Genomic DNA, 48,090 nt, shown 5'->3' with positions numbered 1-48,090 from the left:
GGTACTGCAGGGGGGACCCTGTGGGAGAGTAGGACGCCGCCGAACAATTTTTGGGAGAACCCCGCACCGGAAACGGTGCGGGGTTTTCTGCGTTTAGGGTCATTGTATGAGCTATGAACTGGTTGTCTTCGACAATGACGGTGTCCTCGTCGACAGTGAGCCGATTTCCAATCGGCTGCTGGCCGCCTGTCTGACCGAGCTGGGGCACCCGACGTCGTACGAAGAGTCGCTGCGCGACTACATGGGGGGTGCGATGCACCGGGTTCACGATCTGGTGCTGGAGCGGTCCGGTCGGAGGCTTCCGGAGGACTTCGACGACGTCTTCCACCGGCGGGTCTTCGAGGCCTTCGAGCGGGAGCTGGAGCCCGTCCCCGGGGTCGTCGGTGTGCTGGAGAAGCTTGTTGCGGGCGGGGTGCCGTACTGCGTGGCCTCGTCAGGGAGTCATGAGCGGATCCGGGTGGGGCACCGGAGGACGGGGCTGGACCGGTGGTTCGACGACTCGCGCGTCTTCAGCTCGCAGGACGTCGGCCGGGGGAAGCCGGCACCCGACCTCTTCCTCCACGCGGCCGAGCGGATGGGGGTGGCGCCGGAGCGGTGCGTCGTCGTCGAGGACAGCCCGCTCGGCGTGCAGGCGGCCGCCGCGGCCGGGATGGACGTCTTCGGGTTCACCGCGATGACGCCGGCCGAGAAGCTGGCGGGGGCCACTCGACTCTTCGGTGGCATGGGGGAGTTGGCCGACCTGCTCGTATGACCCGAGGCAGCGGAGGCGCGCTGACATTTGTCATGCATAGCTCCGGACGGTTGTTCCTACTGCGGGACCGGGGCCGGCCGCGAAGCTGTACGCATGACGACGAACACGGGCACGGACATCCAGCGGCAGGGCAAGCGTCGTACCTTCGTCTCCTTTCTTCTGGACGTGGGGGTGCCGGTCGGGTCGTACTACCTCCTGAAGGGCGCGTTCGGGATGAGTTCCGTCGCGGCGCTCGGCTGGAGCAGTGTCGTGCCGGTGCTGCGGACCGGGTGGGGGCTGGCCCGGCACCGTGAGGTGAACGGGCTGCCCGTGCTCATCCTCCTGGTGAACCTCGCCGGGCTGCTGCTCAGCTTCGGGACGGGGGACGCGCGGCTGCTGCTGGTGAAGGACAGCGCGATCGGCAGTGTGGTGGGGATCGCGCTGCTGGCGTCCGTGCTGACCGGGCGGCCGATGATGACGGCCAACCTCAAGCCGTGGCTGCTCAGGGGCGATGACCGGCGGGAGGCCGCCTGGGAACGGTTGCGGCGCGAGTCGCCGGCGTTCCGGCGGGCGGAGCTGCGGTTCACCGCGGTGTGGGGCGGGGCGTTCGTCGGGGAGTGCGCGGTGCGGGCCGTGGGTGCCTACACGGTGCCGGTCGACACGATGGTCTGGCTCGGGACGGTCGTCATGGTCGCCACGATGGTGCTGGCGTTCGTGGTCAGCGGTGCCCTGGGTGCCGGGCCGATGGCGCACATGATCGGCGCTGCCGTCGCCTCGGCCTCCGGGCCCGAATCCGGAACGGTCTCCAGCCCCGTCTCCCGTCCTGCCTTCGCCGGGCTCGGTGAAGTTGAGGGGAATTCACCTTTGGCGGGATCTACCCACCGGTAAGCCGGGGCCCTACGCTCGCCGCCATGACAGATGTGCTGCGGCGCGGCAGGGCCTCTCTGGCGTTCGGGTTCTTCGCGCAGGGCGTCGCCTTCGCTCTGCTCGTGACGCGTATCCCGGCCATCCAGGACCGGTACGGCGTCTCCGACGCGCTGCTGCCGGTCTTCCTGGCCGCCGTGCCGGTCCTCGCCGGGGCGGGAAGCGTGGCGACGGAGCGGCTGGTGCGGCGGGTACGGCCCAGTCGGGTGCTGCGCTGGTCCCAGCCCGTGGTGCTGCTGGCGTTGCTCGGCGCCGGCGCGGGGGACCGGGTGGCGGAGCTGGCCGTGGCGCTGGCGGTGTTCGGGCTGGCGGTGGGGGCGCTGGACGCCTCGATGAACATGCTCGGGGTGAGCCTGCAGCGGGCGTACGGGCGCAGCATCATGCTCGGGTTCCACGCGGCCTACAGTCTGGGCGGGATCCTGGGGGCCTCGCTGGCGTGGGCGGGGGCGCACTGGGAGCTGGCGCTGTGGGTGTCGTACCTCCCGGTGGTGGCCGTGCTGTTGCCGGCCGCGCTGGTGGGGAGCCGGTGGTACGTCGACGGGGAACGGGCGGGTTCCGGGGCGGAGGCGCCGGCGGGCGGGGGCGGGGGCGGGGGTGCGAGCGTCGGCTTCGCGGTGCTGCTGCCGCTGTGTCTGGTGATGACGTTCGCGTACATCGGGGACTCGACGGTCTCCAACTGGAGCGCGAAGTACCTCCAGGACGTGCTGGGGAGTTCGGAGCAGCTGGCGACCGTTCCGTACAACGTGTACATGGTGACGACGCTGGTGGGGCGGGCGGTCGGGGACTTCGGGGTGCGGCGGCTGGGGGCCGCGGCGGTGGTGCGGGGCGGGGCGGTCGTCGCGGCGGGCGGGTTCGCGGTGGTGGCCGTGGCGCCGGGGGCGTGGGTGGGGATGCTCGGGTTCACGCTGCTGGGGCTGGGGTTGTGCGTGCTGGTGCCGCAGACGTTCGCGGCGGCTGGGCGCTTGTTCCCCGGGGCGTCGGATGCGGCGGTGGCGCGGCTCAACGTCTTCAACTACGTGGGTTTCCTGGTCGGTTCGCCGCTGGTGGGTGCGCTCGGGGATGCCTGGAGCTACCGCGGTGCCATGTTGGTGCCGATGGTGTTGGTGCTGGTGACGGTGGTGTACGCCAGGTCGTTCGAGGCTCGGTCGGACCGATACGGTGGCGGGCATGAGCGGCCGCGCACAGCTGATGTGGGACGAGGCAGTAACGGGCTATGACTTCGGTCCGGGCCATCCGATGGATCCGGTCCGGCTCTCCCTGACGCGGGGGCTGGTCGGTGCCCTGGGGCTCGACCGGGAGGTGGAGGTCGTCGCGGCGAAGGCGGCCGGGGAGTCGACGCTGCGGCTCGTCCACCGGGAGGACTACATCGACGCCGTGAAGGCGGCCTCGGCGGATCCGGGCGCGGCGGACCCGTCGTACGGGCTGGGGACGATGGACGATCCGGCCTTCGCGGGGATGCACGAGGTGTCGGCGCTGATCGCCGGGCAGTCGGTGGGGGCGGCGGAGGCGGTGTGGCGCGGGGACGTGCTGCACGCGGTGAACTTCGCGGGCGGGCTGCACCACGCGATGCCGGGGGCGGCATCGGGGTTCTGCGTGTACAACGACGCGGCGCTGGCGATCGCGCGGCTGCTGGAGCTGGGGGCCGAGCGGGTCGCGTACGTGGATGTGGACGTGCATCACGGGGACGGAGTGCAGGCGGCGTTCTGGGAGGACCCGCGGGTGCTGACGATCTCGTTGCACGAGCATCCGCGGTCGCTGTTCCCGCAGACGGGGTGGCCGGAGGAGACCGGGGCCGACCGCGCGGAGGGCTCGGCCGCGAACGTGGCGCTGCCGGCGGGGACCGGGGACGCCGGGTGGGTGCGGGCGTTCCACGCGGTGGTGCCGGAGCTGATCGCGGACTTCCGGCCGCAGGTGCTGGTGACGCAGCACGGGGCCGACACGCACTTCGAGGATCCGCTGGCGCATCTGGCGGTGTCCCTGGACGCGCAGCGGGCCGTGCAGGTGGCGTGCCACGAGCTGGCGCACGAGTACGCCGACGGGCGGTGGGTGGCGCTGGGCGGGGGCGGCTACGCGGTGGTGGACGTGGTGCCGCGGTCGTGGACGCATCTGGTGGGGATCGCGGCGGGGCGGCCGGTGGAGCCGGAGACGGTGATTCCGGAGGGGTGGCGGCAGGAGGTGTTCGCGCGGACGCGGCAGTTGGGGCCGATGCGGATGACCGACGGGCGGTGGCCGGTGTCGTGGGCGTCGTGGGAGGCGGGGTACGACCCCGCGGACCGGCTGGACCAGGCGGTGGTGGCGGCTCGTCGGGCGGTGTTTCCGTTGCGGGGACTGTTGGCATGACGGGACTGTCGGCATGACGGGACTGTCGGCATGACGGGACTGTTGGCATGACGGGGGTGTCGGGCGGCGTGCGGTTCTGGCGTGCCGGCCTGCCCGACGGGGAGGCCGGCCGCCGGGTACGAGCCGTCAGCGGTCCCGGTCGGGGCCTGCGGTCTTTCCGGCACCCGGACGCCGTCGGAGACGACGAAGGACGGCGGCCGGCACACCGCCCCTTCCGGGCACGAGCTCGAGCGGGCGGCGTGACCGGGGCCCCATGCCCGTCCTCGTACCCGACAAAGGCGGTGCGGGGGATGTCGGGTGGACGGGGACGGTGTCACCGCACGATGGGGGCATGGACGACACGACCCTGGTATCCCGTTTCCTCCGCGACGGCTTCGTGAAGGTGGAGGGCGCCGTCGCGCCGCGCGTGGCCGCGGACTGTGCGCGGCTGCTGTGGCGGGAGACGGGCTGCGACCCGGACGACCCCTCGACGTGGACGCGCCCCGTGCACTGGGTGGGCGGCATGGCGCAGGGGCCGTTCGCCGCCGCGCCCAACTCCCCGGCCCTGCATCATGCGTACGACCTGCTCGTCGGCGCGGGACGCTGGGAGCCGCGCTACTCGCTGGGCACGTTCCCGCTGCGCTTCCCGCACGAGGAGGAGCCGGACGACGCGGGCTGGCACATCGAGGGCAGTTACCTGCCGGAGGGCGAGAGCTGGTACTTCACGAACCTGCGTTCCCAGGGCCGGGCGCTGCTGATGCTGTTCCTGTTCAGCGAGGTCGGTGAGGAGGACGCCCCGACCCGGATCCGGGTCGGCTCGCACCTCGACGTGCCGAAGGTGCTGGAGAAGTACGGGGAGGACGGGGCGAGCGGGCTGGTCCTCGCCCCCGATCTGGTGGCGGCGTCCGACCACCGGCCGCTCGCCCTCGCCACCGGATCCCCGGGTGACGTCTTCCTGTGCCATCCGTTCCTGGTGCACGCGGCGCAACCGCACCATGGTGAGCGGCCGCGCTTCATGGCCCAGCCGCCGCTGATGCCGGCCTCGCCGTACGAACTGGAACGGGCCGACGGCGCGTACTCGCCCGTGGAGATCGCGATCCGCCGGGGGCTGGGGCAGGACAGCCCCGGTCCGGACGGGGACGGGTAACGGCACCTGCCACGGTGTCGGGGGGACGTGCTGCACGGCCGTCGTCGGCAAGACGGTCGTGAAAGGAGAAGAGGAAGGAGGCCGGGCATGCTGGAGCGGCTGAACCAGGCCATGGAGCACATCGAGCGCCATCTCGACCAGGACCTCGACGTGGCCGGGCTGGCACGCATCGCGGCCACCTCGGAGCACCACCTGCGCCGGATGTTCTCCGCGCTCGCGGGCATGCCGCTGTCGGAGTACGTCCGGCGCCGCCGGCTCACCCTCGCGGGCGCCGAAGTACTCGCGGGGCGTGAGACGCTGCTGGAGATCGCGGTGCGCTACGGCTACGGCTCCGGCGAGGCGTTCGCGCGGGCGTTCCGTGCCATGCACGGCATCGGACCGGGCGAGGCCCGGCGTACCGGCGCCGCGCTCAACTCCCAGCCCCGGATGGCCTTCCGCCTCACCATCGAGGGGAGCAGCAGCATGCGGTACCGCGTCGTGGACAGGGCGGACTTCACCGTCGTCGGGTTCAAGACCCGGGTGCCGCTGGTGCACACGGGCCCGAACCAGGCGATCATGGACTTTGTCCGGGGGAGCGACCCGAGGGCTCTGGAGAGCCTGGAGAAGCTGTCGGACCAGGAGCCGCACGGCATCGTCGCGGTCTGCGACGGCGTGGACCCCGGCCGCGCCGAAGGCACCGAACTCGATTACCACCTCGGCGTGATCACCTCCGCGGCCGCGCCGGCGGGCACGACCACGTTGGCCGTCCCGGCCGGCACCTGGGCGGTCTTCACCACCTCCGGGCCGGTACCGGGGGCCATCCAGGAGCTGTGGCGGGACGTGTTCACCGAGTGGTTCCCGTCGAACCCGTACCGCACCCGCACCGGACCTGAGATCCTGCGCACCCGCCTGTCGCCGGAGAAGACCGAGGCCGACGCCGAACTGTGGCTCCCGGTGGAGCCCGAGCACGGCTGAGCACGGCGGCGCGCCCCCGGACAGGCGTGCGCGGACCCTTCGGGGCCGGCCTTTCGTGTCGGCCGAGGCGCTCCGCCCGCAGGCGTCTCCCCGGGCAGTCTCTATCGCCGCCTCCCGGGGTTCCCTGCACGCCGACCGCCTCACCATCCGGTGCCCGTGGCCAGGGCGGCGTGGGCCGTGGAGGGTTACGCCGGTCGTGGGTGGATTTCTGGGTTCCGCGGTGCGGGGGCGGGTGGGTCCGGCAGCATCGGGTGGGTGCTGAGCCGTGGAGCTCTTCGGGCTCACCTTCTGGATGCCCGTCTCGCCGGGGTCGTGGCCACCTCTCGCGAGGCGAGTCTGCGGAGTTACCGGTTGTTCGCCGCGCGGGATCCGCGGGTGCTCATCGGGATCGACCCGGAGGGCGAGTGGGGGCAGCGGGACGTGCTCGGGCTGATGGCGCGCAGGTGCGGTGTTTCGGCCGACCCACTGCATGTTTCGGGCCAAGATGTGATCGACCCAGAGCGGACACTGACCGCTCTGGACGCCTTCGCCGGGCGCCTCGCCGCGGTGGCCGAGCGTCGCGCTCCGGTGCTCCTCGGCACCGGGCACCCGCATCGGCTGCTCGGTTTCTACGTCGCACTGGCCGACGCCCTGTCGGCGGCGGGATGTGCCGTCCTCACCCCGGCGCAGGGTCATCGTGTCGACATAACGACCCGGTTCGGTCTACGCACCCACCGCCTCGAGTACGTCCGAGGAGTCGCGTTGGTGCGGGAAGCCGGCTCGGAACGCCCCGGTTGTGAGCCCGGCGCACACACCCACTCGCCGCTCCCGGTTCGGACCGCGCTGGACATGGCGGCCGAGGCCGGCGGACCACTTCCGGAGTTGGTGATCGGGGACCACGGCTGGGTCTGCGGAGCAGGTCAGCTGGGGTTCGAGGCCATCGGGCCGGGCGATGTGAACGACCCCGCGCTCTTCGTGGGGGAGGCCGAGGGGCTGGTGTCCGTCGTCGTTCCGCTTGATGACGGTGTGCGGCCCGAGTACTACCGGCCCCTCATCCCCTACGTACTCAATCGGGCGTGTCTGTCCCAGTAGGACGCCGATGGATGCACCTCTTCCCCATTCGCATCACCCGCACCTACATTGGGGAGTGAGCACGCAGCGACGAAGAGTCACCGGAAGGGGAAGCCGGTGGCCGTCGAGTGCGGAAGGTTCAGGTGTGTCATGGCTGCAGCTGGCGAAAGGCCTCTGAACGAGGTTCAGTTCCTTACCGTGGCGGAGGTCGCCTCGGTGATGCGCGTGTCCAAGATGACCGTGTACCGGTTGGTGCACAGCGGTCATCTGCCCGCGATCCGGGTGGGACGGTCGTTCCGCGTCCCGGAGCAAGCGGTTCACGAGTACCTCCGCGAGAGCTACGTGGGGGTGGAAACGGCCTGACGGCGGCCCGGGTGGGGGCCGTGGTGCTTCCACGGCCCCCCCCCGGCCCCCCGGGACCCCCAGGGCTCCCGGCCACCTCGATTACGACCTCAGCGCTCGGGCGGGTAGGCTAGCCCCTCGTAGGTCGTGTGGGCCCATGGCGCCCAAACAACCGAGTGATGAGAAGTGAGCGAGGGTAGTCGTGGGCTCTGTTATCAAGAAGCGGCGCAAGCGGATGGCCAAGAAGAAGCACCGCAAGCTGCTCAAGCGCACGCGCGTTCAGCGTCGCAACAAGAAGTAAGCGACGCTGCGCCGTCGGCGTGTCCTGTGGCCCCCCACCGCATCCGGTGGGGGGCCACGGTCGTATCCGGGGTCCGTCGGGTCCGCGGTGAGCGCGGATTCTCGTCACGTCCCGCATCCGGCGGTCATCACAGCGCAACACCGACCGGCTAAGTTGGCCCGCAGGCGGGGAACGCGGCAGGCTACGGAGTAGGGCGAAAGGAAGGCGCTGATCTTGGGCAAGGTCGTGCTCGTCACCGGAGTGGCCCGTCAGCTGGGGGGCCGGTTCGTCCGGCGGATCCAGCGTGACCCCGACGTGGACCGGGTCGTGGCCGTGGACGCCGTCGCGCCGGAGCACCATCTGGGCGGCGCCGACTTCGTCCAGGCCGACATCCGGCAGTCGGCCATCGGGCGGGTGCTGGCGGGGACGGGCGCCGACACGGTCGTCCACATGGACGTCACGGGCACCCCGCTGGGCAGCGGCAGCCGCACGTCGGTCAAGGAGACCAACGTCATCGGCACGATGCAGCTGCTCGGCGCCTGCCAGAAGTCCCCGACCGTGAAGCGGCTCGTGGTCAAGTCCAGTACGAACGTCTACGGTTCCGCGCCCCGCGACCCGGCCGTCTGCACCGAGACCACCGCGCCCAAGTCGCTGCCCAGCGGCGGTTTCGCCAAGGACGCCGTGGAGGTCGAGGGGTATGTGCGGGGCTTCGCGCGCCGGCGGCCGGACGTCGCGGTGTGCGTGCTGCGGTTCGCCAACATCCTGGGCCGGAGCGCGGACACGCCCCTCGCGTCGTACTTCGGGCTGCCGGTGCTGCCGACGGTGTTCGGCTACGACCCGCGGCTGCAGTTCGTGCACGAGGACGACGTGATCGAGGTGCTGCGGATCTCCTCGCACGAGCCGCGGCGCGGGACCTTGAACAGCGGCACCTTCAACATCGCCGGCGACGGTGTCCTGCTGCTCTCCCAGTGCTCGCGCCGGCTGGGGCGCCCCACGGTGCCGCTGCTGCTGCCGGCGGTCACCTGGGCGGGCACCCTCGTGCGTACGCTGGGGATGACGGACTTCTCCCCGGAGCAGATCCGGCTGCTCACCCACGGGCGGGTCGTGGACACCACGCAGATGCGCGAGACCCTGGGCTTCAGACCGAAGTACACGACGGCCGAGACGTTCGCGGACTTCGTGCGCGGCCGCGGCCCGGGGCTGCTGCCGCCCCAGGCCCTCGCGGGGGCCGTGGACCGGATCGCGGAGCTGTCCCTGCGGGGCAGCGGCCACCTCCCGACGCAGAGCGCCAACTGAGGAGCGCGACAACGATGGCGGACGCCAAGGTCATTCCGTTCGACGACGACCGGTCCCGGGGGAGCGGCGGGAGCGCGGGACAGCGCCCGGCGCGGCGCCGTGGCGGGGGGAGCCGGCGCACGGGCGGCGCGGCGGAGCCCGTGCCGGTGCGCGAGGTGCAGCCGTTGCCCGTCCGCGGGGCGGCGCGGGACGAGGGTGCCGTGCCCGGCGGGCCGGAGGGGCCCGGCGGGGAGGCGCGGGCCCAGGGCTCCGACAGCGGCCTCGAGCGGCGTGTCGCGGCCGGCCTGGCCTTCCTGCGGCGCCGTCTCACCGGCGACTACGAGGTCGACGACTTCGGCTACGACGCCGAACTCACCGACCAGGTGCTGATGTCGCTGCTGCGCCCGGTGTACGAGAAGTACTTCCGGGTCGAGGTGAAGGGCGTGGAGAACATCCCGGACCAGGGCGGCGCGCTGATCGTCGCCAACCACTCCGGGACACTGCCGCTGGACGGCCTGATGATGCAGGTCGCCGTGCACGACCACCACCCGGCCGGCCGGCACCTGCGGCTGCTGGCGGCGGACCTGGTGTTCGTGCTGCCGGTGGTCAACGAGCTGGCCCGCAAGCTCGGCCACACGCTGGCGTGTGCGGAGGACGCGGAACGGCTGCTGGCCCAGGGGGAGCTGGTCGGGGTGATGCCGGAGGGGTTCAAGGGCATCGGCAAGCCGTTCAGCGAGCGGTACAAGCTGCAGCGCTTCGGGCGCGGCGGCTTCGTGTCGACGGCCCTGCGGCAGGGGGCGCCGATCATTCCGTGCTCGATCGTCGGCGCGGAGGAGATCTACCCGATGATCGGGAACGCGAAGACCCTGGCGCGGCTGCTGGGTTTCCCGTACTTCCCGTTGACGCCGACGTTTCCGTGGCTCGGTCCGCTGGGTGCGGTGCCGCTGCCGACGAAGTGGACGATCCAGTTCGGTGAACCGATCCCCACGGACGGTTATCCGCCGGAGGCGGCCGAGGATCCGATGCTGATGTTCAACCTGACGGACCAGGTCCGGGAGCAGATCCAGCACACGCTCTACAAGTTGCTGGTGCAGCGGCGGTCGGTGTTCTTCTGAGTCCTTCGGTGTTCTGGGGTCGCTGAGTTCTCTGAGTTTTCTGGGTCCTTCCGAGTCCTTCCGAGGGTGGGCCGCGTACGGCGGTGAGGTGTCCCGGGGGAGGGACACCCCACCGTGTCAGTCCGCGTCCTCGCCATGGAAGCCCAGGCCGGGCAGCAGGCCGGGGAGGAGGGGCGGGAGGGTGACGTCCGGCCTCGGGGGCGGTGTGCTGCTTCCGGGGGACGGGGAGGCACTGCCGCCGGTCTTCGGCGGGTCGATCAGGCCGCCGGTGTCGCCGTCGAGCAGACCGTCGTCGGCGCTGCGGGAGGCGGCCGGTTCGCTGGGGCCGCCGCTGCCGGTGTGCGCGCCGTCGGACGGGCTGCCGCTGCCGGTGCCGGGGGACGCGGAGCGTCCGGTGCCGGGCGCCTCGGTCGTCGTCGGGCCGGGACTGCTCCCCGGTCCGTCGCCGCCGGGGGCGTCGTCCTGGGCCGGTGACCTCGGCAGCAGGGACTCCAGCGGGGCGACGTCCTCCTCTATGGCGTCGAACACCGACGACACCTCTTCGCTGACGTCCCCGAGCTGCACGGGCAGCCGTTCGCGCAGGGCGCCCCAGGTCTCCCGGTGCGAACGGGAGAAGGTGGAGAGCGCCTGCATGGGGGCGAGGGAGTCGGGGTCGTGGGCGTAGACGGCGCTGAGCAGGCGGTGACCCTCGGACGCGTCGTGCCGCATGCCGGACAGGGCGCGGCGGATCTCGCCGAGGGACTCGTGGTCGAGGGAACCGCCGCGGTCGCGTTCCATGAGGCGTCGGGCCTCGTTCAGCCGGGTCGACGCGAGGTCGAGGTAGGCCCGGCCGCGTTCGTCGTCGCCGTCGGCGAGTCCGAGCCGGAAGTCCTCTATGCCGCGCTTGAGGCCGTAGAGCGAGTCACCGGGCAACGCGTCCGAACTGGCAGCGGCGACTCCGCCGAAGGCTCCGGCGGCGACAGTCACGCCCAGTCCGCCCGCGGTGAGGCCCTTGGCCAGCCGTGAGCGCGGCCGGAATTTTCCCAGCGAGGTCGCCCGATGGGCGCCTCGGGCCCGGCGCTGCTCGGGCACCGTAGGGTCCGTCGCCCCGCCGCCCGCGGTGCCCTCCTGCATCATGGCCTCGAACGCGGCCACCAGCTGGGCCCGCTGGACGACCTTGACCTCGGGATCCAGTTCCGGCCGGGGCAGCGTCTCCAGGCCGGCGGCGAGGGACAGCAGACGTCCCTGTCCGGTCTGCTCCGCGACGGCCCCGGCGGATGCCGGTCCTTCGGACTGCTCGGCCGCCGCCCCGGGATCGGACTGCTCCTCCAGAGCCTGGGCGAAGGCGTTCGCCCGCCGGTGCGCCGATACGTTCGCGATCACTGGCGGCACCTCCTCTCGTCATGACGGTCGACTCCCCAGGGGGTCCTGAGGGTTGCACGCCCCGGACGGAACCACGCGAACGCGTGGTCGGAGCCGGTCGGGGAGTGACCACAGGGAGCCTGCATCCCGCACAACGAGCGGCGCGGCACTTGGGTTACGGACGACGGAGGACCGGACCGTGGGGCCAACTGACTTCGACCGAGGGTGACTTGATGAATGCGCAGAGTGGTGACACCTCGGGGGTGCCGGGGGCTCAGCGGGTGTCGTCCGGCAGCAGTCGGGCGAGGGTGCGGACGGCTCGGTACTGGAGGGTCTTGATGGCACCCTCGTTCTTACCCATGACGCGGGCGGTCTCGGCGACCGAGAGGCCCTGGAGGAAGCGGAGGGTGACGCACTCCTGCTGCTGCGGGTTGAGCCGCCGTACGGCGTCGAGCAGGGCGGCGTTGGAGAGTGATTCGAGGACGGAGTCCTCGGGGGACCGCTCGACCTCGTTGGCGTCGAGCATCTCGCCGGTGGTGACCTCCAGCCGGAAGCGGCTGGACTTGAAGTGGTCGGCGACGAGGTTGCGGGCGATGGTCACGAGCCAGGCGCCGAAGTCGCGGCCCTGCCAGGTGAAGGTGCCGATGCGCCTGAGGGCCCGCAGGAAGGTCTCGCTGGTCAGGTCCTCGGCGGTCGCCTTGCCGCCGACGCGGTAGTAGATGTAGCGGTAGACGGTGTCGCTGTACTGGTCGTAGAGCCGCCCGAACGCGTCGGCCTCGCCGGCCTGGGCCCGTTCGACCAGGTCCATCATGCGGGCGCTGTCGCTGTCCGCGGCGGGGCGGCGGTGGGTGGCGGCGGCCCCGGACGAGGACGAGCGCGCGCGTCTGCCGACGGCGGCGCCCTCGGCCAGTGCATAGCACGGGCCGACGGGGGCGGTGGCCGCGGCGAGGGCGGGGACGGCGTACGCGGTGGGGACGAAGCCGCGCAACAGGTCTTGGGCTGATTTGACCGTTGCGCGCAGCGTAGCCAGGCCCGAGGCGTCAACCCCGACGTGTGGGTACACGGGACTCCCAGAGGCAGAGCTTCCATCACGTGCAGTACGGAACCATTCACCCGTCGTAGCGAAGGTGGGGTGCCGGATTGCGTCTGAGGAGAATAACGCTTCGTACAGGTGCTGCTACGCCCAGTTGCTCAAATCATCGATTGCGTCGCTTCTGTAGCCGGATGGCGCCCGGTCGGGTGCTGCAGATTGATCGATTGACGACCGGAACAGTTCGGGTTCGTGGTGACTACAGTGCGTGTTGTGCTCGATGTGAAAGAAGGGGACTGAAGAGGGCCCCTCGGGGGTAGGCCGGACAGGTTGGCGGCGCGCCGCCGGTGTCACCGGCCGGTGTCGTCGGCCGGAGTCAGCGGCGGCGGCGGTGCAGCGCGATGGCCGCCGCGGTGCCGCCCGCCACCGCGCCCACGCCCGCCGCGGCCGGGATGCCGACCTTGGCCGCCTTGCGGCCCGTGCGGTAGTCGCGCAGCCGCCACTCCAGCTCGCGCGCGTGCTTGCGCAGTTTGGCGTCGGGATTGATCGCGTACGGATGGCCGACCAGCGACAGCATCGGGATGTCGTTGTGGGAGTCGCTGTAGGCGGCGCAGCGGGACAGGTCCAGGCCCTCGGCCGCCGCCAGCGCCCGTACCGCCTCGGCCTTGGCGGGGCCGTGCAGCGGCTCGCCGACCAGCTTGCCCGTGTAGACGCCGCCGATCGACTCGGCCACCGTGCCGAGCGCGCCGGTCAGGCCCAGGCGGCGGGCGATCACCTGGGCGATCTCCACCGGGGCGGCCGTGACCAGCCAGACCTTCTGGCCGGCGTCGAGGTGGGCCTGGGCGAGCGCCCGGGTGCCCGGCCAGATCCGCTCGGCCATGTACTCGTCGTAGATCTCCTCGCCGATCGACTTCAGCTCGGAGACGCGGTGGCCCTTGACGATGGACAGCGCGGAGTCGCGGGCGTCCTGCATGTGCTCCGGGTCCTCGATGCCGGCGAGCCGGAACCAGGCCTGCTGCCAGGCGAACCGGGCGAGGTCGCGGGTCTCGAAGAACTTGCGCTTGTACAGGCCCCGGCCGAAGTGGAAGAGCGCGGCGCCCTGCATCACGGTGTTGTCGAGGTCGAAGAAGGCGGCGGCGCGGTCGTCACCGGGGACGGGAAACTCGGGTTCCCCGCCCGGGACGGCGTCGGGGAGGTCCTGGGTGGACTTGCGGGCGGCCTCCGCCGAGGCCTCGCCTGCCAACACGCTCCGCGCCGTGGCGGAGCGCCTACGGGGGGTGAGCCATCCGAGAGCGGCCATGCCTGTGAGCATAGCCAGTTTGTTCTGGGGCTTCGGAGCCGAGAGGCCGGGGGGTCGTGAACTCTGGACGACCGTGTCGTTAAACGGCCGGGCCGGCGGGCGCGTCGGGTCGCCGGCCCCGCGGGCGGCCCGCTCGCCGGCGAAGGGCCCGTGGCCGGCCGGGGCCGCGCGAGAATGGCGGGCATGAGTCCCCTCTTCCGCCGCAGGGCCCCGCAGGCGCCCGGGGCCCACGAGACCGCCGAGCACCCGCCATCCCCTCAGCACTCCGAGAACCATCTCGTCACCCTCATCCGCAAACCCGGCTGTCATCTGTGTGATGACGCACAGCTCGTCATCGAGAAGGTGTGTGCCGAGCTCGGTGTCCCCTGGGAGGGGAAGGACATCACCGAGGACCGCCGGCTCCACGACCAGTACTGGGAGCAGATCCCGGTCGTCCTGATCGACGGCAGGCAGCACACCTTCTGGCGTGTGAACGAGGAACGCCTGCGCAGGGCACTGACCGATCAGTACAAGTAGTCCGGATGGTCGCTTAGGATCGATGGCGACATGGTCTCGGGGGCGTTGATCGTGAGGAGTGTGAGCGACTTTGCCCCCGATGGGCGAGGAACGCAGGCGCGTGTGCGCCGGTTCCCGGTTCGTGCGCCGAAGGCGCGTGACCCCGGTCACGTTGGCCGGGCAAATCGGACACCATCTTTGTGCACGCGTTCACAAAGACATAGCCTGCATTCGACGGGGCGGTCACGTAGGGACGTATGACCGCCTACAGCCCCGCTCTACCCGCAGGAGCACCGTGGCAACTGGCCGAACACACCGACCGGCGACCCGCAGCCGAGGGATTCCCGAGGCCACCGTCGCCAGGCTTCCGCTGTACCTCCGAGCCCTGACCGCACTGTCGGAGCGCTCGGTCCCCACGGTCTCCTCCGAGGAGCTGGCGGCCGCGGCGGGAGTCAACTCCGCGAAGCTGCGCAAGGACTTCTCCTACCTCGGCTCCTACGGGACCCGGGGCGTCGGCTACGACGTCGAGTATCTCGTCTACCAGATCTCGCGCGAACTGGGGCTCACCCAGGACTGGCCGGTCGTGATCGTCGGCATCGGCAACCTCGGGGCCGCGCTCGCCAACTACGGCGGGTTCGCGTCCCGCGGTTTCCGCGTCGCCGCGCTCATCGACGCCGACCCGGGCATGGCCGGCAAGCCCGTCGCGGGCATCCCCGTGCAGCACACCGACGAGCTGGAGAAGATCGTCCGGGAGGACGGCGTCTCGATCGGTGTGATCGCGACCCCCGCCGGTGCCGCCCAGCAGGTCTGCGACCGGCTCGTGGCCGCCGGTGTCACCTCCATCCTGAACTTCGCGCCGACCGTGCTGAACGTCCCCGAGGGCGTCGACGTGCGCAAGGTCGACCTCTCCATCGAGCTGCAGATCCTCGCCTTCCACGAGCAGCGCAAGGCCGGTGAGGAGGCCGCGGCCGACGCCGTACCGCCGGTCGCCGCCCGCAAGCAGCCCTCCGCCGACCAGGGACCCGACGGGGACGTGCCCGCCGTGATGCCGGCATGAGCCTCCTCGTCGTCGGACTGAGTCACCGCAGTGCCCCCGTCAGCGTCCTGGAGCGCGCCTCGCTGAACGCGGACGCGCAGTCCAAGCTGCTGCAGGACACCGTCGCCGCCGAACCGGCCGCCGAGGCCGCGCTGCTGGCCACCTGCAACCGCATCGAGCTGTACGCCGACGTGGACAAGTTCCACGCCGGTGTCGCCGAGCTGTCCACGCTGCTCGCCCAGCACAGCGGGGTCGGCCTGGACGAGCTCACTCCTTATCTTTATGTGCACTACGAGGACCGGGCCGTCCACCACCTGTTCTCGGTGGCCTGCGGGCTCGACTCGATGGTGGTCGGCGAGGGCCAGATCCTCGGCCAGATAAAGGACTGCCTGGCCCGCGCCCAGGACCTGCACACCGCCGGACGGCTCCTCAACGAGCTGTTCCAGCAGGCGCTCAGGGTCGGCAAGCGCGCCCACTCCGAGACCGGCATCGACCGCGCCGGGCAGTCCCTGGTCACCTTCGGCCTGGAGCAGCTCGCCGCGGGAGCCGACGTCCAGAGCTGGGCGCGGGGCAAGAAGGCCCTGGTCATCGGCGCCGGGTCGATGTCCTCCCTGGCCGCCGCCACGCTGGCCCGTGCCGGGGTCGCCGAGATCGTGGTCGCCAACCGCACCTTCGAGCGGGCCGAGCGGCTCGCCCTCCTGCTCGAAGAGCAGTACGGACAACGCCTGACCGAGGGCGACGACACGGACGTGCTGGCCCGCGCGGTACCGATGGACGCGGTGCCGGCCGAGCTGACACGTGCCGACGTGGCCGTCTCCTGCACCGGGGCGACCGGGCTGGTCCTCACGGCCGACGCCGTGGCGGCGACGGTGGAGGGCCGCACCGGCGCGCCCGCCGCCGCCCGTCCGGCCGCGGACACCGGCCCCGCCGAGACACGGCACGGTGCCGAAACGCCTCTGCCGGGCGCCGGAACCGACGAGAACTGCCCGCTGGACCTGTCCTCCGTACCGACCGGCTTCTCCGTCATGGGGGAGGCCGCCGTGGCCGGCATGGACGCGGCGACGCTGGAGCAGCACGGGGCCTGGGCCGCCGGCGGCACCGCCGTGGACCGGCCGCGCGAGGCGGGACGGCCGGGGCCCGAGGCGGACGCCGAGCTGATCGGCGCGCTCGCCGCGACGGCCGCGAGCGTCGGCCGGATCCCCGAGCGCCGCCGGCCCGAGCCGGTCGCCGAGGTGCCGCGCCCGCGGCCCGTGCTCTTCCTCCTCGACCTCGCCATGCCGCGCGACATCGACGCCGCCGTGCACCGGCTGGCCGGGGTGCGCCTGGTGGACATCGAGTCGCTCGCCGAGGCCTCGGCCGACGCACCGATGGCCGCCGACGTCGACATGGTCCGCCGGATCGTCGCCGACGAGGTCGCGGCCTTCGGCGCCGCCCAGCGGGCCGCGCACATCACGCCCACCGTCGTCGCGCTGCGCAGCATGGCCGCCGACGTCGTGGCCGGCGAGATGGCCCGCCTCGAAGGGCGGCTGCCGGGCCTGGACGACAAGCACCGCGCCGAGATCACCCAGACCGTCAAGCGTGTGGTCGACAAGCTGCTGCACGCGCCGACGGTCCGGGTCAAGCAGCTCGCCGCCGAGCCCGGCGGCGCCGGGTACGCGGACGCGCTGCGCACCCTGTTCGACCTCGACCAGGAGACGGTGGCCTCCGTCTCGCGGACCGAGAACAGCACTGAGAAGAACCGAGGGCCGGCATGACTGAGAAGGCACTGAGACTGGGGACGAGGCGAAGCAAACTCGCCATGGCCCAGTCCGGGCAGGTGGCGGATGCCGTGAGCCAGGTGACCGGCCGGCCCGTTGAGCTCGTCGAGATCACCACGTACGGCGACACGTCCCGCGAGCACCTGGCCCAGATCGGCGGCACGGGCGTGTTCGTCGCCGCGCTGCGCGAGGCCCTGCTGCGGGGTGACGTGGACTTCGCGGTTCATTCGCTCAAGGACCTCCCCACCGCACAGCACGAGGGCCTGGTCCTGGCGGCCACCCCCGTGCGCGAGGACCCGAGGGACGTCATCGTCGCCCGGGACGCGCGGAAGTTCACCGACCTGCCCAGCGGGGCGCGCATAGGCACCGGCGCACCGCGCCGCATGGCCCAGCTGAACGCGTACGCCCGCGCGCACGGGCTGGAGATCGAGACGGTCCCGATCCGGGGCAACGTCGACACCCGCATCGGGTACGTCCACAGCGGCGAGCTCGACGCGGTCGTGCTGGCCGCCGCCGGACTGAACCGCGTCGGACGCATCGACGAGGTGACCGACTTCCTGTCGGTCGACACGGTTCTGCCCGCCCCCGGCCAGGGGGCACTGGCGATCGAGTGCACCGCGGACAACACGGAGCTCATCGCCGCGCTCGCCGAGCTCGACGACCCGTTCACGCGGGCCGCCGTAACGGCCGAGCGGTCACTGCTCGCCGCCCTGGAAGCCGGCTGCAGCGCCCCTGTGGGCGCGCTGGCCGACCTCTTGGCCGACGGGCAGACTGTCAAGGAAATGCGCCTGCGCGGCGTCGTCGGCACGACCGACGGCTCGACGCTGGTGCAGCTGTCCACCACCGGTCCCGTGCCCCGGACGCACGAAGCGGCACTGGCACTCGGTCGCGAACTCGCCACCGAGATGCTCGCCCAGGGCGCGGCCGGTCTGATGGGGGAGCGAGCACATTGAGCCCCACCACCTTTCCCGCCTGTCCGGAACACGGGCACGTCACCTTCCTCGGTGCCGGACCCGGAGATCCGGGACTGCTGACTCTGCGCGCCGTGGAGGCGCTGGCGAACGCGGACGTCCTCGTCGCCGAGCACGAGGTGCTCGACGTCGTACGGACGCACGCGAGGCAGGGCGTCGCCGAGGTGCACACGGATACCGATCCGTCGGATCCGGGCGCAGGCACGCCCCAGCTGACGGTCGTTGACGGCGCGTCAATGACCGGCGGCGTCCCCGCTGTGCGGGATGCCGCACATCTTGTCATGGAGGCCGCGCGGGGCGGCAGGCGGGTCGTGCGTGCGGTGACCGGGGACCCCGGGCTCGACACGTGCGCCGCCGAGGAGATGCTCGCGTGCGCCGCGGCCGGGGTGCCCTTCGAGGTCGTCCCGGGCATCGCGAACGCCGTGGGCGTGCCCGCGTACGCCGGTGTGCCGCTGCGGGACACCGAGGGCGCCGACGTGCGGTTCGTGGACGCCCGTACGGCGTCGGACCGCTGCTGGACCGAGGTGGGCGCCTCCGACGGGACGGTCGTGGTGTCGACGACGCTGGACTCGGTGGCCGCGGCCGCCGGTGAGCTGGTGTCGGCCGGCCGCAAGCCGGACACCCCGCTGACGGTGACCATCGCCGGTACGACGACGCGGCAGCGCACCTGGTCGGCGACGCTCGGCACGGTCGCGCAGACGCTGAAGCAGGCCAAGGTGCTGCCGTCCCCGGACGGCGGTCGCCCGGTGATAGCCGTGGTCGGCGAGCGCAGCGCCCCCGCCCGGCGTGACCAGCTGTCGTGGTTCGAGTCCAAGCCGCTGTTCGGCTGGAAGGTCCTCGTGCCGCGCACGAAGGAGCAGGCGGCGTCGCTCTCCGACCAGCTGAGGTCGTACGGCGCCGTGCCGCACGAGGTGCCGACCATCGCGGTCGAGCCCCCGCGCACCCCGCAGCAGATGGAGCGGGCGGTCAAGGGCCTGGTGACGGGCCGCTACGAGTGGATCGCGTTCACCTCGGTCAACGCGGTGCGGGCGGTCCGGGAGAAGTTCGAGGAGTACGGGCTCGACGCCCGCGCCTTCGCGGGGATCAAGGTCGCCGCGGTGGGCGAGCAGACCGCCAAGGCGCTGATCGCCTTCGGCGTGAAGCCGGACCTGGTGCCGAGCGGTGAGCAGTCGGCCGCCGGTCTGCTGGAGGACTGGCCGCCGTACGACCCGGTCTTCGACCCGATCGACCGCGTCTTCCTGCCGCGGGCCGACATCGCCACGGAGACCCTGGTCGCCGGGCTGATCGACCTGGGCTGGGAGGTCGACGACGTCACCGCCTACCGCACGGTGCGCGCCTCGCCGCCGCCGGCCGAGACCCGGGAGGCGATCAAGGGCGGTGGTTTCGACGCGGTGCTGTTCACGTCGTCGTCCACGGTGCGGAACCTGGTCGGCATCGCGGGCAAGCCGCACAACGTCACGGTGATCGCGTGCATCGGTCCGGCGACGGCCAAGACCGCGGAGGAGCACGGGCTGCGGGTGGACGTGATGGCTCCCGAGCCGTCCGTCCACAAGCTGGCGGAGGCCCTGGCCGACTTCGGCCTGCGGCGCCGGGCGGCGGCGCTGGACGCCGGGGACCCGGTGACGCGGCCGAGCGAACGGCGGCCGGGGTCGCGGCGGCGGCGTACGTCGACGTGACGCCGTGAGGTGACGTGAGGTGAGGCGGGGGCGCTCTTCGGGGCGCCCCCGCTGCCGTCGGTGTGTGGAGCGTTTGCGGCCTCGGGGAAGCCTCGGGGAACATCGGTACGGCGATCGGCGCTGAGAACGATCATGGCTCCGGTGTGAGCGTGCTGACCCGGTTCTCGTACTCGCGGCGGGCCTTGCGCTGGGCGGGGATCGCGCGGAGGCCGTGGCCGCCGTCGAGCGGCTGGCAGCGGGCGAGGAACTGTCGGTGCGCGGAGGGGACGGCGGTGCCGCGCAGGGGGTAGCCCCGGCCGCGCCGTACGGTCACACCTTGGTCGAGCGCGGCCCGCTCGGTGGGGTCCAGCCCGGCGGTGCGGAGGAAGTCGGCGACCTTGCCCGGCGTGTCGAGGGTGACCGGCAGCTCCGGCGAAGGAACCTCTTCGACGACGGCTGTGCGGATCGCGCCTCGGCTGACGTCGTGGTCGCGGGCGAGGGCGGCGATCGAGCGGCCCTCCAGGCACGCGGCGCGGACGGTGTCGGCCCTGTCGGCCGCCACGGCGGGGCGGCGTCCGCCCTTGTTGTCCTTGGCCTCGGCGGCGCGCAGTCCGTCGTAGGTCAGCTCCCGCTGGAGGTCGCGCTGGAGTCCGCCGGCTCCGGCGAGGGTCTGCACCATGAACTTCACGGTGGACAGCAGCTCTCCGGTGCGCGGGTGGCGGGCGGTGAGGTCCATGGCGGAGAACGCTCCGTCGTGGATGCGCAGGGCGAGCTGGTCGCGGTGCAGGACGTCGAGGATGTGCTGGTTGCCGCGTACGAGGCGGAGCAACTCGGAGATGTGCACGGTGCCGCCCGGCCGCGCGTAGGCAAGCAGCTCGCGGAACTTCGGCCGCTGGAGCGGGTGGAGGCGGCCGGAGGTACCCGGGTCCTCCTCGAAGACGACCGGGTCCTCGATCTCCGCCTCGGCGAGGACGGGATCCTGACGGGCGGTGGACCGCTGGTCGGTCGCCCCCCCTCTTGCAGACGGGATTGGTCCCGCTGTTCCCCGCTTCTGCCGCCGCATCGGACCTCGGGTGTCATCTCACCCTGTCGTCAGCCACCATCGGATCTCATTGGAGCGGAGCCGCCGTCAGGTCCCGAAACCACTGGGTTCATCGGACGACTGCCGCCCCTGTCGTCATTCGATCGTTTGACGACAGGACCGTCATGGTGAGCGTGGCCGGAGTCGGCCGGGGATCATCAGTCGCGCGAGTGTGGCGCGAGGGCCTGGGACGTGGCTGCCCAGGAGGCGAGGAGCCGCAGGCCCGCCTCGGAGGCCGAGCCGGGTTCGGCGGTGTAGATGGTGAGTGTGAGACCCGGGGCGGCGGCCATCTCCAGGCCCTCGTAGGCGAGGGTGAGGTCGCCGACGGTGTGGTGGTGGAAACGCTTGGTGCCGGTGCCGTGGTGGCGGACGTTGTGGGCGCCCCAGCGGGTGCGGAAGTCGTCGCTGCGGGTGGACAGCTCACCGACGAGGTCGTGCAGGCCCTTGTCGTGGGGGCTGCGGCCGGCTTCGGTGCGCAAGATGGCCACGGCGATGTCAGCGGCCTGCTCCCAGTCGGGGTAGAAACGGCGCGAGGCGGGGTCGAGGAACTGGAAGCGGGCCAGGTTCGCCTGGTTGCCAGCCGAGGCGTAGACGTCGGCGTAGAAAGCGCGGGCGAGCTCGTTGGTGGCGAGCAGGTCCATGCGGCCGTTGCGCACGAAGGCGGGGCCGGCGGTGACGGCGTCCAGGACCCACTGCAGGCTCCGGTGCGCCCTCCACTGCGCGGTGCGGCGCCGGGGGCGGGCGAGGGCGTCGGAGCCGTCGGCGGCGTGAGCGAGGTTCAGCAGGTGAGCGCGCTCGGCGTCGTCGAGCTGTAGCGCGCGGGCGACGGCTTCGAGGACGGCCGGGGAGACGCCGGCGAGGTTGCCGCGCTCCAGTTTGGCGTAGTACTCCACGCTCACATCGGCGAGCGCGGCGACCTCGCTGCGGCGCAGGCCCGGTACCCGTCGGCGGCTCCCGGAGGGCAGGCCGGCCTGCTCGGGAGTGATCTTGGCTCGCCGCGAGGTCAGGAACTCGCGGACCTCTTCACGGTTGTCCACGCCTTCGACGGTACGTCCCGCCCGCGCCCATAGGGATGTACTGGCGGTACACCCCTTGATGGTGTCTCGCTCCCCGCGCGAAGAGCGGGTTACCTGGATGACGTGGTGCTTTTCGCCCGGTCACCGCGATGGGGTCTTGCACCTGGCCCTGCACTCGGCGACGGCCCCGGTCTTCGGGATCGCCCGCTCCGGCACGCGAAGGAAGCTCATCTATGCGCGGCGCAGTCATCCACGCCCCCGGCGACGTCCGTTTCGAGTCCCTGGAGGACCCGAAGCTGCTTCACCCCACCGACGCGATCATCCGCACGGCCGTCACCTGCGTGTGCGGCTCCGACCTGTGGCCCTACCGCGGCGCCGAGCCGATCGGCGACCCGCACCCGATGGGCCACGAGTACGTCGGCTTCGTCGAGGAGGTCGGCTCCGAGGTCACCGCGGTGAAGCCGGGGCAGTTCGTCGTCGGCTCGTTCGCCACCTCGGACAACACCTGTGCGAACTGCAAGAACGGTTTCCAGTCGAACTGCCTGCACCGCGCGTTCATGTCCACCTGCCAGGCCGAGTACGTGCGCATCCCCAACGCCCAGGGCACCCTGGTCGCCACCGACGAGATACCCGGCGAGGAGCTGTGGCCCGGTCTGCTGGCCGTCTCCGACGTGATGGGCACCGGCTGGTGGGCCGCGGACGCCGCCGAGGTCAAGCGGGGTTCGACCGCCGTGGTGGTCGGCGACGGCGCGGTGGGCCTGTGCGCGGTGATCGCGGCGAAGGAGATGGGCGCGGAGCGGATCATCGCCATGTCGCGGCACGAGTCCCGGCAGAAGCTCGCCCGGGAGTTCGGTGCCACCGACATCGTCACCGAGCGTGGCGACGAGGGCGTGGAGAAGATCAAGGAGCTGACCGGCGGGATCGGTGCCGACAGCGTCCTGGAGTGCGTGGGCACGGCCCAGGCCATGAGCCAGGCCCTGCGCTCCGCCCGGCCCGGCGGCAACGTCGGCTTCGTCGGTGTCCCCCACGAGGTCGCCGTCGACGGGCAGGAGCTGTTCTTCTCCCACGTCGGCCTGCGCGGCGGTCCCGCCCCCGTACGCCGCTACCTGCCCGACCTCATCGACCGCGTCCTCACCCGCCGGATCGACCCGGGCAAGGTCTTCGACCTCACCCTCCCCCTGGACCAGGTCGCCGAGGGCTACAGGGCCATGGACGAGCGCCGCGCCATCAAGACCCTCCTCATCCCCTGACCCCCTCCACCGCACAAGGAGCAACCATGCAGATCACCCGCAGCTCGCTCGACACCGTCAAGGGCCCGGCCGACTGGTTCACCGGCGACGTCTACATCGACCCGGTCGCCGCAGCCCCCGCCCCCTCCCGGGTCACCGCCTCCCTGGTGCACTTCATGCCCGGCGCCCGCACCCACTGGCACCGCCACCCGCTGGGCCAGACCGTCTTCGTCACCGAGGGCGTCGGCCTGTGCCAGCGCCGCGGCGGTCCCGTCGAGGTCATCCGGCCCGGCGACCGCGTCCTGTTCGAAGCGGACGAGGAGCACTGGCACGGCGCCGCCCCGAACCGGCTCATGGTCCACCTGGCCATCAACGAGGGCGACGACGACCACGCCGTCGTGCACTGGCTGAATCCGGTCACCGACGACGAGTACACCGCCGTCCCGGCCACCGACTGACCCCGCGGTCCGCCCGGCCCGGTGGCCGCACCGCCTCACCCGAAAGGCTCACCGTGACCACGTTCGCTCTCGTCGGCGCCGGCCCCGGCTTGGGGCTGGCCGCCGCCCGCCGGTTCGGCGCCGCCGGCCACCACGTCGCCCTCTTGTCCCGCAACGCCGATCACCTCGCCGCCCTGGTGGGCGAACTCGACGGTGAGGGCATCCGGGCGCGCGGCTTCACCGCCGACGTCCTCGACCCCGCCTCCCTGACCGCAGCCCTGGACACGGCGGCCAAGGAGCTGGGGCCGATCGAGGTCCTCCAGTTCAGCCCGGTGCCCCGCGGCGACTTCATGAAGCCGGTCCTGGAGACGACCGCCGCCGACCTGGAGGACCCGCTGGCCTTCTCCGTCAAGGGGCCGGTGACCTGTGTGCACGCCGTCCTTCCGGGGATGCGGGAGCTGGGCCGGGGCACGCTGCTGTTCGTCAACGGCGGCAGTGCCGTACGCCCGAACCCCAAGGTGGCCGGCACCTCGGTCGCGTTCGCCGCCGAGAGCGCCTACGCGGCGATGCTCCACGACGCTCTCGCGCCCGCGAACATTCACGCCGCCCAGCTGATCGTCCCCGGCGCGATCCGCCCGGACGCCGAGCACTCCAGCCCCGACGCGCTCGCCGAGCGCCTGTACGCCATCCACACCGAGCGCGGCGCCTTCCGGCACTACGCCGAGCCCATGCCCGCGTGACCACCTTCAAGACACCGCTCGTGAACTCCGCAGTCCGCCGCGGACTGGGCTGTGCCGCTTCGGTGGCCGTCCTGCTGCTGACCGTGACCGCCTGTTCCAGCGGGACGCAGGAGAGCGCCCCGGCCGCCACGCCCTCTGCCGCCGCCTCGGCGGGGCGACAGAAGCCGGTGACCTCCCCCTCTTCGTCCGCCTTTGGGAGGAGTACGTCCATGAACATCCGGGTCACCCTCGACGGCCGTCCCGTCGACGCCGTCCTGAACGACAGCCCCGCCGCCCGAGACTTCACCGCGCTGCTGCCGCTCACCCTGGACCTGAAGGACTTCCACGGCACCGAGCGGATCGCCTACCTGCCGCGCAGACTCGACACCGCCGGCGCCCCCGAACCGGTCGCGGCCACGGTCGGCGACATCGCCTACTACGCCCCCTGGGGCAACCTGGCCCTCTTCCACCAGGACGGGCCCGATCCCTCCCCGGATCTGCTCGTCCTCGGCCACCTCGACGTCAGCGCCGACCAGCTCGGCCGGGCGACCGGCATCACCATCGAAGCCGCCTCCTGACCCCCGGCCGCTCCCTCGCCGGCGCCAGCGCACCGGTTCCCCGCGGCACCGACCCACCTCCGGGCCCGACGCCTGCGGCCCGCCTCCCGAAGGGAGAACACACGTGAGCGTCACCTACGACTTCCACGGCAAGACCGCCTTCGTCACCGGCGCCGCCGGTGGCATCGGACGGGCCACCGCCCTCGCGTTCGCCCGCGCAGGCGCGCGGGTCGCCCTCGCCGACCTGTCCAGCGACGGCCTGCACGAAACCGCCCGCCTCGTCGACGCCACCGAAGGCGAAGCCCTCGCCCTCACCTGTGACGTCACCAGCGAGGACGACGTCCGAGCCGCGGTCGACCGGACCGTCGAGCGCTTCGGGAGCCTGGATGCCGCCTTCAACAACGCCGGCGTCGAGCAGCCCGTCCAGTCGGCCGCCGACACCGCCAAGAACGACTGGGACCGCATTCTCGGCGTCAGCCTCACCGGGGCGTTCCTGTGCACCCGCGCCCAGATCCGGCAGATGCTCAAGCAGGACGGCGGCGGGGCGATCGTCAACGTCTCCTCCGGCGCCGGGGTCAAGGGCTTCAAGGGGCAGGCCGCCTACGCCGCCGCCAAGCACGGGATCATCGGCTTCACCCGTTCCGCCGCCCTCGACCACGCCGCACAGGGCATCCGTATCAACGCCGTCTGCCCTGGGATCGTCGACACCGAGATGATCCGCCGCTTCGGCGACACCCGCCCCGGGGGCCGCGAAGGACTTGTCGCCGACGAACCCGTCGGCCGCCTCGGCACGCCCGAGGAGATCGCCTCCGCCGTGCTCTGGCTGTGCTCCGCCGACGCCGCCTTCACCACCGGCACCGCCCTCGTCGTCGACGGCGGCCAGACCACCTGAACCCTCCGGCACCCCGTCCGAAACCCCCGTCGCACCCCTGTCCGAGGAGACATCTCCATGAACCCCACCTACGACTTCACCGGCCAGGTCGCCTTCGTCACCGGAGCCTCCTCCGGCATGGGCCTGGCCACCGCCCGCGCCTTCGCCGAAGCCGGCGCCGCCGTCGGCCTCGCCGACATCGACGAGACAGCCGTCAAGGCCGCCGTGAAGGAACTCACCGACGCCGGACACCGGGCCCTCGCCCTGGTCTGCGACGTCACCGACGAGGACCAGGTCGCCGCCGCCGTCGACCGCACCGTGGAGACCTTCGGCCGCCTCGACATGGCCTACAACAACGCCGGGATCATGCCCCCGCCCACCGACGCCGCCGACGAGAGCGCCGAACAGTTCGACCGCGTCCAGAACATCAACCTGCGCGGCATCTGGGCGGCCATGAAGCACGAACTGCGCCACATGCGCGACCAGGGCAGCGGCGCCGTCGTCAACTGCTCCTCCCTCGGCGGCCTCGTCGGCAACCCCGGCCGCGCCGCCTACCACGCCACCAAGCACGGCGTGATCGGCCTGACCAAGAGCGCCGCCCTCGAATACGGCTCCCGCGGCGTCCGCATCAACGCGGTGTGCCCCGGCACCATCGCCACCCCCATGGTCGACGCCATGGTCGAAGGCGGCGAACTCGACCGCGCCCAGGCCGAAGCCGGCCAGGCCATCGACCGTCTCGGCACCGCCGACGAGATCGCCCAGGCCGTCCTGTGGCTCTCCAGCCCCGGCGCCAGCTACGTCACCGGCATCGCCCTGCCCGTCGACGGCGGCTACACCGCCCAGTAACCCCCTGCGCTGCCCTCAACCGAGAGGTCGTCCTCGTCCGACTCCGGCGTGTCCGGGGCCCGCAGCGGGCGCAGGGGGAACCTTCCCCTTGACCGTGGGCACCTGGAGACTGGGATCTTGAGGTGTCAGAGGAAGCAGCGCCAGGTGGGGAGCAAGTACACGAAGCGGTACACCGAGGAGTTCGAGCGGGACGCGATCGCGCTCGTCGGCGCCTCGGGCAGGACGGTCACCGCCGTCGCCCGGGAGCCCGGCATCAGCTCCGAGTCCCTGCGCGGCTGGTACCGCCGGGCGAAGGCGGACCGGGGCGAGGACGGGCCCGGCGAACCGAGCAGTGCCGAGCGCGAGGAGCCCAAGCGGCTGCGGCGGGAGAACCGCGAGCAGCAGCAGACGATCGAGGTCCTGAAAAAAAGCGACCGCCTTCCTCGTGAAGGAGAACGACCGGTGGGCGAGCTGTGCCGGTTGGTCCATGCGGAGAAGGCGACCTGTCCGATCGTCCGGCTGTGCCGGGTGCTGAAGGTCGCCCGCTCCTCCTGCCACGCGTGGCGCGAGGGCGAGGCCGCCCGCCGCGCCCGGCAGGCCGCCGACGACGCGCTCGCGCACGAGATCACCGTGGTGCACGTCGCCTCCCGCCGCACCGACGGGGTCCCGCGCATCCACGCCGAACTGCGGCGTCCGGGGCGGCGGGTGAACCGCAAGCGCATCGCCCGCGTGATGCGCGAGCGCGACATCCGGGGCGTCACCCGGCGCGAGCGCCGCTCGTCGCCCCGGCCCGATGTGAGGGCGAAGCCGGCCCCTGGCCTGATCGGCCGCGACTTCCACGCCGAGCGGCCCGGGACCAGGCTGGTCGGCGACATCGCCTGTCTGCCCACCGCCGAGGGCCGGCTCCGCGTCGCCTGATCCGATGCCCTCTCGCAGGGGCTCAGCCGAGGCGGCGGATCGGGGTGCCGGTGAGGTAGGCCTCGATGTCCTCGACCGCCTGGCCGTAGTACGTGGCGTAGTTGCGGTGGGAGACGTAGCCGAGGTGCGGGGTGGCCAGGAGGCGGGGGGCCGTGCGCATCGGGTGGTCGGCGGGCAGGGGTTCGGTGTCGAAGACGTCGACGGCCGCGCCCGCGATGCGGGCCTCGTGCAGGGCGGTGAGCAGGGCGTCCTGGTCGACGAGTGCCGAGCGCGAGGTGTTGATCAGGTAGGCGGTCGGCTTCATCAGGGCGAGTTCGGGGGCGCCCACGATGCCTCGGGTGGTCTCGCCCAGGACCAGGTGGAGCGAGACGAAGTCGCCGGTGCGGAGCAGTTCCTCCTTCGAGGGCGCCAGTTCGACGCCCGCCTCGTCCGCGCGCTCCTCGGTGAGGTTCGGGCTCCAGGCCGTGACCTCCATGCCGAAGGCGAGGCCCACCCGCGCCACCCTGCTGCCGATCCTGCCGAGTCCGAGCAGGCCGAGGCGGCGGCCGTGCAGGTCCGCGCCGACCGTCGACTGCCACGGGCCGCCCGTGCGCAGGGCGTCGTTCTCCGGCACGATGCCGCGGGCCAGTCCGAGGAGGAGGGCCCAGGTCAGTTCCACCGGTGGGGTGGGGGAGCTCTGCGTGCCGCAGACCGTGACGCCGCCCCGTTCGGCGGCCGCGTGGTCGATGACGGAGTTGCGCATGCCGGACGCGACGAGCAGCTTCAGCCGGGGGAGCCGGTCGAGGAGGGAGGCGGGGAACGGGACGCGTTCGCGCAGGGTCACGACGATGTCGAAGTCGGCGAGGGCGGTGGCCAGTTCGTCCTCGTCGGTGAAGTGCTCGGTGAAGGTGGTGACCTCCACCCGGTCGGTGACGGGGCTCCAGTCGGCCACGGTGGTGGCGACGCCCTGGAAGTCGTCGAGTACGGCGCAGCGAAGTCGCATGGCAGTCCTTTCTCGTGTGGCCGGTGTCCCCACCGAGGCGTGGGCGGACGCCTCCGGTGTGGTGGGGGTGTCCGGGCTCGGTGGCGGCGGTGGCCTCGGTGACGCACGGTCTCCTCGGGAACGGCACCCGGCGCTGACGCCCCGGTGCCGGGGCCGGGGGACGGGGGACAGACACCCCTCGGCCCCGGCACCCGCCGGTACTCCCGCCCCGGGCCCGGCCACCGCCTCCACCGGGCGAAGCCGCGGGCGGGACATGCCGGGACGGCCCCGTGTCCGGCCGAAGGGCGGCGGCGGCCACGGGGTTGTCCGGGGCGTCCTGCCTCAGCGAACGAGACCGATCGCCTCGATCTCGATCATCCACTCGGGATCGGCGAGTGAGGAGACTTCGACGAACGACTCCGCGAGGTGCGGCTTGTCCGGGAAGTGTTCCGCGCGCAGCCTGGCGAAGACGTCCTGCTGCGTGATGTCGGTGACGAACACCGTCGCCTTGACCGTGTCGGCGAGGCTGGAGCCCGCGTTCGTCAGCACTGTGGACAGGTTCGCGAGTGCCTGACGGGCCTGGGCCTCGAAGTCCCCCTTGCCGACCGTGGCCCCTCGGGCGTCGATCGGGGCCTGTCCCGACGTGAAGACCAGGTTCCCGACCCGGATGCCGAGCGAGATGCCGGCCGACTCGTACCAGTCGGGCTCCGCGGAAACAGGCACTCGTTCGACGGCGGGCTGTACAACGGACATGATGGTGACGCTCCTTCGAATTTCTCCAGTGGAGCCGAGTGCCGCGATCGCCACCCGACGTGACCCGCATGCGACAGCCGCGGTGGGCCGCGATCCATTCCTGAACGCGGGAACCAAGGACGCTCCGAGGACTCGCCACAGCCCCGGCCGCGGCATCCGTCGCCTGGTCCGAAGGGCAGACCCAGTGGTGCCGGGCCCGGCCGCCCGCGTCAGTGGCCGGCGGGCCGCCGGATCGGTCCGGCGTCGCCGTGCGAGCAGTCCATGGCGGCGACCGCGGAAGACCGTGGAAGCCCGAGTCCGATCGGGGTCAAGCGTCCCGTGGGCCGACTCCGCGTCGGCAAAGGCACGGTGGGAGCGGGCGTAGCGTAGGTGGTATGACGACGTACGGATCCTTCCCCGGAACCCGGCCGCGGCGGCTGCGGACCACCCCCGTCATGCGTCGGATGGTCGCCGAGACCCGGCTGCATCCCGCCGACCTGATCCTGCCCGCCTTCGTGCGGGAGGACGCGAGCGAGCCGGTGCCGATCGGGGCGATGCCCGGGGTCGTGCAGCACACCCGGGACAGCCTGAAGAAGGCCGCCGCCGAGGCGGTCGAGGCCGGGATCTCCGGGATCATGCTGTTCGGCGTGCCGGAGGAGGCCAAGAAGGACGCCCTCGGCACCGCCGGGACCGACCCGGACGGGATCCTCCAGGTCGCCCTGCGCGACGTGCGGGCCGAGGTCGGGGACGACCTGCTCGTCATGTCCGACCTGTGCCTCGACGAGTTCACCGACCACGGACACTGCGGCGTGCTCGACGACCGGGGGCGGGTCGACAACGACGCCACCCTGGAGCGATACGCCGAGATGGCGCAGGTCCAGGCCGACGCGGGCGCCCATGTGGTGGGCCCCAGCGGGATGATGGACGGGCAGATCGGGGTCGTCCGCGACGCGCTCGACCAGATCGGGCGGGAGGACGTCGCGATCCTCGCCTACACGGTCAAGTACGCGTCCGCCTTCTACGGGCCCTTCCGGGAGGCCGTCGGGTCCTCGCTCCAGGGGGACCGGAAGACCTACCAGCAGGACGCCGCCAACGTCCGGGACGCGATGCGGGAGCTGGCCCTCGACCTGGAGGAGGGCGCCGACATGGTGATGGTCAAGCCGGCCGGACCCTACCTCGACATCCTGGCCAAGGTCGCCGAGGCCGCGGACGTGCCCGTCGCCGCCTACCAGATCTCCGGCGAGTACGCGATGATCGAGGCCGCTGCCGAGAAGGGCTGGATCGACCGCGACCGGGCCATCCTGGAGTCGCTCACCGGCATCAAGCGGGCCGGTGCGCGCAACATCCTGACCTACTGGGCCACCGAGGTCGCGCGCACGCTGCGCTGAGCGGCCTCGGTCTGCCCCTCGCGCAGGAGGCACGGGGACCCCTTCAGTATTCGAGGGCGTGGTCCACGCCGGTCTGCCAGTAGGTGACCGTCAGCGCGGTGTCGACGTGCACGCCGCCGGCGGGCAGGGCGACCGTGGCGACGGAGCCGTCCTCGAAGGGGATCGTGAGGGTGTTCGTCTCGTAGCCGTTCTCGCCGCTGCCGTCGCCCGCCGACAGCAGGACACCGGCGTAACCGGACTCGCCGGGCGCGACCCCGGTCAGCGCCTGGGGCTTGCTCGCCTCCGCGACCGTCGGCACCGCCTGGGCCTCGCCGAAGCGGGCGGCCGGGTACGGCGGCAGCATGCACGTCTTCGAGCCGGTGTTGGTGGCGGTCAGCAGCAGGTGGTTGAGCGGGCGGGACACCTTCTGCGCGGTGATCTTCACGTCGGACGCGGAGCACTTGCCGGGGACGGGGGTGTCGTCCTGGCCGCCGCCCTTGCCGCTGTCCTGCGCGCCGGTGCCGGTCTTGCCGCCGCCGGTGGAGCCGGCCGAGCCGCCGGAGCCGCCCTTGCCGCCGGTGCCCGTGGACCCGCTGGAGCCCGTGCCCGAGCCCGTCGTACCGGACGTGGCCTTGTCCCCGCCCGTGGAGGCGGTGGCGCCGGCGGACGGAGGGGTCTGGCCCGTGGCCGTCGCGGAGGAGGACGGGGCGCTCTCGGCGCCCGTGTCCGAGCCGCCCTCACAGGCCGTCAGGGCGAGTGCGGCCAGCGCGACCGTGGTGGCGGCGAACAGGCGGGTGCGGGTGGTGCGTGCGGACATGGCTGGGCCCCGTTCCGGTGGAAGTTGGGTGAGCCGCTCGACCGTTCGCCGGGAGCGGCTGCTTGGATGACCACAGCTTGGGGTCCGAGTCGTCCCGTGCGCCAGCGGTGGCGCGTCATGCGGGACAATGGGATGCCGAGAGTGGCTCTGACCTGGGGAAACGACATCCCTCTGGGATGCGGTACGGGGATGCGGGGAGAGGGAGAAACGGTGGCTGGGGACGACTTCGCGGAACTGCTGCGGGAGCTCAAGGAGCGGTCCGGGCTCAGCTTCGGGACATTGGGCAAGCGGCTGCACATGAGCGCGTCCACCCTGCACCGCTATGTCAGCGGGGAGGTCGTACCCGTCGAGTTCGCGCCCGTCGAGCGGCTGGCCCGGGTGTGCCGGGCGACCCCCGAGGAACTGCTCGAACTCCACCGCCGCTGGATCCGCGCGGACGCGCTGCGCGGCGTGAAGAAGGCGGAGGAGAAGGCTGCGGGGAAGGCGGAGGAGAAGGCGGAGGAGAAGGCTGCGGGGAAGGCGGAGGAGAAGGCTGGGGAGAAGGCTGCGGGGAAGGCGGAGGAGAGGGCTGGGGAGGGGGAGGCCGGGGCGCAAGAGGTCGCCGTCGCCGGGGCCGCCGCCGAGGTCGCCGGAGCGGACGAGGGGGCCAAGGCCGCCGAGAACGCCGGTGATGCCGGCGACGCGGAGGAGAGCGGATCCCCGGCCTCGTCGGCCTCCCCGGCACCCGGGGCACGGCCCGCGCCGGACGGGCCGTCGGCGTCGGCCGCGTCGCTCGCGTCGGCCGCACCGGGGGCGCCGTCGGCGTCGTCTGCTCCGTCCGCGTCCGACGCGCCGTCAGTATCGCTCGCACCGCCCGCCCGTGGCACGTCGTCCACCCCGCCCGGCCCGCCCGCCCCGTCCCGGCCGCGGCGTCGGGTGCCGCGTGCCGCCCTGTACGCCGCGACCGGCGTCGTCGCCATCGCCGGGGCCGTGGCCCTCGTGGGGAACCTCGTGCCGGGCGACGGCGGCGACGACGGGCGGCGCGGTCCGGCCGGGGTCGCCGAGGCCGCCGTGTCGCCCTCCGCGTCGGTGTCCGGGACCGCCACCCGGTCGGCGTCGCCCAGCGCGAGCGCCTCCGCCTCGGCGTCCACGTCCCCCTCCCTGCCCCCCTCTGTGTCCCCCTCGGCGTCCGCGACGCGCCAGAGCACGGCCGTGCCGAGCCGCCGCGCCCCCGCCAGTGGCCCGGCGCTGACCGTGGCGACCACTCCGTACTACTGGGACGTTCCCTGCGACCACGCCTTCCTGGTCGACCGCAGCCCGAAGAACGTGCTGCGCCCGCCCTCGCAGCAGGACTCGGTCGGCTGGGCCACCGCCTACGGCGCGGTCTCCGCGGACCGGCAGACGGTCGTCCTCACCGTGCAGGGCACCGGCGAGGAGACCGTGGTCCTCAATGACCTGCACGTCCGCGTGGTGAGCAGCGGGCCGGCGCTGGACTGGAACCAGTACGTGATGGGCAACGGCTGTGGCGGCGGGGTGGACACCGCGGCCTTCGACGTCGCGCTCGACCTGGGCACCCCGCTGGCGATGCCGGTGGCGGGGCAGCGGGACTTCCCGTACAAGGTCACCGAGTCCGACCCCGAGGTGTTCCACGTCAGGGCGCACACCAGCGGCCACGACGTCAGTTGGTACCTGGAACTGGAGTGGTCGAGCGGCGACCGGCACGGCATCATGCGCGTCGACGACCATGGCAAGCCGTTCCGCACCAGCGCGTCGAAGGGCGACTCCTCCTACGTGTATCCCCTGGGCGGCAACGCCTGGGAGGAGGCGGCCGAGGAGGACTGACCCGTGCACGTGTCCGCATCACGGAAAGCTCCTTGTAGACGGCACGTACTTCCCTAGGCTGCGGACATGACAGTGACCCAGGACGCCGCCCCCACCGCCACCGCACCCCTGCCGCCGCTCGCCGCGCGGACCCGGTCGATCGGCGGTTCGCCGGTACGGGACATCCTCGCCGTCACCGCCCGCCCCGAGGTGATCAACTTCGCGGGCGGGCTGCCGGCGCCCTCGCTGTTCGACGCGGAGGGCATCGCCGCCGCGTACCGGGCCGTCCTCACCGAGGAGCCCGCGCAGGCGCTCCAGTACTCCACCACCGAGGGCGTGCCCGCCCTGCGGGCCGCGCTCGCCGCCCGTATCTCGGCGCGCGGGCCGGCCACCGACGCCGACGACATCCTGGTCACCACCGGCTCGCAGCAGGCACTGTCGCTGCTCGCCACCGCCCTGATCGAGCCGGGCGACACGGTCCTCGTCGAGAGCCCCTGCTACCTGGCCGCCCTCCAGACCTTCGGGTTCGCGGGCGCCCGGGTGATCGCCGTGCCCGGTGACGAGGACGGGGTGGACCCCGTGGCGCTGGAGGAGCTGGTGGTGCGCGAGCGGCCCAAGCTGCTCTACACCGTGCCCACCTTCTCGAACCCGACCGGCCGCACCATGCCCGCCGCCCGCCGGGCCGCCGTCGCCGAGGTCGCCGGCCGGTGCGGGCTGTGGATCGTCGAGGACGACCCGTACGGGGAGCTGCGCTTCGAGGGCGAACGGGTGCCGTGGATCGCCTCCTACGAGGGCGCCCGGGACCGCACCGTGCTGCTGGGCTCCTTCTCCAAGGTGATGGCCCCCGGCCTGCGCCTGGGCTGGCTGCGGGCGCCCGCCGAGCTGCGCCGGGCCTGCGCGGTCGCCAAGCAGGCCGCCGACCTGCACACCCCGACCGTCAACCAGCTCGCCGCCGCCCGGTACCTGGCCGACAGCGACCTGGACGCCCACGTCGCCCGCGTCGCCGCCGCCTACGGGGAACGCCGGGACGCCATGCTCACGGGCCTGGCGGACGCGCTCCCGGCGGGGTCGGTGTGGACCCGGCCCGAGGGCGGCATGTTCCTGTGGGCGCGGCTGCCGGAGGGGTACGACACCACGGCCCTGCTGCCCGAGGTGGTCCGGCACGACGTGGCGTACGTCCCCGGCGCCCCCTTCCACGCCGGTGAGCCCGACCGGGCCACGATGCGGCTGTGCTTCGTCACCCAGACGCCGGACGAGATCGCGGAGGGGCTGCGGAGGCTGGGGAAGGCGCTGGGGGCCTAGCCCTTCCGGCCTAGCCCTTCCGGCCCAGGTCTTCCGGCCCAGGTCTTCCGGCCCAGGCCGGAAGGCGGGCCCGGATCCGGCCGCGGTCGGCGGACGGGGCGGGTGGTGCGTCCCTAGGGTGGTCGTATGGCTGACAGCGCACCGACCACACCGTTCGACCTCGACGCCTACCTCGGGCGGATCGGCTGGGAGGGGGAGCGACGGCCCGACGCGGCCACCCTGCGGGGCGTCCACCTCGCCCATCTCAGGGCCATCCCGTTCGAGAACCTGGACGCCCTGGGCGGCAGGGCCCCCTCCCTGGCCCCCGCCGACCTGATGGCCAAGCTGGTCCACGGGCGGCGGCGCGGCGGGTACTGCTACGAGCACAACACCCTCTTCGCGCTCGCCCTGGAGGCGCTCGGCCTCCGGGTGACCCGGCTGACCGCGCGGGTCGTCGTCGGCGCCGACCGGTTCGAGGACCGGCCCCGCACCCACATGGCCCTGCTGGCCGAGGTCCCCGGCGAGCCGCTGCCCTACCTGGCCGACGTCGGTTTCGGCGCCGTCGGGTCACTGCTGGAGCCGGTGCCGCTGACCGCGGACACCGAGTTCCACGACGCCGGGCGCCGGCACCGGCTGGTGCACGTACCGCACCGGGGCCCGCTGGAGATGTGGGTGCTCCAGGCCCACGGGGCGTCCGCGGAGGCCGGCTGGCAGGCGCAGTACGCCTTCACGCCGGAGCCGTTCGAGCAGCCCGACTACGAGGTCATCAACTGGCACATCGCCACCAACCCCCGGTCGCCCTTCGCCCGCCGCCCCTACGTGCAGCGCCTCACGGCGGACGGGCACCTGCTGCTCGACGGCGACCGCCTCACCGCGACCGGCGCCGACGGCACGGTCACCGAGCGCAAGGTGACGGACGGGGCGGCGGTCCGCCGGGTGCTGGCGGAGGACTTCGGCATCGACGCGCCCGAGGACCTGACGCTACCGGGGTGAGGGCGTCCGGGGCGTGGCGGACGGGCGCACACGCGCGTCGACGCACTCCCGTTCCCCGTCGGCCGCCGCCGGCCGGAAGCAGGCCCGCACGACGGCTCCGGGGCGGGTCGCGGTCATGACGGTGTAGACGTAGGACTCCGCGTCGACCTCGTCCGCGACCTTTGCGCGGCGGGTCGGACCGTCCGCCGTCATCTCCAGCCGGTCGCCGATGTGCGTACCCCACATCCGGGCCCAACTGGCGCGGCACCGGTCGCTGTAGCGCAGCTCCATGCGGGCGCCGGTCGCGGTGCGGTGCGTGGCGAGGGTGTCCGGGCCGGCTCCGCAGAACATGTGCATCGGGTCCTGGCCCTCACAGGCGTCGCCGCGGCAGCGGGGACCGGGGGCGGACGGCGCGGACGTCGGCGGTCCCGGCTCGCCCTGCCGGTGCGGCAGCAGGAGGAGCGCCGAGGCGACGCCGCCCACGGTGAGGGCGCACACCGACACGACCACCGCCGCCAGTCTTCCCCTGCCGGCGGACGACCGCGCGTCCCCGGCCGGCTGCGCCGCGTCCTCAGGCCGCGGGGGCCGAGGGGACCGCGACGGCCCAGGCCCGGCAGACGCGGGGGCGGGCCGGGCCGCGCGTCCGCTCCACTCCGACTCCGCGATCTCCCACAGCGCCAGCAGCCGCCCGTCCGGCTCCCGGGCGAGCCGACACAGGTCCCGCACGGCCTGGCGCGGCGGCATGGCCTTGCCGTTGAGGTAGCGCTCCCAGGACGACTTGCTGTACGCCGTGCGCTCCGCCAGCCCCGCCAGGCTCAGCCCCGTGCGCGTCCGCAGCTCCCGCAGCGCCGTGGTCAGCCGGGTCCCTTCCGGCGTCACGTCGGCGCCGCTTCCCGCAGGGCCTTCCAGGTGTGCGGGCCGATGATGCCGTCCTCGACCAGCCCGTCCCGCTTCTGGATGCGCTTGACCGCGCGCTGCGTCAGCGGGCCGTAGATCCCGTCGACCTCACCCGGTGAGATGCCCGCCCGGCGCAGCAGGCACTGCGCCTCGGCCACCTCCGGACCGGCGTGGCCGTCCGCCAGGATGGCGTCCTGTGTCCGGCTGTTGCCCGCGTACCAGCGGCCGTCGACCCGCTTCATCCGGCAGGTGTAGGTGACCGGCGAGCGGGATGCCGCAGCGGTGGCCGGGGCGGGCATGGCCGTCGTCGCGGTACTGCGGCCGTGGTCGCCGTCACCGGAACCGGAGGTGCCGGTGAACCGCACGGCCAGCAGAACGCTCGCGGAGACGGCCAGCACCAGGGCGACCACACCCGTCACGACGGCGACGCGCGTCGGACGCCGCCGGGTCTCCTCGCCGCTGGGCGCGGCCTCGGCCCCCGTGGTCTCCGGCTCGGCGGGCACGGCACCGCGCGTGCGCGCCCAGCACTCGGCGGCGACCTCGTGCAGCGCCAGCAGCCGGGCCGGCTCGGCACCGGTGATCCGGGCCATCGTCTCGACGGCCTCCCGCGGCGGCAGCGACCGGCCGTTGAGGTACCGCTCCCACGACTTCGCGCTGTACCCCGTCTTCGCGGCCAGTTGCCGTGTGCTCAGGCCGGCGTGGTCCTTCAGGTGCCGTAATCGCACCACCAACCGGTGGACGCGCGGATCAAGTTCGGCGGGCAGTTCCTTCCAACGCGACATGTTCCCCCACTCGCGTCCGCGGGGCCCTTGGTCGAGAACCCCGTTTCTCGGGACGTAGTGTGCATCACCCACCACGGTGCGCACCGGACCGCGGTTCCCGCACCCGCTGGGAATCGGCCACCGGACCGTCCCGCCGTGCCGACTTCACGGATGGTGTCCCCGCAGGTCAGCGCGTGGGACGTCCCGTGTGCGCGTCACTTTTGCGGTGACCGTGGTGGTCTTCGGGGTGGTCCCGGCATCGTCGTTGACGAACCGGCCGCAGTGGTCGGACCAGCCCACCGGAAGGGAAGAACCACATGCCCATGACCGCGACACGCAAGCGCCTCTCGCTGATGGTGGCCACGGCGGCCCTCGGCACCGTCCTCGCCGTCCCGGCCACGGCCGTGGCCGCCGAGCAGGCCACCGACGCGGCAGTCTCCGCGCAGGCCTACTCCTGCAACATCAAGAACGTCAACGGACAGAAGCGGGCCGGCTACTACAGCGGCAACACGACCGTCCCGTCGTCCACCAAGGTCACCAATGCGGGCATCGAGGCCCAGTGCATCCTCAAGGCCATGGGTTACCCGACCGGCACGGTGGACGGCGTCTTCGGGACCAACTCCAAGGCCGCGATGCGGAAGTTCCAGGGCGACGTCAACAAGGTCTACGGGCGCAAGGTCCTCGACGTGGACGGTCTGCCCGGCCCGAAGTCCTGGCCGTACCTGCGCATGTACTGGTAGGCCGTCGGCCGGCTTCCGGACACACCGCGGCCCGTCCTCCCCCGGGGGAGAGGACGGGCCGCGTGCCGCGCTCGAACGCGCGGTCGCTCAGAGCCGCTCGGGCGTCCTGATGCCCAGCAGGGCCATGCCCCGGTGCAGCGTGCGGGCCGTGACGTCGCACAGGAACAGGCGGTTCTCCACCTGCTCGGGCGTCTCGGCCTTCAGGACCGGACACTTGTCGTAGAAGGACGTGTACAGGGACGCCAGCTGGTACAGGTACGCCGTCAGCTTGTGCGGGGCGTACTCCGCGGCCGCCTCGAAGACCGTGTCCCCGAACGCGTCCAGGTGCAGGCCCAGCGCCCGCTCCGCGTCGTGCAGGCCCAGCTCCGGGTGAGCGGCGGGGCGGACCTCGCCGGCCTTGCGCAGGATCGACTGGATCCGGGCGTAGGCGTACTGGAGGTAGACGGACGTGTCGCCGTTGAGCGAGACCATCTGGTCCAGGTCGAACTTGTAGTCGCGGTTCGGCGACGTCGACAGGTCCGCGTACTTGACGGCCCCGATGCCGACCTGCGCGGCCCGCTCCTGGATCTCCTCCTCGGTGAGGTCCCGCGCCTTCTCCCGGACGACCTCCGCCGCCCGCTGCACCGCCTCGTCCAGCAGGTCCTCCAGCCGCACGGTCTCGCCCGCACGCGTCTTGAAGGGCTTGCCGTCCGCGCCGAGCACCGTGCCGTAGCCCATGTTGTGCGCGGTGACGTCGTCGTTCAGCCAGCCGGCCCGGCGGGCCGCCTCGAAGACCATCTTGAAGTGCAGCGACTGGCGTACGTCGACGACGTACAGCAGCGTGGTCGCGTGCAGGTCCTGGACGCGGTTGCGGATCGCGGTCAGGTCGGAGGCCGCGTAGCCGAAGCCGCCGTCGGCCTTCTGCACGATCAGCGGGACCGGCTGGTCGTCCTTGCCGCGGATGTCGTCGAAGAACACCACGAGCGCGCCCTCGGAGCGCACCGCGACACCCATCTCCTCCAGGAGGCGGGCGGTCTCGGGCATGCCCTCGTTGTACGCGGACTCGCCGACGATCTCCTCGTCGCGGATCTCCATGTCGAGCTTCTCGAAGACGGAGTAGAAGTAGACCTTCGACTCGTCCACGAACTGCTGCCACAGTTCGAGCGTCTCCTTGTCGCCGGACTGGAGGGCGACGACCCGCCTGCGGGCCCGCTCCTTGAACTCCTCGTCCGAGTCGAAGAGCGCGCGCGACGCCTTGTACACCCGGTTCAGGTTCGACATGGCCTGCTCGCCGTCGACGTCCTCGGCCGGGGCCAGCTCGCCGGGGTGCTCGAACAGGTACTGGATGAGCATGCCGAACTGGGTGCCCCAGTCGCCGATGTGGTGCCGGCCGATCGTCTTCTCGCCCGTGAAGTCGAGCATGCCGCGCAGGGCGTCGCCGATGACCGCCGACCGCAGGTGACCGACGTGCATCTCCTTCGCCACGTTCGGCTGGGCGTAGTCGACGACCGTGACGCCCGCGTCCTCCTTCAGCGGCACGCCGAGGCGCTCGCCGTCCGCGTACCGCGCGGCGAGGTTCCCGATGATGGCCCGGTCGCCGATCCTGATGTTCAGGAAGCCGGGTCCGGAGACCTCGACGTCCGCGATCAGGTCGCCGGTGGTGATGTGCGAGACGACCTCGGCCGCCAGCTCCCGCGGGTTCGCCTTGGACTTCTTGGCCAGGGCGAGGATGCCGTTGGCCTGGTAGTCCGCCCGGTCGCTTCGTCGCAGCAGCGGGTCGACGCCGACGGCCTCCGGCCGGGTGGCCGTCAGGGCGGACGCGAGGTGCTGCTGGACGGAGTCGCTGAGGGACGTGACCGAGGCCATGGAGGGATTCGCCGTTCTGCTCGGGTTCCGGGAGTACTACGGAAACCGAGTATCCCACGCGGTGAAAAGCGGTTTTCGCGGATGCGGCCCGGGCTGGGAGAATGAAGCGGACGGCCGTGCGACCGTACCGGTCGCCCGGGCTGCACTTCAGGAACTCCAGGGAAAGAGGACGTGCCGATCGTGGCTCAGAGCACAGAGACCACCGACTGGGTCTCCCGTTTCGCGGACGAGGTCATCGCCGAGTCGGAGCGTCGTGCCCCGGGCAAACCGGTCGTCGTCGCGTCCGGGCTGTCCCCGTCCGGCCCCATCCACCTCGGCAACCTGCGCGAGGTCATGACCCCGCACCTCGTCGCCGACGAGATCCGCCGCCGCGGCCACCAGGTCCGGCACCTGATCTCCTGGGACGACTACGACCGCTACCGCAAGGTGCCGGCGGGCGTCCCCGGCGTCGACGAGACCTGGGCCGAGCACATCGGCAAGCCGCTGACCTCCGTCCCGGCCCCGCAGGGCTCCTCCCACCCGAACTGGGCGGAGCACTTCAAGGCCGCGATGATCGCCTCGCTCGCCGAGCTGGGCGTGGAGTTCGACGGGATCAGCCAGACCGAGCAGTACACCTCCGGCGTCTACCGCGAGCAGATCCTGCACGCCATGCGGCACCGCCAGGACATCGACGCGATCCTCGACCAGTACCGGACCAAGAAGACCCCGGCGAAGAAGCAGCAGCAGAAGCCGGTCGACGAGGCCGAGCTGGAGGCCGCCGAGGGCTCCGGCGCCGCCGCCGAGGACGACGGCAGCTCCGGCTCCGCCGGGTACTTCCCGTACAAGCCGTACTGCGGCAACTGCGAGAAGGACCTGACCACGGTCACCGCGTACGACGACGACTCGACCGAGCTGACGTACGCCTGCACCGCGTGCGGCTTCTCCGAGACGGTGCGCCTGAGCGAGTTCAACCGCGGCAAGCTGGTCTGGAAGGTCGACTGGCCGATGCGCTGGGCGTACGAGGGCGTGATCTTCGAGCCGAGCGGTGTCGACCACTCGTCCCCCGGATCGTCGTTCCAGGTCGGCGGGCAGATCGTCGGCATCTTCGGCGGCAAGCAGCCCATCGGCCCGATGTACGCCTTCGTCGGCATCAGCGGCATGGCGAAGATGTCCTCGTCCAAGGGCGGCGTGCCCACCCCGGGCGACGCGCTGCGGATCATGGAGCCCCAGCTGCTGCGCTGGCTGTACGCCCGCCGCAAGCCGAACCAGTCCTTCAAGATCGCCTTCGATCAGGAGATCCAGCGGCTCTACGACGAGTGGGACCGCCTGGACGCCAAGGTCGCCGACGGCACCGCGCTGCCCGCCGACGTCGCCGCCCACGCGCGCGCCGTGCGCACGGCAGCCGGTGACCTGCCGCGGACGCCCAGGCCGCTGCCGTACCGCACGCTCGCCTCCGTCGCCGACATCACCGCCGGCCACGAGGACCAGGCGCTGCGCATCCTCAGCGAACTCGACCCGGCCAACCCGCTGGGCTCGCTGGACGAGGCCCGGCCGCGCTACGACAAGGCCGAGGCGTGGATCAACACCCACGTCCCCGCCGACCAGCGCACCATCGTCCGCGCCGAGCCCGACGCCGAGCTGCTCAAGTCCCTCGACGAGCCGTCCCGGGCCTCGCTGCGGCTGCTGCTCGACGGACTCGCCGACCACTGGTCGCTGGACGGACTCACCCACCTCGTCTACGGCGTGCCCAAGGTCCAGGCCGGGTTCTCCGCCGACGCCACGCCGAAGGAACTGCCGCCGGAGATCAAGACCGCCCAGCGGACCTTCTTCGCGCTGCTGTACCACCTGCTCGTCGGCCGCGACACCGGCCCGCGCCTGCCCACGCTGCTGCTGGCGGTCGGCCAGGACCGGGTACGGACCCTGCTCGGGGAGTAGGCGGCCCGGCACGACGAGAGAAGGGGCGCCCGGCCGGGCGCCCCTTCTCACATCGCTCTCCGCGCGGTCCGCTACGCGGTTCCTCGGGTGCTCAGCGGGTCAGTGCGAAGCCCGCGAAGAGAACGCCGACCACACAGACGGCGAAGAAGGCGAGATGCCGGCGCGGGGGCCGGATGTGGTCGGTCGCCTCGCCCCTGCGCCACCGCTCGAGGATGTCCTTGAACATCTTCCGCTGGGGGAACAGCCCCAGGAGCAGAGCGATGTGGGCGCACGAGTACATGACGAGCGCCTCGCTCAGGCCGAAGCCGTTGAGCCGGCAGACGACGATCATGAACACGCCGCAGGTGACCATGACGACCGGGTAGGCGATACGGAACTTCCGGAAGGGGATCCAGCTGCCCAGCAGGCAGCTCGACAGGGCTGTGGCGGCCGCCGGCAACAGCCAAGCGACGGGCACGGAATCGAGCATGCGGTGCCTCTCTGCCCAGGCCGGTCACCGGCCGCCTCGGCGGCGACCGGCGGTGCCCGTCAGGCGATGTGGTTCTCCTCCAGCTCCGCGTTGAAGCGGCTGGAGAAGTGGACGACCAGGCGCTTGGCCTCCGCGTCCGGGAGGGATATGCCGTACGTCGCCTCGATGTTCTCGCCGAACTCCCGCGGCGTCGGGAAACTGTCGTCGATCGACCGCTTGAAGACCTGGTAGTACGCGTCCTCGTCCGGCTCCGCGACCGGGACACCGGCCCCCTCGCCCAGTTCGCGCGCGCGGCCCGGGGCGACCGGGACGGGGAAGCCGCCGGTCTCCTCCGGGGAGGGCTCCTCGGCGGGCGGCTCCTCCTCGTACTGGTCCCGGTACTCGTCGGCCTGCTGCTGCTCCTCGTACCACTGGGCGTACTGCTCGGCCGGGTCGTACGTCGGGTCGTAGCCGCCCTGGTACTCGACCTGGCGGGGCGTGTTGAACCAGGGGCTCTGGTCGTCGTCGGGCCCGGGCACCGCCTCCGGCTCGCGCGCCGGCCGGGCCGCCTGCCCGCCGGGGACCAGCTCGGGGCGCTTCTCCGCCGCGGGGGCCGCCGTGGGGGACGGCGCCTCGGCCTGCGGCTGCGGCTGCGGCGCGGGCGGCAGCAGCGACGGCTCGATGCCCGCCGCCGCCAGGCCCGCCGGGGCCGTCTGTGCGAGGGGGACGCCGTAACGGGCCAGACGCAGCGGCATCAGGGACTCCACCGGGGCCTTGCGGCGCCAGGCGCGGCCGAAGCGGGAACGCAGCCGGGCCTGGTAGACGAGACGTTCCTGCTCCAGCTTGATCACCTGGTCGTAGGAGCGCAGCTCCCACAGCTTCATCCGGCGCCACAGGAGGAAGGTGGGCAGCGGGGAGAGCAGCCAGCGGGTGAGGCGGACGCCCTCCATGTGCTTGTCGGCCGTGATGTCGGCGATCCGGCCGACCGCGTGCCGCGCCGCCTCGACGGACACCACGAACAGGACCGGGATCACCGCGTGCATGCCCACACCCAGCGGGTCCGGCCAGGCCGCCGCGCCGTTGAACGCGATCGTCGCCGCCGTCAGCAGCCACGCCGTCTGACGCAGCAGCGGGAACGGGATGCGGATCCAGGTCAGCAGCAGGTCCAGGGCGAGCAGCACGCAGATGCCCGCGTCGATGCCGATCGGGAACACGTAGCTGAAGTCGCCGAAGCCCTTCTTGAGGGCCAGCTCGCGGACCGCCGCGTACGAACCGGCGAAACCGATCCCGGCGATGACGACGGCACCGAAGACGACCATGCCGATCAGCACGCGATGCGTCCGTGTCAGCTGAAGTGGCGCGGCCACCCGTACTCCCCTCCCAGTGCCTGTTGGTGCGCGCAACAGAGTGGCACATGTGTGCGGGTGGCCGGGCGGCCGGTCGGGTTCCCCCGGAGCACTAGGACTTCGTCGCGCTCTTCGACGGGCGCTTCGAGGCACCGCCCGGGGCGTCCTCCGCGTCACCGTCGGAGGTGTCCTCCGCGGAACCGCCGGAGGCTCCCTTCGACGGTGCCTCCGACGCCTCCTCCGACGCCGACGGGGAGCCGCTCGGCGCGCCGCCCGCGCCGTTGGCCTTCGCCACCGCGGCCACCGCCTCCTTGGCCGCCTTCTCGGCGGACTTCGTCAGGTCGTCGGCGTCCGGCGTCTTGTCACCGGCCAGGCCCGCACCGTTGTAGTCGACGGTGACGACGACGTTCTCGACGCGCGCCACGACCGTCTGCTGCTTGAAGGCGCCTTCCTTCTTCTTCAGGTCGTAGCGCACGACCGCGGCCTCGTCGCCCGTACCGCTCACCGGCGTCGTCTTCACACCCTGCGCGCCCTCGAAGGTCTGCGCGTCCTGAAGCTGCTTCAGGTACTGGTCGCGCGCCAGCTTGTCGCCCGCGCCGCGCGTCACGTCCGACTCGAAGCGCAGCAGCGACACGCTCAGCCAGCGGTACTGCGAGCCCTTCACCCCGTTGTCGTTGAGGCTGTCCCAGGAGCAACTGCCGCGCGTCGACGTGTCGCTCGACGTGCCCTCCTTGCCGGAACCGGCCTTCGGCACCAGCTCTTCCAGCGTCTTCTTCGAGAACACCGAGCACGGCTCGGGCAGTTTCCCGTACGCCGCCGCCCGCACCGTCGGGGACGGGCTCGCGGACTTCGACGCGGCCGCGCTCTCCGTGGCCTTGCCCTCGTCCTTGCCGTCGCCGGAGCCGGAGTCCGAGGAGCAGCCGGCTGCCACCAGCATCACGGGTACGGCGGCCGCGCAGACAAGAACGCGGGTGAGTCGCTTCGCTCGCTGGTCATGCTGGGCTCGTCGCTGCATGGTTCCTTCACTCATGACACTTGTGGTTCCTGCGTTCGGATCGGGTCCGAGGGGTCACGGTACGCGGTGGGCGCCGCGAGCTGTCCGGCCCTCCGCACCGCACGGACGGACCGCGCGGTGCCCGGGCCGGGCTCAGCCACCCAGCGAATCCGCCAGCTGGGAGGCGAGTTTCCGCGCCCTGTCCTGCATTTCCTCGCTGTCGGGCACGACCCCGACCGTCGCCGACTGCTCCGCGTACTCGATGGTCACCATCACGTTCGACGTGCGGAACGCCACAGTCACCGTGCGTCGTTCCGCCGTCGAACCGGAGCTGTTCAGCTCGTCGTCCAGGAACGCCTCGTCGCCCAGGTCGTCCAGGAGACGCGGCTGGAGGTCGGTGGACGGCCCGTCGGAGGCGGACGGACTCGACGAGGGCGAGGCGGGCGACACGGATCCCGAGGCCGACGCGGACCCCGAGGCCGACGCGGAGGGCGGGGCGCTCGGACCGGTGGACGACGCGCCGGGCGACGGGGTGCCCGACGGGGAGCCGGAGGCGGACGCGGACCCCGAGGCCGACTCCGAGGCGACCGGCTCGGGCAGGTCGGCCGCCTCCACCCGCCGGGCGAAGAGCTGCTCGGCCTCGTTGTCGTCGCTCACGGAGCCGTCGTACGACACGACCCGCTCGAAGTCGACGAAGAGATGGTCGGTGGCGTCCGCCGACTCGACCTTCCAACGGCAGCCGACCTTGCGGTCGGTGTCGTACGTGAGCGTCGGCTCACCCGCGTACGCCTTCTCGCGCTGCCGCTCGTCCGCGATCTCCCGGATACCGGGCAGCAGCGAGTCGAGCGTCTTGTGGCCGACCACGCGGCACGGCTGGGGGAGCGTGCGGTACTTGCCGGGCCGGGCCACCTCGGTGGCGACACCGGGCCGGCCGGGTTGGGAGTGGTCCGTTGTGGCGCCACCCTCCGAACCGCCGGTGCAGCCGGCCAGCAGCGCCGCCAGCAGGGCGGCGACGCCGGGTACGTAGGCCTTCCGCTGCACGGTGCGGCTCCTCTCGCCGGTGTGGCTGTGGTCGGGACTCCAGTGTCCCCGCTGGTTATTCGCTTGCCGCGCGGGGGCGGCCCCTGCAGACAATGTGTATCGCACGCGCCGCCGTGAACGCCGGTCGGCCGTCTCTTTGGCTGCCCTTGGTGCCGGGTTGTGTGCTTCGAGGCTTTTGTTTGTTTTCCGGGGGAATGAGGACGACATGTCGTACGTGGAGATGCCGGGCGCGAAGGTGCCGATCCGTATGTGGACCGACCCGGCGACGGTCGAGGACGTCGCGCTGCAGCAGCTGCGCAACGTCGCGACGCTGCCGTGGATCAAGGGCCTGGCGGTCATGCCGGACGTGCACTACGGCAAGGGGGCGACGGTCGGGTCCGTGATCGCGATGCGGGGCGCGGTGTGCCCGGCGGCGGTGGGGGTGGACATCGGCTGCGGGATGTCGGCGGTGAGGACGTCCCTGACGGCGAACGACCTCCCGGGCGACCTGTCGCGGCTGCGGTCGAAGATCGAGCAGGCGATTCCGGTGGGCCGCGGGATGCACGACGATCCCGTCGACCCGGGCCGCTTCCACGGGCTGGCGACGGCGGGGTGGGACGACTTCTGGGGGCGGTTCGACGGGGTGGCGGAGGCGGTCAAGTTCCGGCGGGGACGGGCGGCCAAGCAGATGGGTACGCTGGGAGCCGGGAACCACTTTGTTGAGCTGTGCGTAGATATGTCCGATTCGGTTTGGCTCATGCTCCACTCCGGTTCCCGCAACATCGGCAAGGAGCTGGCCGAGCACCACATCGGCGTCGCCCAGAGTCTTCCGCACAACCAGGGCCTGGTCGACCGCGACCTCGCGGTGTTCGTCGCGGACACCCCGCAGATGGCGGCGTACCGCAACGACCTGTTCTGGGCGCAGGAGTACGCGAAGTACAACCGCACCCTCATGATGGCGCTCTTCAAGGATGTGATCCGCAAGGAGTTCAAGAAGGCGAAGCCGACCTTCGAGCAGGAGATCTCCTGCCACCACAACTACGTGGCGGAGGAGCGTTACGAGGGCATGGACCTGCTGGTGACCCGCAAGGGCGCGATCCGTGCGGGGTCCGGGGACTACGGGATCATCCCGGGCTCCATGGGCACGGGTTCGTACATCGTGAAGGGCCTCGGCAACGACAAGTCCTTCAACTCCGCCTCCCACGGCGCGGGCCGGCGCATGAGCCGGAACGCGGCCAAGCGGCGCTTCTCCACGAAGGACCTGGAGGAGCAGACGCGGGGCGTGGAATGCCGTAAGGACTCCGGGGTCGTGGACGAGATCCCGGGCGCCTACAAGCCGATCGAGCAGGTCATCGACCAGCAGCGCGACCTGGTGGAGGTCGTGGCGAAGCTGAAGCAGGTCGTCTGCGTGAAGGGCTGACGCCCGGGTCCCCGCCCGGCGTCAGCCCTCGCGGTGGACCTTCGTGTTCGACGCCTGGGCGCGGGGGCGGACGACCAGGAGGTCGATGTTGACGTGGGCGGGGCGGGTGACCGCCCACATGATGGTGTCGGCGACGTCGTCGGCGGTCAGGGGCTCGGCGACGCCCTGGTAGACCTTGGCCGCCTTCTCCGTGTCGCCGCCGAAGCGGGTCAGGGCGAACTCGTCGGTCTTGACCATGCCGGGCGCGATCTCGACGACGCGGACCGGGCGGCCGACGATCTCCAGGCGGAGGGTCTCGGCGAGGACGTGCTCGGCGTGCTTGGCGGCGACGTAGCCCGCGCCGCCCTCGTAGGTGGCGAAGCCCGCGGTCGAGGAGACGACCACGACCGTGCCGTCGCCGCTCGCCTCCAGCTTGGGCAGCAGGGCCTGGGTGAGGTTGAGGGTGCCGATGACGTTCGTCTCGTACATGCGGCGCCAGTCGTCGGGGTCGCCGGTGGCCACCGGGTCGGCGCCGAGCGCGCCGCCCGCGTTGTTGACGAGGACGCCGACCGCCTTGAACGCCGTCGCGAACTCGTCGACCGCCGCGCGGTCGGTGACGTCCAGGGGGTAGGCCGTCGCCTTGTGGCCGGCGGCCTGGATCTCCTCCGCCAGCGCCTCGATGCGGTCCTTGCGGCGGGCGGTGAGGACGACGCGGTAGCCGGCGGCGGCGAGCTGCCGGGCCGTGGCGGCGCCGATGCCGCTGCTCGCACCGGTGACGACGGCGATGCGGGAGGCGGCGGACGGGGCGGCTGCGGTGGCCATGGGCTGCTCCTTGGTTCGTACGACCGGTCGCCGCCCAGGGTAGTCAGCCGCCGTCGCGCGGCGCCCACATGATCAGGGCCATCCCGGCCAGGCAGACCAGCGCGCCCGCCACGTCCCAGCGGTCGGGGCGGTAGCCGTCGGCGACCATGCCCCACAGGATCGAGCCGGCGACGAAGATGCCGCCGTACGCGGCGAGGATGCGGCCGAAGTGGGCGTCGGGCTGGAAGGTGGCGACGAAGCCGTAGGCGCCGAGGGCGAGGACGCCGCCGGTGGCCCAGAGCCAGCCGCGCTGTTCGCGCACTCCCTGCCAGACCAGCCAGGCGCCGCCGATCTCGAACAGGGCGGCGACGGCGAACAGGGCGGCGGAGCGCAGGACGAGCATGCGGGCAGCTTCGCACGGCGGGCGCGGGGGCCGGGCGGGAGAGGGGGGTGGAATAACGGCCGGGGGCAGGTCGTTCGACCGGTATAGTTGAAGCGTCAACAACTTGGAGGTTGAGCGACCATGCAGTTCGGCATCTTCACCGTCGGCGACGTCACCCCGGACCCGACCACGGGCCGGACGCCGACCGAGCGTGAGCGCATCAAGGCCATGGTCGCCAT

At 72.2% G+C, this 48,090-nt stretch carries 47 protein-coding genes; 30 read left to right on the top strand and 17 right to left on the bottom strand.

Annotated features, from left to right (window positions below):
* Window positions 1-106: 106 nt before the first annotated feature.
* The 11 genes from ACIRFH_RS33090 to ACIRFH_RS33040 all read left to right on the top strand — a co-directional run bounded on the left by ACIRFH_RS33090 (window position 107) and on the right by ACIRFH_RS33040 (window position 10,136).
* Window positions 107-751: an HAD family hydrolase gene (locus ACIRFH_RS33090; protein WP_403529119.1), complete on the top strand. Its 645-nt coding sequence runs from the start codon at window positions 107-109 to the stop codon at window positions 749-751.
* Between the two features lie 93 nt (window positions 752-844).
* Window positions 845-1,618 (top strand): VC0807 family protein, encoded by a 774-nt coding sequence (locus ACIRFH_RS33085; protein WP_403529116.1) that lies wholly within the window; start codon window positions 845-847, stop codon window positions 1,616-1,618.
* Between the two features lie 23 nt (window positions 1,619-1,641).
* Window positions 1,642-2,871 carry an MFS transporter gene (locus ACIRFH_RS33080; protein ID WP_403529113.1) on the top strand — a complete coding sequence of 410 codons (1,230 nt, stop codon included), beginning with the start codon at window positions 1,642-1,644 and terminating at the stop codon, window positions 2,869-2,871.
* A complete protein-coding gene (locus ACIRFH_RS33075) occupies window positions 2,822-3,994 on the top strand; it encodes an acetoin utilization protein AcuC (protein ID WP_403529110.1) in 1,173 nt (390 codons plus the stop codon). The genes ACIRFH_RS33080 and ACIRFH_RS33075 overlap by 50 nt, the downstream gene beginning before the upstream one ends.
* Before the next feature lie 331 nt (window positions 3,995-4,325).
* Window positions 4,326-5,120: a phytanoyl-CoA dioxygenase family protein gene (locus tag ACIRFH_RS33070; RefSeq protein ID WP_403529107.1), complete on the top strand. Its 795-nt coding sequence runs from the start codon at window positions 4,326-4,328 to the stop codon at window positions 5,118-5,120.
* A gap of 87 nt (window positions 5,121-5,207) precedes the next feature.
* Window positions 5,208-6,074, top strand: coding sequence for a GyrI-like domain-containing protein (locus ACIRFH_RS33065; RefSeq protein ID WP_403529104.1), 867 nt, complete (start codon window positions 5,208-5,210; stop codon window positions 6,072-6,074).
* A 255-nt stretch (window positions 6,075-6,329) separates the two neighbouring features.
* Window positions 6,330-7,145, top strand: a complete 816-nt coding sequence (locus ACIRFH_RS33060) for a phosphatase (RefSeq protein ID WP_403529101.1) — start codon at window positions 6,330-6,332, stop codon at window positions 7,143-7,145.
* 129 nt (window positions 7,146-7,274) lie between these two features.
* Entirely contained in the window at window positions 7,275-7,487 is a 213-nt protein-coding gene (locus ACIRFH_RS33055) for a helix-turn-helix domain-containing protein (RefSeq protein WP_004984898.1), read from the top strand.
* 181 nt (window positions 7,488-7,668) lie between these two features.
* On the top strand, window positions 7,669-7,767 hold the full coding sequence (locus tag ACIRFH_RS33050) for a 30S ribosomal protein bS22 (protein ID WP_003948845.1): 99 nt from the start codon (window positions 7,669-7,671) through the stop codon (window positions 7,765-7,767).
* A gap of 213 nt (window positions 7,768-7,980) precedes the next feature.
* The gene (locus tag ACIRFH_RS33045) at window positions 7,981-9,042 is read left to right on the top strand and encodes an NAD-dependent epimerase/dehydratase family protein (RefSeq protein WP_403529098.1); all 1,062 of its coding nucleotides are present in this window, start codon (window positions 7,981-7,983) and stop codon (window positions 9,040-9,042) included.
* A 14-nt stretch (window positions 9,043-9,056) separates the two neighbouring features.
* Window positions 9,057-10,136, top strand: a complete 1,080-nt coding sequence (locus tag ACIRFH_RS33040) for a lysophospholipid acyltransferase family protein (RefSeq protein ID WP_403529095.1) — start codon at window positions 9,057-9,059, stop codon at window positions 10,134-10,136.
* 117 nt (window positions 10,137-10,253) lie between these two features.
* Here ACIRFH_RS33040 and ACIRFH_RS33035 read toward each other — a convergent pair whose 3' ends face one another.
* The 3 genes from ACIRFH_RS33035 to ACIRFH_RS33025 all read right to left on the bottom strand — a co-directional run bounded on the left by ACIRFH_RS33035 (window position 10,254) and on the right by ACIRFH_RS33025 (window position 13,807).
* A complete protein-coding gene (locus ACIRFH_RS33035; protein WP_403529092.1) occupies window positions 10,254-11,498 on the bottom strand; it encodes a DUF5667 domain-containing protein in 1,245 nt (414 codons plus the stop codon).
* Window positions 11,499-11,751: 253 nt separating this feature from the next.
* Window positions 11,752-12,540 carry an ECF subfamily RNA polymerase sigma factor, BldN family gene (locus ACIRFH_RS33030; RefSeq protein WP_403529089.1) on the bottom strand — a complete coding sequence of 263 codons (789 nt, stop codon included), beginning with the start codon at window positions 12,538-12,540 and terminating at the stop codon, window positions 11,752-11,754.
* Between the two features lie 343 nt (window positions 12,541-12,883).
* On the bottom strand, window positions 12,884-13,807 hold the full coding sequence (locus tag ACIRFH_RS33025) for an HAD family hydrolase (RefSeq protein ID WP_403529086.1): 924 nt from the start codon (window positions 13,805-13,807) through the stop codon (window positions 12,884-12,886).
* Window positions 13,808-13,981: 174 nt separating this feature from the next.
* Here ACIRFH_RS33025 and ACIRFH_RS33020 point away from each other — a divergent pair, with 174 nt between their 5' ends.
* The 5 genes from ACIRFH_RS33020 to ACIRFH_RS33000 all read left to right on the top strand — a co-directional run bounded on the left by ACIRFH_RS33020 (window position 13,982) and on the right by ACIRFH_RS33000 (window position 19,742).
* On the top strand, window positions 13,982-14,323 hold the full coding sequence (locus tag ACIRFH_RS33020) for a glutaredoxin family protein (protein WP_403529083.1): 342 nt from the start codon (window positions 13,982-13,984) through the stop codon (window positions 14,321-14,323).
* Window positions 14,324-14,597: 274 nt separating this feature from the next.
* Window positions 14,598-15,359, top strand: a complete 762-nt coding sequence (locus ACIRFH_RS33015) for a redox-sensing transcriptional repressor Rex (protein WP_403529080.1) — start codon at window positions 14,598-14,600, stop codon at window positions 15,357-15,359.
* Entirely contained in the window at window positions 15,356-17,092 is a 1,737-nt protein-coding gene (locus ACIRFH_RS33010; RefSeq protein ID WP_403529077.1) for a glutamyl-tRNA reductase, read from the top strand. The genes ACIRFH_RS33015 and ACIRFH_RS33010 overlap by 4 nt, the downstream gene beginning before the upstream one ends.
* Window positions 17,089-18,048 carry a hydroxymethylbilane synthase gene (gene hemC, locus ACIRFH_RS33005; protein WP_403529074.1) on the top strand — a complete coding sequence of 320 codons (960 nt, stop codon included), beginning with the start codon at window positions 17,089-17,091 and terminating at the stop codon, window positions 18,046-18,048. Before ACIRFH_RS33010 ends, hemC begins: the two co-directional genes overlap by 4 nt.
* Window positions 18,045-19,742: a uroporphyrinogen-III synthase gene (locus ACIRFH_RS33000; protein ID WP_403529071.1), complete on the top strand. Its 1,698-nt coding sequence runs from the start codon at window positions 18,045-18,047 to the stop codon at window positions 19,740-19,742. Before hemC ends, ACIRFH_RS33000 begins: the two co-directional genes overlap by 4 nt.
* A 130-nt stretch (window positions 19,743-19,872) precedes the next feature.
* Here the strand turns inward: ACIRFH_RS33000 and ACIRFH_RS32995 are convergent, their stop codons facing one another.
* Window positions 19,873-20,784 carry a recombinase family protein gene (locus ACIRFH_RS32995; protein WP_403529068.1) on the bottom strand — a complete coding sequence of 304 codons (912 nt, stop codon included), beginning with the start codon at window positions 20,782-20,784 and terminating at the stop codon, window positions 19,873-19,875.
* 176 nt (window positions 20,785-20,960) lie between these two features.
* The gene (locus ACIRFH_RS32990) at window positions 20,961-21,839 is read right to left on the bottom strand and encodes a helix-turn-helix transcriptional regulator (RefSeq protein WP_403529065.1); all 879 of its coding nucleotides are present in this window, start codon (window positions 21,837-21,839) and stop codon (window positions 20,961-20,963) included.
* A gap of 212 nt (window positions 21,840-22,051) precedes the next feature.
* Here ACIRFH_RS32990 and ACIRFH_RS32985 point away from each other — a divergent pair, with 212 nt between their 5' ends.
* The 7 genes from ACIRFH_RS32985 (at window position 22,052) to ACIRFH_RS32955 (ending at window position 27,374) form a co-directional block, all read left to right on the top strand.
* Window positions 22,052-23,068 carry a zinc-dependent alcohol dehydrogenase family protein gene (locus ACIRFH_RS32985; protein WP_403529062.1) on the top strand — a complete coding sequence of 339 codons (1,017 nt, stop codon included), beginning with the start codon at window positions 22,052-22,054 and terminating at the stop codon, window positions 23,066-23,068.
* 26 nt (window positions 23,069-23,094) lie between these two features.
* Window positions 23,095-23,505 (top strand): cupin domain-containing protein, encoded by a 411-nt coding sequence (locus tag ACIRFH_RS32980; RefSeq protein ID WP_403529060.1) that lies wholly within the window; start codon window positions 23,095-23,097, stop codon window positions 23,503-23,505.
* A gap of 53 nt (window positions 23,506-23,558) precedes the next feature.
* Window positions 23,559-24,224 (top strand): SDR family NAD(P)-dependent oxidoreductase, encoded by a 666-nt coding sequence (locus ACIRFH_RS32975; protein ID WP_403529058.1) that lies wholly within the window; start codon window positions 23,559-23,561, stop codon window positions 24,222-24,224.
* A gap of 209 nt (window positions 24,225-24,433) precedes the next feature.
* On the top strand, window positions 24,434-24,781 hold the full coding sequence (locus ACIRFH_RS32970) for a cyclophilin-like fold protein (protein WP_403529055.1): 348 nt from the start codon (window positions 24,434-24,436) through the stop codon (window positions 24,779-24,781).
* A 103-nt stretch (window positions 24,782-24,884) separates the two neighbouring features.
* Window positions 24,885-25,652, top strand: a complete 768-nt coding sequence (locus tag ACIRFH_RS32965) for a glucose 1-dehydrogenase (RefSeq protein WP_403529052.1) — start codon at window positions 24,885-24,887, stop codon at window positions 25,650-25,652.
* Window positions 25,653-25,709: 57 nt separating this feature from the next.
* On the top strand, window positions 25,710-26,477 hold the full coding sequence (locus tag ACIRFH_RS32960) for an SDR family NAD(P)-dependent oxidoreductase (RefSeq protein ID WP_403529049.1): 768 nt from the start codon (window positions 25,710-25,712) through the stop codon (window positions 26,475-26,477).
* 144 nt (window positions 26,478-26,621) lie between these two features.
* Complete coding sequence (locus ACIRFH_RS32955; protein ID WP_403529046.1) at window positions 26,622-27,374, top strand: IS3 family transposase; 753 nt, start codon at window positions 26,622-26,624, stop codon at window positions 27,372-27,374.
* Window positions 27,375-27,396: 22 nt separating this feature from the next.
* Here ACIRFH_RS32955 and ACIRFH_RS32950 read toward each other — a convergent pair whose 3' ends face one another.
* Both ACIRFH_RS32950 and ACIRFH_RS32945 read right to left on the bottom strand, forming a co-directional pair.
* Window positions 27,397-28,356 (bottom strand): D-2-hydroxyacid dehydrogenase family protein, encoded by a 960-nt coding sequence (locus ACIRFH_RS32950; RefSeq protein WP_403529042.1) that lies wholly within the window; start codon window positions 28,354-28,356, stop codon window positions 27,397-27,399.
* A 321-nt stretch (window positions 28,357-28,677) separates the two neighbouring features.
* The gene (locus ACIRFH_RS32945) at window positions 28,678-29,088 is read right to left on the bottom strand and encodes a RidA family protein (protein ID WP_403529039.1); all 411 of its coding nucleotides are present in this window, start codon (window positions 29,086-29,088) and stop codon (window positions 28,678-28,680) included.
* A 374-nt stretch (window positions 29,089-29,462) separates the two neighbouring features.
* Here ACIRFH_RS32945 and hemB point away from each other — a divergent pair, with 374 nt between their 5' ends.
* Entirely contained in the window at window positions 29,463-30,455 is a 993-nt protein-coding gene (gene hemB, locus ACIRFH_RS32940) for a porphobilinogen synthase (protein WP_403529036.1), read from the top strand.
* A gap of 43 nt (window positions 30,456-30,498) precedes the next feature.
* Here the strand turns inward: hemB and ACIRFH_RS32935 are convergent, their stop codons facing one another.
* Complete coding sequence (locus tag ACIRFH_RS32935) at window positions 30,499-31,251, bottom strand: DUF4232 domain-containing protein (protein ID WP_403529033.1); 753 nt, start codon at window positions 31,249-31,251, stop codon at window positions 30,499-30,501.
* Between the two features lie 210 nt (window positions 31,252-31,461).
* Between ACIRFH_RS32935 and ACIRFH_RS32930 the strand changes: the two genes are divergently transcribed.
* From ACIRFH_RS32930 to ACIRFH_RS32920, 3 genes are all read left to right on the top strand, one after another.
* Entirely contained in the window at window positions 31,462-33,072 is a 1,611-nt protein-coding gene (locus ACIRFH_RS32930) for a helix-turn-helix domain-containing protein (RefSeq protein ID WP_403529030.1), read from the top strand.
* Between the two features lie 66 nt (window positions 33,073-33,138).
* A complete protein-coding gene (locus tag ACIRFH_RS32925) occupies window positions 33,139-34,353 on the top strand; it encodes a PLP-dependent aminotransferase family protein (protein WP_403529027.1) in 1,215 nt (404 codons plus the stop codon).
* Window positions 34,354-34,479: 126 nt separating this feature from the next.
* Entirely contained in the window at window positions 34,480-35,325 is an 846-nt protein-coding gene (locus ACIRFH_RS32920; RefSeq protein ID WP_403529024.1) for an arylamine N-acetyltransferase, read from the top strand.
* Here the strand turns inward: ACIRFH_RS32920 and ACIRFH_RS32915 are convergent.
* Together ACIRFH_RS32915 and ACIRFH_RS32910 are read right to left on the bottom strand one after the other, a co-directional pair.
* Window positions 35,314-36,183: a DUF2690 domain-containing protein gene (locus ACIRFH_RS32915; RefSeq protein ID WP_403529021.1), complete on the bottom strand. Its 870-nt coding sequence runs from the start codon at window positions 36,181-36,183 to the stop codon at window positions 35,314-35,316. The genes ACIRFH_RS32920 and ACIRFH_RS32915 overlap by 12 nt on opposite strands.
* Complete coding sequence (locus ACIRFH_RS32910; protein WP_403529018.1) at window positions 36,180-36,983, bottom strand: peptidoglycan-binding protein; 804 nt, start codon at window positions 36,981-36,983, stop codon at window positions 36,180-36,182. The genes ACIRFH_RS32915 and ACIRFH_RS32910 overlap by 4 nt, the downstream gene beginning before the upstream one ends.
* A 302-nt stretch (window positions 36,984-37,285) precedes the next feature.
* On the opposite strand from ACIRFH_RS32910, the gene ACIRFH_RS32905 reads away from it, so the two are divergent.
* Entirely contained in the window at window positions 37,286-37,702 is a 417-nt protein-coding gene (locus ACIRFH_RS32905) for a peptidoglycan-binding protein (protein WP_403529015.1), read from the top strand.
* 87 nt (window positions 37,703-37,789) lie between these two features.
* On the opposite strand, the gene argS is transcribed toward ACIRFH_RS32905, so the two are convergent.
* Window positions 37,790-39,547: an arginine--tRNA ligase gene (gene argS / locus ACIRFH_RS32900; RefSeq protein ID WP_403529012.1), complete on the bottom strand. Its 1,758-nt coding sequence runs from the start codon at window positions 39,545-39,547 to the stop codon at window positions 37,790-37,792.
* 171 nt (window positions 39,548-39,718) lie between these two features.
* Between argS and lysS the strand changes: the two genes are divergently transcribed.
* Window positions 39,719-41,461 (top strand): lysine--tRNA ligase, encoded by a 1,743-nt coding sequence (lysS, locus tag ACIRFH_RS32895; protein WP_403529009.1) that lies wholly within the window; start codon window positions 39,719-39,721, stop codon window positions 41,459-41,461.
* A 91-nt stretch (window positions 41,462-41,552) separates the two neighbouring features.
* Here the strand turns inward: lysS and ACIRFH_RS32890 are convergent, their stop codons facing one another.
* The 4 genes from ACIRFH_RS32890 to ACIRFH_RS32875 form a co-directional block, all read right to left on the bottom strand.
* The gene (locus ACIRFH_RS32890; RefSeq protein ID WP_403529006.1) at window positions 41,553-41,918 is read right to left on the bottom strand and encodes a hypothetical protein; all 366 of its coding nucleotides are present in this window, start codon (window positions 41,916-41,918) and stop codon (window positions 41,553-41,555) included.
* A gap of 71 nt (window positions 41,919-41,989) precedes the next feature.
* On the bottom strand, window positions 41,990-43,276 hold the full coding sequence (locus ACIRFH_RS32885) for a DUF2637 domain-containing protein (protein ID WP_403529003.1): 1,287 nt from the start codon (window positions 43,274-43,276) through the stop codon (window positions 41,990-41,992).
* A gap of 91 nt (window positions 43,277-43,367) precedes the next feature.
* Window positions 43,368-44,285 (bottom strand): DUF3558 family protein, encoded by a 918-nt coding sequence (locus ACIRFH_RS32880; RefSeq protein ID WP_403529000.1) that lies wholly within the window; start codon window positions 44,283-44,285, stop codon window positions 43,368-43,370.
* A 117-nt stretch (window positions 44,286-44,402) separates the two neighbouring features.
* Window positions 44,403-45,290, bottom strand: a complete 888-nt coding sequence (locus ACIRFH_RS32875; protein ID WP_403528998.1) for a DUF3558 domain-containing protein — start codon at window positions 45,288-45,290, stop codon at window positions 44,403-44,405.
* 205 nt (window positions 45,291-45,495) lie between these two features.
* On the opposite strand from ACIRFH_RS32875, the gene ACIRFH_RS32870 reads away from it, so the two are divergent.
* On the top strand, window positions 45,496-46,689 hold the full coding sequence (locus ACIRFH_RS32870; protein ID WP_403528995.1) for an RtcB family protein: 1,194 nt from the start codon (window positions 45,496-45,498) through the stop codon (window positions 46,687-46,689).
* A gap of 21 nt (window positions 46,690-46,710) precedes the next feature.
* On the opposite strand, the gene ACIRFH_RS32865 is transcribed toward ACIRFH_RS32870, so the two are convergent.
* On the bottom strand, window positions 46,711-47,490 hold the full coding sequence (locus ACIRFH_RS32865; RefSeq protein ID WP_403528993.1) for an SDR family NAD(P)-dependent oxidoreductase: 780 nt from the start codon (window positions 47,488-47,490) through the stop codon (window positions 46,711-46,713).
* Window positions 47,491-47,533: 43 nt separating this feature from the next.
* Complete coding sequence (locus tag ACIRFH_RS32860) at window positions 47,534-47,872, bottom strand: YnfA family protein (RefSeq protein ID WP_403528990.1); 339 nt, start codon at window positions 47,870-47,872, stop codon at window positions 47,534-47,536.
* Window positions 47,873-48,090: the final 218 nt, after the last annotated feature.

Origin of the sequence: Streptomyces sp. NPDC093586, assembly GCF_044764905.1 — a bacterium.
In the GTDB taxonomy this organism is placed as follows: Bacteria; Actinomycetota; Actinomycetes; order Streptomycetales; family Streptomycetaceae; genus Streptomyces.
Note: the sequence above shows the minus strand (reverse complement) of the source record. Positions and strands in the feature narration are given on the sequence as shown.

Excerpts from the sequence above, each read along its gene's own strand:
- ACIRFH_RS33025 (WP_403529086.1), bottom strand. The coding sequence starts at position 13,807 with ATGGCCGCTCTCGGATGGCTCACCCCCCGTAGGCGCTCCGCCACGGCG.
- ACIRFH_RS32860 (WP_403528990.1), bottom strand. The coding sequence starts at position 47,872 with ATGCTCGTCCTGCGCTCCGCCGCCCTGTTCGCCGTCGCCGCCCTGTTC.
- ACIRFH_RS32910 (WP_403529018.1), bottom strand. The coding sequence starts at position 36,983 with ATGTCGCGTTGGAAGGAACTGCCCGCCGAACTTGATCCGCGCGTCCAC.
- ACIRFH_RS32945 (WP_403529039.1), bottom strand. The coding sequence starts at position 29,088 with ATGTCCGTTGTACAGCCCGCCGTCGAACGAGTGCCTGTTTCCGCGGAG.
- ACIRFH_RS33090 (WP_403529119.1), top strand. The coding sequence starts at position 107 with ATGAGCTATGAACTGGTTGTCTTCGACAATGACGGTGTCCTCGTCGAC.
- ACIRFH_RS32865 (WP_403528993.1), bottom strand. The coding sequence starts at position 47,490 with ATGGCCACCGCAGCCGCCCCGTCCGCCGCCTCCCGCATCGCCGTCGTC.
- ACIRFH_RS33080 (WP_403529113.1), top strand. The coding sequence starts at position 1,642 with ATGACAGATGTGCTGCGGCGCGGCAGGGCCTCTCTGGCGTTCGGGTTC.
- ACIRFH_RS32980 (WP_403529060.1), top strand. The coding sequence starts at position 23,095 with ATGCAGATCACCCGCAGCTCGCTCGACACCGTCAAGGGCCCGGCCGAC.
- ACIRFH_RS33010 (WP_403529077.1), top strand. The coding sequence starts at position 15,356 with ATGAGCCTCCTCGTCGTCGGACTGAGTCACCGCAGTGCCCCCGTCAGC.
- ACIRFH_RS33040 (WP_403529095.1), top strand. The coding sequence starts at position 9,057 with ATGGCGGACGCCAAGGTCATTCCGTTCGACGACGACCGGTCCCGGGGG.
- ACIRFH_RS32995 (WP_403529068.1), bottom strand. The coding sequence starts at position 20,784 with ATGCGGCGGCAGAAGCGGGGAACAGCGGGACCAATCCCGTCTGCAAGA.
- ACIRFH_RS32905 (WP_403529015.1), top strand. The coding sequence starts at position 37,286 with ATGACCGCGACACGCAAGCGCCTCTCGCTGATGGTGGCCACGGCGGCC.
- ACIRFH_RS33075 (WP_403529110.1), top strand. The coding sequence starts at position 2,822 with ATGAGCGGCCGCGCACAGCTGATGTGGGACGAGGCAGTAACGGGCTAT.
- ACIRFH_RS33055 (WP_004984898.1), top strand. The coding sequence starts at position 7,275 with ATGGCTGCAGCTGGCGAAAGGCCTCTGAACGAGGTTCAGTTCCTTACC.
- ACIRFH_RS33065 (WP_403529104.1), top strand. The coding sequence starts at position 5,208 with ATGCTGGAGCGGCTGAACCAGGCCATGGAGCACATCGAGCGCCATCTC.
- ACIRFH_RS33085 (WP_403529116.1), top strand. The coding sequence starts at position 845 with ATGACGACGAACACGGGCACGGACATCCAGCGGCAGGGCAAGCGTCGT.
- ACIRFH_RS32960 (WP_403529049.1), top strand. The coding sequence starts at position 25,710 with ATGAACCCCACCTACGACTTCACCGGCCAGGTCGCCTTCGTCACCGGA.
- ACIRFH_RS32925 (WP_403529027.1), top strand. The coding sequence starts at position 33,139 with ATGACAGTGACCCAGGACGCCGCCCCCACCGCCACCGCACCCCTGCCG.
- ACIRFH_RS33070 (WP_403529107.1), top strand. The coding sequence starts at position 4,326 with ATGGACGACACGACCCTGGTATCCCGTTTCCTCCGCGACGGCTTCGTG.
- ACIRFH_RS32880 (WP_403529000.1), bottom strand. The coding sequence starts at position 44,285 with ATGAGTGAAGGAACCATGCAGCGACGAGCCCAGCATGACCAGCGAGCG.
- ACIRFH_RS32870 (WP_403528995.1), top strand. The coding sequence starts at position 45,496 with ATGTCGTACGTGGAGATGCCGGGCGCGAAGGTGCCGATCCGTATGTGG.
- ACIRFH_RS32920 (WP_403529024.1), top strand. The coding sequence starts at position 34,480 with ATGGCTGACAGCGCACCGACCACACCGTTCGACCTCGACGCCTACCTC.
- argS (WP_403529012.1), bottom strand. The coding sequence starts at position 39,547 with ATGGCCTCGGTCACGTCCCTCAGCGACTCCGTCCAGCAGCACCTCGCG.
- ACIRFH_RS32935 (WP_403529033.1), bottom strand. The coding sequence starts at position 31,251 with ATGTCCGCACGCACCACCCGCACCCGCCTGTTCGCCGCCACCACGGTC.
- ACIRFH_RS32985 (WP_403529062.1), top strand. The coding sequence starts at position 22,052 with ATGCGCGGCGCAGTCATCCACGCCCCCGGCGACGTCCGTTTCGAGTCC.
- hemC (WP_403529074.1), top strand. The coding sequence starts at position 17,089 with ATGACTGAGAAGGCACTGAGACTGGGGACGAGGCGAAGCAAACTCGCC.
- ACIRFH_RS32950 (WP_403529042.1), bottom strand. The coding sequence starts at position 28,356 with ATGCGACTTCGCTGCGCCGTACTCGACGACTTCCAGGGCGTCGCCACC.
- ACIRFH_RS32970 (WP_403529055.1), top strand. The coding sequence starts at position 24,434 with ATGAACATCCGGGTCACCCTCGACGGCCGTCCCGTCGACGCCGTCCTG.
- ACIRFH_RS33020 (WP_403529083.1), top strand. The coding sequence starts at position 13,982 with ATGGCGGGCATGAGTCCCCTCTTCCGCCGCAGGGCCCCGCAGGCGCCC.
- hemB (WP_403529036.1), top strand. The coding sequence starts at position 29,463 with ATGACGACGTACGGATCCTTCCCCGGAACCCGGCCGCGGCGGCTGCGG.